This window comes from Streptomyces lichenis (assembly GCF_023218175.1).
Lineage (GTDB): Bacteria > Actinomycetota > Actinomycetes > Streptomycetales > Streptomycetaceae > Streptomyces > Streptomyces lichenis.
Window position 1 is genome coordinate 1 of record NZ_JALPTH010000003.1, and the last position, 57671, is coordinate 57671.

Genomic DNA, 57671 nt, shown 5'->3' on the forward strand with positions numbered 1-57671 from the left:
TCCCTCGGACCGGGGGCGGGATACGGGGCGGGCGGGGCGGGGCTGCGGACCGAGGCGGGGCGGGGTTACGGGCTGGGGGTGAGCTACCGGCCGGGGCGGGGCTATGGGCCGGGGACCGGCTCGGCGTACAGCAGCAGGTTGTCGGCGTAGGTGTGGGCGACCGGGTCGAAGGCGCCGGTGCAGGTGACCAGGACGAGCCGGGGGGTGCCGGTGGAGCCGAACAGGTCGCGGGGCAGCGCGGCGGCGGGGTGGGAGCGGCGGGCGGTCACCCGGTAGTGGTGGCGAGTGCCGTCGGCCGTGGTGACCTGGACCCGGGCCCCGACCGGCACGCTGTGCAACCGCTGGAAAGGCCCCGCCCCCTCGGCCGCCGAGTCGAGATGGCCCGCGAGCAGCACCGTGCCGTGAGGGGCGCCGGGCAGTGCGCCGAGGGCCCACCAGCCCAGGCGCCGAGGGGAGTCGGGGACCGCCATGGCGCCCTGGCGGTCGGCGGTGACCGCGTCGACCGGTACGGCGGTCAGATGGCCCGGGACGGTGAGCGCGACCGGCGGTGAGTGGACGGCCGCGGCGGGGCCGGGCGCCGCCATGGCCCGTACGGGCAGGGAGCCGGCGTCCGGAGGGACGGGGACGGCGACCGGCAGGGGGCACAGCAGGGCGGCGGCCGCCAGGGCGAAGGAGGCAGTGCCGAGGCGCAGCAGCCGGCGCTCACGCCGTAGCGCCCGCGCGGCGGGCCCGCTCGCCGGCCAGGGGCGCCCGGTGGACCAGGCGGTTCCGGGGCCGCCGGTGCCATGGAGGTGGATCCGATGGCCTCGCCGGGTCAGGCTGTCCGGAGCGGAGGCGGCGAGCGGGACCACCGGACCCGACCGGGTGGACGGGCAGAAGCGCCGCGCTCCCCCCATGAGGGGACGTGATCCCCCCATGAGGGGACGTGATCCGCGCATGAGGAGTCGTGATCCTTGAACGAGGCGCCGGGACCCGCCTGTGAGAAGTCGCGGTATGAGATATGGGGGCATGAGCATTCGAGGGGTGCGGAGTCGCATGGGTGGTCCCTGACCGGTCGGTGGCCCGGCCCCGTCAGCCGGTCGGCGGGGTGGGCGGCGGCGAACGCGCTCAGCGGTTGTCGTTGCGGCGCAGGCGGGCAGCGGCCCAGAACGCGCCGGCCGCGACCACGAGGCCACCGACCGCCAGGACCGGCACGGCGACCGCGACCGGCACACCGGCGGCCAGGGTCGCGGACTGCCCGCCCGCTCCGGCGTGGATCGCCTTGGGGCCGGAGGTGTGGTGGCAGGTGCCGCCCCGGACCATGTCCAGATGGGAGGCGACGATCGGACGCACCGCCTTGGCCGCCGCGATGACCTGGGCGTTCTTCCCCTTGGCAAGCTGGGTGTCGATGCGGTCGAGGGTCTTCTCGTGCGCACCGGCGAGCGCGGTGAGCCAGGCCGCGTCGTAGCCGGCTTTCCCGTGCTTCGCCATCAGTCCGGCCAGCAGCGCCTGCTGATCGGCGGTCGGTGCCGGTGGCAGGTCCACGCCCAGCTTCTCGGCGAGCGCCTTGGTGCTGGCGTCCATCCGGGTGTGGTCCCGTACCAGGGCCGCCCCGGTCTCCCGCACACACGGGGAGACCGCGTGCTTCCGGCCGTCCTCACCCGCCGCGATCTCGGTGAGATGGCCCTGGTGGGAGGCGCGTACGAAGGCCTCGTCCAGGACGGGCGGGGCGGAGCCCTCGGAGGAGGGACCGGTGGCGGAGGCGGGGGCGGCGGCCAGGCCGCTGAGCGCGAGGCAGGTGAGGGCCGTAGCCGCTGCCCAGCGGTGGGTGCGCATCACGTGGGGGTCCGTTCTCGTCGGTCGGTCGTTCGGTCGTTCGGTGCGGACCCTTGGATTCGTAGGGGTCCTACCGACCATCCGGACACGGCGCGACCGGCTCCGCCAGCGGCCGTACTGCAAACAGCGCAGGAGGGTGCGGAGGACGGAGGACGGAGGCGGAAGACGGCTCGGTCGACGGGTCGGCCGGGGGATCGGCCGGTCAGGCCACCGCGGCTGCCACCAGCAGGGCGAAGGCGGCCGTTATCAGCAGCGTGCGTATGCGGTGGAGGCTGTTCCACCGGGACTCGAACGCGGCCCGGGCCGGACCGGACGGGCTGCCCGACGCTGCGGCCAGGGCGTTGTTCAGCGGGACGTTCCCCGCGATGGTGACCAGGTGGTTGGCCACCGCGCCGACCGACGCGGCGATCAGCAGCCAGGTCTGACCGGCCGACCGCCCCTCCACCGGTATCGCGAGGGCGAGCGCCGGGAAGACCACCGCACCGGCGAACACGGCCAGGAAGACCGGCCGGGGCACGAACTCGTTGACCCGGCGCATGGCGGTGACGAACTGGTCGTCGTCCAGCCGGGCGAACGCGGGCATCACTCCGGTCAGGAAGATCAGCATGAAGCCCGCGTACAGCCCGGTGGCGACGACAGCGAGTCCCAGCAGCACATTCGGCATGTCCCAGATCATGGCAGCCGGCACTGACAACCGGCCGCTGCATTACGCCCCTCCGGGCCGCCACCCGCACCCCGGCGCCCCTCCGGGCCGCCACCCGCACCCCGGCGCCCCTCCGGGCGGCCGCACGCGCCCCGGTCCGCCGGATCCGCCCGGGGCGGCGGGGCTCGCCCGGCCCCCGGCCCCGTCCGGGCAGCGGGGCTCGCCCGGGTGCCGGCCCCGCCCGGGTGCGGGGCCCGCCCGGGTGCGGAGCCCGCCCGGGTGCGGAGCCCGCCCGGGTGCGGAGCCCGCCCGGGGCGGCGGGGCCCGCAGGGCACCGACGGCCCTCCACAGACCCCGCCGGTCCTCAGGCCGGCCGCCTCACCCCCGTAGCTGGTTCGCCCGGCGGACGGAGTCCGCGAGCTCGGCGACCACCTCGGACTCGGTCGTGCGGGCCAGGCCGTCCGCCAGGTCGGCCAGTTCGCCCGGGCTGGGGGCGCCGGGGAGTTCGCCGCCGCGCAGCGAGTCGCCGAAGTAGCCCGCCGCCGCGGCGACCCGGAGGCCCGGCGCGGTCTCGGCGCTCCAGAGCGCGGGGGCGAGCGCCTTGGCGTCCAGCGCGCCGGACTGTTCGCGCGGGGCGCGTGTGGCGGGGTCGAGCCAGCGGACGGTGGCCTCGGCGAGCCGGCCGGTGTCGGCGCCGGGACGGGTGCGGACCGCGTACAGGGCCGTGACCTGGTGGCCGGGGCCCACCTCGCCGCCGTCCACCCGGTCGTCGCGGAAGTCCTCGTCGGCGACCTTCCGGTTCTCGTACCCGACGAGGCGGAACTCCTCGACGCGGTCGGGGTCGAAGGCGACCTGCGCCTTGGCGTCCCGGGCCCGCAGCTCCACATGGGCCGGGAGCTGGTCGACGAAGACCTTGCGGGCCTGCTCCGGCGTGGAGACATAGGTGGTGTGGCCGTCGCCCCGGTCGGCGAGCTGCTCCATCAGCGCGTCGCCGTACTCGCTGCCGACGCCGACACCGAAGAGGGTGATGCCGTGCTCGCGCCGGTCGCCCTCGATGCGCTCCAGGATGGCCTGGGCGTCGGTCTCACCGGTGTTGGCGAGCGCGTCGGACAGCAGCACGACCCGGTTGGTGGCTCCCGCGCGGTGGCCGGCCACGGCGGTGTCGTAGCCGGTGCGCACCCCGGCCGCGACATTGGTGGAGGCGGAGACCTCCAGCCCGGAGACGGTTTCCCGGACGCGCTCGCGGTTGCCCTTCAGCGGGGTCATCGGCAGCCGGACCTCGGCCTCGTCGCTGAAGGTGACCAGGGCCACGGAGTCGTCGTCGCGCAGCTGGCCGGTGAGGACGCCGAGGGACTCCTTGACCAGGTCGAGCCGGCCCGGGTCGCCCATCGAGCCGGAGATGTCGACGACGAAGGTCAGGGCGGCGGGCGGCCGGGGGCCCTGCCGGTCGGCGGTGCGGGTGGCCATCCCGACCCGTACGAGTGACCAGTCGCCGGCCTTGGTGCGGGCACCGTCCACGGTCACCGTGAAGCCGGACCCTTCGGGCTGGGGGTAGTCCTGCCGGAAGGTGTTGACGAACTCCTCGGGGCGGACGGTCTCCCGGTCGGGCAGCCGGCCGTCGGCGAGCACGCGCCGCGCGTAGCCGTACGAGGCGGTGTCCACGTCCAGCGCGAAGGTGGACAGCAGCTCGGCGGGCGGCGCCGCGCGGAACGGCTCGTCCGCTCCGCCCCCACTGTCCCTACCGGCCGGCCCGCCCTTGCCGTCCTGGGGCGCGTTCGGGGCGGGGGGCGCGTAGGCACCGGAGCTGCCGCCCCCGCTCTTCCGCGCGGCGCGGTCCGCGGTGCCGGTGCCGTCCTGCCCACCGGAGCAGCCGCCGAGCAGCAGGGCGGCGGCGAGCAGGGCGACGGCGGTGGCTCGGGGACGCCGCCCCATCCGCTCGGGTGTCGTGGTGCGTCGGCGCATCGTCATCCGGATCCCCCGTCAGTGTGGTGTCCCCGGCCGCCGGGCCGGGGTGCCGGTTGTGTCTGGGAGTGTGACGTCGGCGGTCGCCCGGCGGTGCCCGCGGACCGGTTGCGGAAGCGTCTCGATGCGGCAACGACCGGCGCTCGACGGCGACTTGCGGGCCGGTCGTGGCGGAAGGGCCGGTGTGGGAGGAGGGGTGCCGGAGGGGACGGGAATGGCGAGGACTAGCCAACCCTGAGCTGGCTCTTGTCACGGTGAGCAATCACGTGAGTACATGGAGTTGTGTGAGTTCCAGCGGATGCCAAGGGGATGACGGGGGTGGTCATCATGGCCAACGTTCCGGGCGCCGTACTCGGCCGGACGGACAGAGGGAATACGGACAGAGGGAATGCGGACGGAAGGGATACGGACGGAAGGGATACGGAGGCGGTGGTGCGGATACTGCCGCTCCGGTCGCCTCGGCCGTCCGGGCAGCCCGTGCTCGGCACCAGGCAGATCGGCGCGGCGCTCGCCGCGCTCGCCGAGTCGGCCCGGCGCGAGCTGCTGACCTTCGACGATCCGGCGGCGTCCCCGGCCCGCTCGCTGCCGGCGTCGTTCCTCCAGCTGGCCGGGGACTGCGCGCGGACGGCGGGTGAGCGGGTCCCGACGGTGCGCCGGGTCCTGCCCCGCCACGCGCGGGACGCGCTCACCGCCCTGTGCGGGGCCTCCGGGTCGGGGCCGCCGCCCGGTCAGGCCCGGCTCACGGACTCGATCCCGTTCAAGATGATCCTGGTGGACCGGACCGTCGCCGCCGTCCCCCTCGATCTCGAACTGCTCTACAACGGGATGCTGCTGATCCGCGACCCGGTGGTGGTGCAGGCTCTGGTCCGGGCCCATCAGGCCTGGTGGGAGTCGGGTGAGGAGCTGCTGCCGCACCGGATCCCGCTGCCGGGAGCCCGGGCGCCCGGGTCGGGGGCGGGGACGGGAGGGGAGGCGGGGTGCGCGGGGCCGGGGGCGGAGGCCATGCCGGAGCATCTGAGACCGGTGCTGGACGCGCTGCTGGCCGGCCTCACCGACGAGGCGGCCGCGGCCCGGCTGGGGATATCGGGCCGCACCTACACCCGCCGGGTGGGCGAGCTGTTCGCGGCCCTCGGCACCACCAGCCGCTTCCGGGCCGGAGCGGAGGCGATGCGCCGTGGCTGGCTCTGACGGCCTCCCCGGCCGCCCCGGGGAGGAGTCGCCGACCGCGATCGTCCACGGCCCGGCCCCGGGCGGCGCCCTCGCCCGTCCCGGGGAGGGACCACCCGGTCAGGACACGATGTCCTTGCGGGCGAAGCCGCGGAAGGCCAGGGCGAAGAGGACCAAGGCGTACGTCACCGAGACCGCCGTCCCCTTGGCCATCCCGCCCCACTCCAGCTGCGGTTGGAGGGCGTCCGCCCAGGCGAACTGCCAGTGCGCGGGCAGCAGTTCCCGCCAGTCGCCGAGGGCGGTGACCGCGTCCAGCACATTGCCGATGATCGTCAGGCCCACCGCGCCGCCGACCGCGCCGAGCGGGGCGTCGGTCCTGGTCGACAGCCAGAAGGCGAGCCCCGCCGTGACCAGTTGGGAGACGAAGACGAACGCGACGATCAGCGCCAAGCGGGGCAGCGCCTCGCCCAGGGGCAGGGACCCGCCGGTGGGGATGCGCAGCGGTCCCCAGCCGTAGGCGATCGAGCCCGCTACGAGGGCGACGGCCGGCAGCAGCACCATCGCCGCCGCGCTGAAGCCCAGCCCCACCGCCAGTTTCGACCACAGCAGCCGGGACCGGGGCACCGGTGCGGCCAGCAGATAGCGCAGCGAGGACCAGTTCGCCTCGGAGGCGACCGTGTCACCGCAGAACAGCGCCACCGGGATCACCAGGAGGAAGCCGGCGGAGACGAACAGGCAGGTCGCGGCGAAGTTGGCGCCCGACGCGGTGGCGGTGTCCATCAGGTTGATCCGGCGGCCGCCGCCCTCGCCACCCGGGTCGCCGCCGATGGCGAAGGCGGCGATCAGGACGAACGGCAGCGCGGTCAGGATGAGCCCCATCACCAGGGTGCGGCGGCGCTTCAGCTGGCGCACGGCCTCCACCCGCAGCGGCAGGGTGCGGCCGGGGCGGTAGCCGGAGGCCGGCGGGGGCGGTGTGCCGCCCCCGGACGACGGGGTGCCGGGCGCCGACGGGGGTGGGGTGCCGGGGGCCGGTGATGAGGGGCCGCCGGGGGGCGGGGTGACGGCGGTCATGCGGAGCCTCCTCCTCCGATCAGGGTGAGGAACGCGTCCTCCAGCCGGCGGTGCGGGCCGACTCCGGTCAACGGCACATCGAGGCGGACCAGTTCGGCGATGAGGGCGGCGGGGGTGGTGCCGCCGTCCAGCCGGACGAGCAGCCCGCCCTCGGTGGGCACCGCCGAGCCGATACCGGGCAGCGCGGCGACCTTGCCGGCCACCGCCTCGTCGACCTCGCCGTCGGTGGTGACCAGCAGGGTGTCGCTGCCGCCGGTGATCTCGGCGACCGGTCCGGCCTGGACCAGCCGCCCCCGGTCCATGACCACCAGATGGGTACAGGACTGCTCGACCTCGGAGAGGAGGTGGCTGGAGACGATGACCGTCCGTCCACCGGCCGCGTACCGGATCATCACGTCCCGCATCTCGCGGATCTGCGGCGGGTCGAGCCCGTTGGTCGGCTCGTCCAGGATGAGCAGATCGGGCAGGCCCAGCATGGCCTGGGCGATGGCGAGGCGCTGCCGCATGCCCTGTGAGTACGTGCGCACCGCGCGGGCCAGGGCGTCGCCGAGGCCGGCGATCTCCAGGGCCTCGTCCATCCGGGAGTCCTCGGCCGGGCGTCCGGTGGCCTGCCAGTACAGCTCCAGGTTCTCCCGCCCGGACAGATGCGGGAGGAAGCCGGCGCCCTCCACGAAGGCGCCCACCCGGGACAGCACCGGCGCGCCGGGCCGGATGGCGTGGCCGAACACCCGGATCTCCCCCGCGTCGGGGGTGATCAGGCCCATCAGCATGCGCAGGGTCGTGGTCTTGCCGGCTCCGTTGGGGCCCAGCAGACCCAGGACCTGCCCCTTTTCGACCCGGAAGGAGAGCTCGTGCACGGCGTAGCGCACATCGGCGGAGCCCGCGTACCGCTTGGTCAGCCCGGTGATGGTGAGCGGCACGGCGGCCAGGGCCGGGTCGGGCGCGGGGGCGGCGGTACGGCGCCGGGCGGTCAGCAGCAGCACGGCGGCGACCACCGCGCCCCCGGCCGGCATGCCCCAGACCCACCAGGGCAGTACGGCGGCCTGGCCGTGAACGCCGGGAGCGGTCGGCACCGAGAGCCCGCCACCGGCCAGGGTGACGGTGTAGTTCGCGGGGGTGGCCGGAGAGGCGTAGCCGAGGTCGGTGGCGGCCAGCACCAGCCGCAGCCGGTGCCCGGCCTCGACCTCGTGGTCGATGGCGGGGAGGGTGAGCTCGACGGTCCTGGCCCGACCAGAGGCCTTGTCGGAGCCGGTCCCGGTCCTGCCGGACGCGGCACCGGAGTCCGCCCCCGCCTTGCCGGACGCGGCGGTGCCGGTCCTGCCGGATCCGGGGCCGGTCCTGCCGGACGCGGCGGTGCCCGAGCCCTCGACGCGCACCGGGGTGACCAGTTGCGCGGGCAGCACCTGCTGCCGCCCGTCCGGGCCCACGTCGTACACCTTGCCGAACAGCACCGCGTCGCCGCCGTCGGAGCTGACCGAGACCCGGACGGTGGGCGAGCCGGTGATCCGCAGCGGCTCGCCCAGCGGGGCCGAGTCGAAGCGGGTGTGCTGGCCGGGGAAGTCGAGCGAGAGGCCGCCCACACCGAAGGAGGACAGCTGGGAGAGTCCGCCGCCGAGACCGGGCACCGAGGAGATGGCCGGCGGGGTGCCGCCCGCCGGGTTGCGGAAGGGGGCGCCCGGGCCGGTGAGCGGGATCTCCCGGGCCCCGTCGCGCAGTCCGGGATAGCGGTCCGCGGTGGCGCCGCGCAGCTGGGCCTGCCCGTCGGTGGAGTCGACACCACCGGTGCGGCTGGTCCGGAAGGCGGGCCCGGTGTCGGCCGCACCGTCGCCCTTCAGATAGCGGTCGAACCAGTGGGTGATCCGCTGCTCGACCCGGGCGGTCTCCCGGTCGCCGCCGTCATGGCCGCCGACGGTCCAGTCGACGGCGACCGGGGCGCCGTTGGCCCGGATCGCCTTGGCCATCGCGTCGGCGTGCGAGAGCGGGAAGAGCGAGTCGGACTTGCCCTGCACGATGAGCGCGGGCACCTTGATCCGGTCGCCCACGGCGGACGGGCTGCGCGCCTCCAGCAGCCGGCGGGCGGCCGCGTCCGGGGTGCCGCTGACGGCGACCCGCTCGTACATCTCGCACAGGACGTCCTGGAAGCGCCCGCAGGCCGCCGGGTCGGCCGTGACCCCGGCCGCGGCGGCGGCCGCACGTGCCGCGGCCCGGCGGTTCGCGCCCTCGGAGCCGCCCGCGTCGCCCTCCGGCTGCTCGCCGGCGCCTGCGCCTTGTCGCTCACCGGCCTCGGCGCCCTGCTGCTCGCCGGTGCCGGGGCCCTGGTCCTCGGTGTCCGGGCGGGACGGGGCGGCGGCCGGCGCCGTGGTGCCGGTGGAGAAGAAGATCCCCGCCCACAGCTTCTTGAAGACCCCGTCGGGGAAGAGCGCGTCCGCCAGGTTCCAGTAGGTGATCTGCGGGGCGATGGCGTCCACCCGCGGGTCGTACCCGGCCGCCAGCAGCGAGATGGCCCCTCCGTAGGAGGAGCCCGACACCCCGACGCGCGGGTCCCCGGCCTTGTCGAGCCGCACCTCCGGGCGCTTCGCCAGCCAGTCCAGCAGCCGGGAGACGTCCTTGACCTCGTGGGCGGGGTCGTTGAGCCCGATCCGCCCGGTCGAGCGGCCGAAGCCGCGGGCGGACCAGGTGAGCACGGCGTACCCCTCGCGGGCCAGTGCCTCCGCCTGCGCGCGCACGTCCTCCTTGCTGCCCCCGAAGCCATGGCCGAGCAGCACCGCCGGCCGACGGCCGCCCGCGCCCTCATCCCCGTCCCCGTCCCCGGCGGTGAAGTAGGAGGTGTCGATCCTCGCCCCGTCCATCGCGAGCACCTGGTCCGCGCGGTGCACGGGCGGCGGGTCGTCCGAGGCGGCGGCGGTCCAGGTGCCGGCGCCCGCGAGCACCGCGAGCACGCCGGTGACCGCGGCCCACCGCGGGAGTCGGATTCGCATGACCGCCAGCCTAGACGGGGTCCTCACCGGTCCCCGGCGGTGCCGGGGGGAATGCGGAGGCAGCCTCAGGTCGTACCCGCTACCGTCGCCGTACCGCGATCGCGGTATGCCGGAGAGCCGAAGGTGGGGACGACGGGGTATGGACATCCGCCGCGCGACGACGGTCGGCGAGCTGGTCGCCGCCCAGCACCTCTACGACGGACCGGCCCGGCGGGAGTGGGCCGAGCGGTTCCTCGCCGCGCCCGGGCACCTGATGTTGATCGCCTATGTGGACGGCTTCCCGGCCGGGATGGTCTCCGGCGTCGAGATGCTGCACCCGGACAAGGGCACCGAGCTGTGCCTCTACGAGCTGTCGGTGGACGAGGGCCACCGGCGGCGGGGCATCGGGCGGGCGCTGACCCGGGCGCTGGCCGCCGAGGCCCGGCGGCGTGGCTGCTACGACATGTGGGTCGGCGTGGACACCGACAACGACCCCGCCCTGGCGACCTACCGCTCCACCGGGGCGGCGGACGACGGCGAGTTCGCCATGCTGACCTGGGACTTCGGCGACGCCGATCCCGGGTAGCGGTCGGCCGCGACATCGGTGGTCCCGGTGGTGCCAGTGGTCTCAGTGGTGAGGTGGTCGAGCAGGCCGTCCGACACCGGGTACGGGGGCTCCTCCGGGAGCAGCCGGGCCGCGGCTTCCAGCTCCCCGGCGCGGACCAGCTCATGGACCCGGTGGGCCAGCGGGGTCACATCCCTGATGGCGACGGTCCACTCGTCCGCGTACCGCCGGGACGCCTCGCCCGCCAGTCCGAGCTGGAGGGAACGGTGGGGCAGCGGCCCCAGCCGCAGGCTCCGCTCGGGGTCCCACTGCACCCGCGCCGATGCCTCGCGCAGCCGCCGCTGCCACTCCGCGCGGTCGCCGTGCAGCGCCGGGACGTGGTGCGAGAGGCAGGCATGGCGCAGCGCCCACTCGAAGCCGTCCCGGCGGACGTCGATGGCCAGGACGGTCTCCTGGCCGGGCTTGGCGGCCCAGCCGCAGCGGTACATCATCCACAGGAAGGAGGGCTTGATCCAGGTCATCCGGTCCCGCTTCCAGACCTCCGGGAACCGGCCGGTGCGGGCCGCCGGGACGCCGATCTCCGGGCCGTACGCCTGGTAGACGGTGACGGTGTGCTCGGTGTGGGCCGCCCGGATGCGGAACCGGGGCTCGGCGGCGGGGTCCTGGTGCTGCATGCGCCCAGCCTCCACGCTCGGGCCCCGCCCCGGCCAGCGAGTTTCCCGGCCGGTGAGGTACGGGAGGGACGGTGGCGGGAAGCGGGGGCGGCCGGAAGGGGGGAGGCGCTTCCGGCCGCCGATGTGGGTCAGTGGTTGCGGGGGAAGCCGAGGTCGACGCCGGCCGGGGCGTCGGAGGGGTCGGGCCAGCGGGTGGTGACGACCTTGCCGCGGGTGTAGAAGTGCACGCCGTCGTTGCCGTAGATGTGGTGGTCGCCGAAGAGCGAGTCCTTCCAGCCGCCGAAGGAGTGGTAGCCCACCGGCACCGGGATGGGGACGTTCACGCCGACCATGCCGGCCTGGATCTCCAGCTGGAAGCGGCGGGCGGCGCCGCCGTCGCGGGTGAAGATCGCGGTGCCGTTGCCGAACGGCGAGCCGTTGATCAGGGCGACGCCGTCCTCGTAGGTGTCGGCGCGCAGCACGCACAGCACCGGGCCGAAGATCTCGTCGCGGTAGGCGTCGGAGTCGGTGGAGACCTTGTCCAGCAGGGACAGGCCGATCCAGTGGCCGTCCTCGTGGCCGTCCACGGTGTAGCCGGTGCCGTCGAGGACGACCTCGGCGCCCTGGGCGGCGGCGCCGGTGACATAGGAGGCGACCTTGTCGCGGTGGGCGGCGGTGATCAGCGGGCCCATCTCGGAGGCCGGGTCGTTGCCCGGGCCGATCTTGATCTTCTCGGCGCGCTCGCGGATCTTCGCCACCAGCTCGTCGCCGATCGCGCCCACCGCGACGACCGCGGAGATCGCCATGCAGCGCTCACCGGCGGAGCCGTAGGCGGCGGAGACGGCCGCGTCGGCGGCGGCGTCCAGGTCGGCGTCGGGCAGCACCAGCATGTGGTTCTTGGCGCCGCCGAGGGCCTGCACCCGCTTGCCGTTGGCGGAGGCGGTGGTGTGGATGTACCGGGCGATCGGGGTGGAGCCGACGAAGGAGACGGCGGCCACGTCCGGGTGGGCGAGCAGGGCGTCCACCGCGGTCTTGCCACCGTGGACGACGTTGAGGACGCCGTCCGGGAGGCCCGCCTCGGAGGCCAGCTCGGCGAGCAGGTTGGCGGCCGAGGGGTCCTTCTCGCTGGGCTTGAGGACGAAGGTGTTGCCGCAGGCGATGGCCAGCGGGAACATCCACATCGGCACCATGGCCGGGAAGTTGAACGGGGTGATGCCGGCGACCACACCGAGCGGCTGGCGGATCGCGGCCACGTCGACCCGGTTGGACACCTGGGTGGACAGCTCGCCCTTGAGCTGGACGGTGATCCCGCAGGCCAGCTCGACGATCTCCAGTCCGCGCGCCACCTCGCCCAGCGCGTCGGAGTGCACCTTGCCGTGCTCGGCGGTGATCAGCGCGGCGATGTCGTCCCGGCGGGCGTCCAGCAGCGCCCGGTAGCGGAAGAGGACGGCGGTGCGCTGCGCCAGCGAGGAGGTGCCCCAGGTGGCGTACGCGTCCTTGGCCGCCGCGACGGCCGTGCCGACCTCGTCGGTGTCCGCCAGCGCGACCCGGGTGGTCACGACCCCGGTCGCCGGGTCGGTCACCGGGCCCCACTCCCCCGACGTGCCCTCGACGGTCTTGCCACCGATGTAGTGGTGGACGGTCTTCGTCATGTCGATCGTGCTCCTTAGCAGGGACTGCGCTCGCGGGGGCCGGCGGACGGGTGTCGGGGTCTGGGGGTCACAGGTGGCGGCGGCGGACCGCCGCGTTCCGGTCGTACTCGGCACGGGCCCGGACCGCGGACGCGCGGGACGCCACCTCGGCCACGGGCACATCCCACCATGCCCCGCCGGTGGGCGGGGGCGACACTGTGTCTGCCGTTTCGGTCTCCGTGTAGACACATGTGGGGACGTCGGCGGCACGGGCCTCGGTGAGGGCTTCTCGCAGGTCACCGAGGGTGCGGGCGCGCAGGACCCGCATCCCGAGGGAGGCGGCGTTGGCGGCCAGGTCGACCGGGAGCGGCGCCCCGGTGTACGTACCGTCGGCCGCCCGGTAACGGTAGGCGGTGCCGAACCGCTCGGCGCCGACCGCCTCGGAGAGGCCGCCAATGGAGGCGTACCCGTGGTTCTGCAGGATGACGACCTTGATGGGGATCCGCTCCTGGACGGCGGTGACGAGCTCGGTGGGGTTCATCAGGTAGGTGCCGTCGCCGACCAGCGCCCAGACCGGGCGGCCGGGCGCGGCCAGCGCGGTGCCGAGGGCGGCGGGGATCTCGTAGCCCATGCAGGAGTAGCCGTACTCCACGTGGTACTGGTCGCTGGAGCGCGGCCGCCAGAGCCGGTGCAGGTCGCCGGGGAGCGAACCGGCCGCGTTGACGAGGATGTCCTCGCCGGTGGTGATGGCGTCGAGGGCGCCGAGGACCTGGACCTGGGTGGGACGGCCTGTGAGGGGCCGGGAGGGGGCGTACGCGGTGGTGACCTGCTCCTCCCAGCGGTCGCGCTCGGCGCGGTAGCCCTCGGCGTACGCCGGGGGGACCCGGTGGCCGTCGAGCGCCTCCCGCAGGGCGCGCAGGCCCTCCCGGGCGTCGGCGACCAGGGGGAGCGCGGCCAGCTTGTGGGCGTCGAAGCCGGTGATGTTGAGGTTCACGAAGCGGACGCCCGGGTGGGCGAAGAGGGTGCCGGACGCGGTGGTGAAGTCGGTGTAGCGGGTGCCCGCACCGATGACCAGGTCGGCCTCGCGGGCGAGCGCGTTGGCGGGAGCGGTCCCGGTGTGCCCGACGCCGCCCACGTCGGCCGGGTGGTCGTGGCGCAGGGTGCCCTTGCCCGCCTGGGTGCAGGCGACCGGGATGCCGGTGGCCTCGGCGAGGGCGGCGAGTTCCGCTTCGGCGGCGCTGTGCCGGACGCCGCCCCCGGCGATCAGCAGCGGGCGCCGGGAGGCCCGTACCGCCGCCGCGGCCGCGGCCAGTTCGGCGGTGTCGGGGCGGGGGCGGCGTACCCGCCAGGTCCGTTCGGCGAAGAACTCCTCCGGCCAGTCGTACGCCTCGGCCTGTACGTCCTGCGGCAGCGCCAGGGTGACGGCACCGGTGGCGGCCGGGTCGGTGAGCACCCGCATCGCGGCGAGCGCGGCCGGGATCAGGGCCTCGGGACGGGTGACCCGGTCGTAGTACGCGGAGACCGGGCGCAGGGTGTCGTTGACGGAGACGTCCCCGGCGTACGGGACTTCGAGCTGCTGGAGCACCGGGTCGGCGGGGCGGGTGGCGAAGGTGTCGCCGGGCAGGAGGAGGACGGGCAGCCGGTTGACGGTGGCGAGCGCGGCGCCGGTGACCAGGTTGGTGGCCCCGGGGCCGATGGAGGTGGTCACGGCATGGGTGGCGAGGCGGCCGGACTGCCGGGCGAAGCCCACGGCGGCGTGCACCATGGACTGCTCGTTGCGCCCCTGGAGGAACGGCATCCGGTCGGCGTACTCGACCAGGGCCTGGCCGAGGCCGGCGACGTTGCCGTGGCCGAAGATCCCCCAGGTGGCGGCGATCAGCCGCTGCCGGCGCCCGTCGCGCTCGGTGTACTGGCGGGCCAGGAAGGCGACCAGCGCCTGGGCGGTGGTGAGCCGCCTTCCCCCTCCTGTCATAGCGACGTTACCGCCGCTCATCGGTATCCCTCTTCGCGGTGGTCGGGGTGGAAGGTGATCTTCCAGTCGCGATCAGGGCCGGAGCCGGGGCCGGCCATGACGTTGAGGTAGTAGAGCGGATGTTCGGGCGGGGCGATGGCGGGCCCGTGCCAGCCGTCCGGGACGAGCACCGCGTCTCCGGAGCGCACCTCGCTGAGCAGTTCGGCGCCCCCGGGCCGGGACGGGGAAATCCGCTGGTAGCCGGCGCGGCCGCCCTCGGTCTCGAAGTAGTAGATCTCCTCCAGCCGCACCTCGCGCCCCGGTACGTCCTCATCGTGCTTGTGCGGCGGATAGGAGGACCAGTGCCCGGCGGGAGTGATCACCTCCACGGCGATCAGCCGGTCGCAGTCGAAGGTCCCGGCGGCCGCGAAGTTGCGCACCTCGCGGGCGCAGACCCCGCTGCCCCGCGCCTCGACCGGTACCTCGGAGGCGGAGCCGTAGCGAGCGGGGAGCCGGCGCTCGCACCGCGCTCCGGCCAGGGCGAAGCGGCCTCCCGCGCCGGAGGCGATCCGGGCGTGGACGTCTCGCGGCAGATAGGCGAAGTCGGTGGCCTCCGCGAACACGTTCTCCCTGCCCTGGAGTTCGATGATCCCGCCGTCCAGGTGCACGGTGCATCCACCGCTGAGCGGCAGCAGGATCCACTCGCTGTCGCCGGTGGCCAGCGGGTGCAGACCACCGGGCGGCAGTTCGAGGACCCGGAGGGAGGAGTAGCTCCAGCCCGCGCCCGCCGGGTCCACACCGAGGGCGTACGGCCCCTCGGCGGCCGCACCGGCCGGCAGGTACAGCCGCGACCGGTCTCCGCCGCCGGTGTCCTGGCCCGGGGAGAGGGTGGCGGGGCGGTCGCCCCGCGCTTCGGTGCTCAGTTGGTCCATGGCCGTCCCCTACCCCGTTCGGAAGCCTCCGGCCCAAGACCTCGTTCGGGAGGCTCCCGCAAGACGCCGTTCGGGAGCCTCCGGGCGCAAGACTCCGTTCGGAAGCCTCCCGCCCAGCGAGGCCCCGCTCGGCGCCCTGTCCTTATCCCCCGCCCTTCTCCCCGTCGTTCTCCAGCAGCGCGTCGATCTCCTCCGGGCGCGGCATGGCGGAGGAGCAGGCGAGCCGGGAGGCGACCAGCGCGCCCGCGCCACCGGCGTACCGCAGCACCCGCTCCAGCTCCCAGCCGGCCAGCAGCCCGTGGCAGAGCGCCCCGCCGAAGGCGTCGCCCGCGCCGAGACCGTTGACCACCTCGACCGGGATGGGCGGCACCTTGGCGGTCCGCCCGTCGGCGGTCATCGCGAGCACGCCTTCGGGCCCCTGCTTGACCACCGCCAGTTCGACCCCGGCGGCGAGCAGGGCGCGGGCCGCGGCGTAGGGCTCGCGCTCCCCGGTGGCGACCTCGCACTCCTCCCGGTTGCCCACGGCCACGGTGGCGTGCCGCAGCGCCTCCCGGTACAGCGGCCGGGCGCTCTCCCGGTCGGGCCAGAACATCGGCCGCCAGTCGAGATCGAAGACGGTCACCGGCCGCCGGGAGCGGTGGGCGAGCGCGGTGAGTGTGGCCGTACGGCTCGGCTCCTCCGACAGCCCGGTGCCGGTCATCCAGAAGACCCGGGCGGCGGCGATGGCGGGCAGGTCCAGTTCCTCCGGACGGATCTCCAGGTCGGGCGCCTTGGGGCGGCGGTAGAAGTGCAGCGGGAAGTCGTCGGGCGGGAACATCTCGCAGAAGGTGAGGGGCGTCTGGTACGCGGCGACGGGCGTCACCCACCGGTCGTCCACCCCGAACGCCCGCAGCTCCTCGTGGAGGTACGCCCCGAAGGGGTCGTCTCCCGTCCGCGACATCAGTGCCGTACGGCGGCCGAGCCGCGCGGCGGCGACCGCGACATTGGCCGCCGACCCGCCGAGGAACCGTCCGAAGGTCTCCACCTCCGCCAGCGGGACGCCGGTCCGGAGCGGATACAGGTCCACGCCGAGCCGCCCCATGACGACGAGGTCGTACGCCTCCGCGCCCGGGGTGCCGTCGTACGAGGTCTCCCGCGCGTCTCGCCGCTCCCGCATATGTGCCCCTTCACCTCGTCGCGGCCGGGCGTCCGTGCACCCCGCTCCCCGTGGCGGTGATCCGTACCCGGCGTCCGCCCGGCCATGTGGCGGTACGCCCGTCCCACCTGTCCGTCCGTACCGCTGCCCGCCCGCGCGGGTGTCCTTGACGGTCCGTCCGGGGCGTGGTCAAGCTGGCCGGCATGACGCCGTCGCCGCAGCCGCCGCCATCGCCGTCCACCCGGGCCGGCCGGGAGCCCTCCGGCGCCGGGTCTGGAGCGGGGGCGCTCTGCCGTATCCGGGTCGGTTCGGCGCCCGACTCCTGGGGGGTGTGGTTCGCCGACGATCCGCGCCAGGTGGACTGGCGGCGGTTCCTGGACGAGGTGGCGCGGGCCGGTTACGAGTGGATCGAGCTCGGCCCGTACGGCTATCTGCCCACCGATCCCGAGCGGCTCGCCGAGGAGACCGGCCGCCGCGGGCTGAAGGTGTCCGCGGGCACCGTGTTCACCGGGCTGCACCACGGTGCGGCGGTCTGGGAGCGGACCTGGGCGCATGTCGCCGACAACGCCGCGCTGGCCCAGGCCATGGGCGCGCGGCACCTGGTCGTCATCCCGGCGTTCTGGCGGGACGACCGCACCGGCGCCGTACTGGAGGACCGCGAGCTGACCGCGGGGCAGTGGCGCGATCTGACCCGGCTGACCGAACGGCTCGGGCGCGAGGTGCAGGATCGTTTCGGGCTGCGGATCGTCGTCCATCCGCACGCGGACACCCATATCGACGGCGAGGAGACCGTGGCGCGGTTCCTCGACGCCACCGATCCCGAGCTGGTGGCGCTCTGCCTGGACACCGGCCACTACGCGTACTGCGGCGGCGACAGCGTCCAGCTGATCGAGACCTACGGGGAGCGGATCGGCTATCTCCATCTGAAGCAGGTGGACCCGGAGATCCTCGCGGGGGTGGTGGCGGAGGGCACGCCGTTCGGGCCGGCCGTCGCGCGCGGCGTGATGTGCGAGCCGCCCTCCGGGGTGCCCGCCCTGGAACCGGTGCTGGCCGCGGCCCAGGCGTTGGACGTGGACCTGTTCGCCATCGTCGAGCAGGACATGTATCCGTGCCCGCCGGACCGCCCGTACCCGATCGCCGAGCGGACCCGCCGCTTCCTGCGTTCCTGCGGCGCCTGAGCCCGCCCCGCAGCCCGGGCGACTGCCGGGCATGCATATGTGGCGGACCGTTTCTGCACGTCAGGGGCGTGTATCCGCACCAGGTAGGTCACCGGAGTCACCCCTCGGTCACACATGTCTCCATTACGCGGGTCTTCCGTCACAGGCGCGCGACGGACACCCATGCCCTTCACTCTCCGTCGTTCTCCGGGCACAGGCTCAGTGATCGTCAGCACCGCCGCGGCTCCCCCGACGGCCCTCCCGGGCCGCCTCCGCGGCGCCCGCGAGGAGGTGCCTCAGATGACGGACAGAAGGCTCTGGTCGTACAAGGAGATCGCCGCGCACATCCGGGTGCAGCCGGACACCGTCCGGTCGTACCGCAAGCACGGGCTGCTCCCGCCGCCCGACCACCAGGAGGGAGGCAAGCCGTACTGGTACGCGGACACCATCCGCACCTGGGTGGCCAACCGACCCGGCAACCGCGGACGCAAGACCTGACCGGCCCGACCGAACCGGCGCGACCGCCGCGACCACCGGATTCCGGCCGTACCGGCCGAACCGGTGAAAGCGACCGGCCCGACGGAACCGGAGAACCGACCGGACCGACAGAACTGACGGAGCTGACGGAACTGAGACGGAACTGACGGACCTCATCCGATGAACCACCGGCCCCGTACCTCCGCGGTACGGGGCCGGTCCCGTGCGCCGCACACCACACCGGCGCACGAGGCACCCGACTGGCCCTCATACCCCCTAGGGGTATAAAGTGGCGCGAGTGCAGAGCTCGGGAGTCCCAGTCCACTGGCACCCCCGACGCCATCGACGTACGACGAGGAGAACGCCATGACCGCGGCCGACGCCAAGACCGAACTCCCCCAGGCCACCGGCTCCTGCTGCTCGCCGAGCGGCTCCTGCCACGACGGCGCGGCGGCCGAGACCGGCCGATCGGCCGGGGTGACCACCGTCTACCAGGTCACCGGCATGACCTGCGGCCACTGCGAGGGCGCGGTGAGCGAGGAGCTCTCGGCACTGCCGGGCGTCACCTCGGTCACCGCCGTCGCCGCGACCGGCCAGGTCACCGTGGTCTCGGAGTCGGCCCTCGACGAGGCCGCGGTACGCGAGGCGGTCGACGAGGCCGGGTACGAGCTGGCGGGCCTGGCGTCCTGACCCGGGGCCCGATCCGGGACGCCCACCCGGCCGCCTCCGGATCGCGGCCCCGGACGGGGGCCGCGCCTGCGGCCGTACCTCTTTCGGCCTCTTGCGGACTCTTGCGCGCGCCGACGCGTCGCCGCACACTCCCCGTAGACCGGCCGTGCCACCACACCTCCACGGCTGGCGGCCATAGACTTCCGGCCACGGGGAGCCGACACCCGGCGCCCCGCCCCACTCCCTCCCCAGGCGGCACCCGGACACCACCGGCCACGCCGCTCACCCCGGCGGCCCGGGTAGCCGACCGTTCCGGTCACGGTGGGTCTCCAGATGACTGCGGACGCGTGATTTCACCTTCACGTGACTCACAAGTCCTTCACAAGGAGACCTAGATCACAGATATTGGGGGGTAACCATTCGGTCGGCTCGCGAGTCTGAATGGTTGATGCCAGAACGTCTTGGGGGACGTTCATGGGATGTCTTGGGGGACGTCCCTAAATGGCAAGCGTTGGCCGGGGCACGTGCACCGGGGAGCTTTGAGCGGCCCTCCCGTACGTACGTACCCCGGCAGATCGCACCGCGAGCCTCTGCTGTAATCCGGCAGACGCCCGGACCCGGATCCCGTGGGGGGAATCCGCTCCGGGGATATGGGAAGCGCCCCGCTCGCCGACCCGTGGGGGGATCGGCGGCGGGGCGCTTCTGCACGCTGCGCCTTCGCGCGGAGGGAGCCGGACCGGCTCAGCGCCGGACTCAGCGCTCCCGGACTCAGCGCTTCCGGACTCGGGCTCCCGGACTCAGGCTCCTGGACTCAGCGCTCTTCGACCGGGACGAAGTCGCGCAGGATCTCGCCGGTGTAGATCTGGCGCGGGCGGCCGATGCGGGAGCCGGGCTCCTTGATCATCTCGTGCCACTGGGCGATCCAGCCCGGCAGCCGGCCGAGGGCGAACAGGACCGTGAACATCTCGGTCGGGAAGCCCATGGCCCGGTAGATCAGGCCGGTGTAGAAGTCGACGTTCGGGTAGAGGTTGCGCGAGACGAAGTAGTCGTCGGCGAGCGCGTGCTCCTCCAGCTTGAGCGCGATGTCCAGCAGCTCGTCGGACTTGCCGAGGGCCGAGAGGACGTCGTGGGCGGCCGCCTTGATGATCTTCGCCCGGGGGTCGAAGTTCTTGTAGACGCGGTGGCCGAAGCCCATCAGCCGGACGCCGTCCTCCTTGTTCTTCACCTTGCGGATGAAGGAGTCCACGTCGCCGCCGGAGGACTGGATGCCCTGGAGCATCTCCAGCACCGACTGGTTGGCGCCGCCGTGCAGGGGGCCCCACAGCGCGGAGATGCCGGCCGAGATCGAGGCGAACATGTTCGCCTGCGAGGAGCCGACCAGGCGCACGGTGGAGGTGGAGCAGTTCTGCTCGTGGTCCGCGTGCAGGATCAGCAGCTTGTCGAGGGCCGCGACCACGACCGGGTCGAGGTCGTACTCCTGGGCGGGGACCGAGAAGGTCATCCGCAGGAAGTTCTCCACGTAGGAGAGGTCGTTGCGCGGGTAGACGAACGGGTGCCCGATCGACTTCTTGTACGCGTACGCCGCGATCGTCGGCAGCTTGGCGAGCAGCCGGATCGTGGAGAGGTGGCGCTGCTTCTCGTCGAACGGGTTGTGGCTGTCCTGGTAGAACGTGGACAGCGCGCTGACCACCGAGGACAGCATCGCCATCGGGTGGGCGTCGCGCGGGAAGCCGTCGAAGAACCGCTTGACGTCCTCGTGCAGCAGCGTGTGCTGGGTAATCTCGTTCTTGAAGCCGGCGAGCTCGTCGACCTGCGGCAGCTCGCCGTTGATCAGCAGGTACGCCACCTCAAGGAAGGTGGAGCGCTCGGCGAGCTGCTCGATGGGGTAGCCGCGGTAGCGCAGGATGCCCTGCTCGCCGTCCAGGTAGGTGACCGCGGATTTGTAGGCGGCGGTGTTGCCGTAGCCGCTGTCCAGGGTCACCAGACCGGTCTGGGCGCGGAGCTTCCCGATGTCGAAGCCCTTGTCGCCTACGGTGCTCTCGACCACCGGGTAGGTGTACTCACCGTCCGCGTACCGCAGTACTACAGAGTTGTCGCTCACGTCATCCCTCACCGACGTAGTGCCTCTTCTTCGAGGTGCCCTGACTGTCTCTACCATCCCCCACTTGGCCCAGCAGAGTGCACTCGGGGTCGGCCTTTCGGCCTTTTGGCGGCACTCAGTGCCGTCAACCTGCTCATCCTGCCCCCTTCACTCCGGTTGCGAAAGTCCCGCCGGGTCGAGAGGGCCCTCAGGTGATGTTTCCCACGAATGATCGATCATCCCTCGGGTCTCCGGGACCGGGGGCGGTCCGGCCGTCCTGGGCAGCGGTGGAGGCGGCCTGGCCACCCCTACAGGTCGGAGGCGGTCCGGCCGTCCTGGAGGTCGGAGGCGGGCCGGCCGCCCGCCAGCCGGTGGTCCAGCGCGGTGTGCCGCCGACCCGCCGAGACCGTGCGCACCGCCTGCGCGATGGCCTTGCGCGAGCCGACCAGCACCACCAGCTTCCGGGCCCGGGTGACCGCCGTGTACAGCAGGTTGCGCTGGAGCATCATCCACGCCCCGGTGGTCACCGGGATGACCACCGCCGGGTACTCGCTGCCCTGCGAGCGGTGGATGGTCACCGCGTAGGCGTGCGCCAGCTCGTCCAGCTCGTCGAAGTCGTAGCCGACCTCCTCGTCCTCGTCGGTGAGCACGGTGAGCCGCTGCTCGACCGCGTCCAGGGCGGTGACCACGCCGACGGTGCCGTTGAAGACCCCGTTGGCGCCCTTGTCGTAGTTGTTGCGGATCTGGGTGACCTTGTCGCCGACCCGGAAGACCCGGCCGCCGAAGCGCTTCTCCGGCAGGTCGGGGCGGGCCGGGGTGATCGCCTGCTGGAGCAGCCCGTTGAGGGTGCCGGCGCCGGCCGGGCCCCGGTGCATGGGGGCGAGGACCTGCACGTCCCGGCGCGGGTCCAGGCCGAACTTCGCCGGTACGCGGCGGGCGGCGACGTCCACCGCGAGGCGGCCGGCCTCCTCGGTCTCGTCCGCCACGAAGAGGAAGAAGTCGTCGAGGCCCTGGGTGACCGGTTGCAGCCCCTCGTTGATCCGGTGGGCGTTGGTGACCACGCCGGACTGCTGGGCCTGGCGGAAGATCCGGGTCAGCCGCACCGAGGGGACCGGGCCGCCGGGGGCGAGCAGATCGCTCAGCACTTCCCCCGCCCCCACGCTCGGCAGCTGGTCCACGTCCCCGACCAGCAGCAGATGGGCGCCCATCGCCACCGCCTTGACCAGCTTGTTCGCCAGCAGCAGGTCCAGCATGGAGGCCTCGTCCACCACCACCAGGTCGGCGTCGAGCGGGCGGTCCCGGTCATAGGCGGCGTCCCCGCCGGGCTTCAGTTCCAGCAGCCGGTGCACCGTGGACGCCTCGGCCCCGGTCAGCTCGGCCAGCCGCTTCGCGGCCCGCCCGGTGGGCGCGGCCAGCACCACCTTGGCGCCCTTGGCCCGGGCCAGCTCCACGATGGACCGCACCGTGAACGACTTGCCGCAGCCGGGGCCGCCGGTCAGCACGGCCACCTTCTCGGTCAGTGCCAGCCGGACCGCCTGCTCCTGCTCGGGCGCCAGCTCCGCCCCCGTACGGCCCGCCAGCCAGGTCAGCGCCCGCCCCCAGTCCACGTCCCGGAACCCGGGCATCCGGTCCTCGTCGCTGCGCAGCAGCCGGCGCAGCTGCCCGGCCAGCGACAGCTCGGCCCGGTGGAACGGGATCAGGTACACCGCCGTGACCGGCTGCCCGTCCGCCCCCGGCACCTCCTCCCGCACCACCCCCTCCTCGTCCCCGGCGAGCTCGGCCAGGCACTCGATGACCAGCCCGGTGTCCACCTGGAGCATCTTCACCGCGTCCGAGATCAGCCGCTCCTCGGGCAGGAAGCAGTGCCCCTGGTCCGAAGACTGCGACAGCGCGTACTGCAGCCCCGCCTTGACCCGGTCCGGGCTGTCGTGCGGGATGCCGACCGCCTGCGCGATCCGGTCCGCCGTCAGGAAGCCGATGCCCCACACGTCGGCGGCGAGGCGGTACGGCTGGTTCTTCACCACGCCGATCGAGCCGTCCCCGTATTTCTTGTAGATGCGCACCGCGATGGAGGTGGACACCCCCACTCCCTGGAGGAAGACCATCACCTCCTTGATCGCCTTCTGCTCCTCCCAGGCCGCCCCGATCATCCTGGTCCGCTTCGGCCCGAGCCCCGGCACCTCCACCAGCCGCCCGGGCTCCGTCTCGATCACCTCCAGGGTGTCCACCCCGAAGTGCTCGGTGATCCGGTCCGCGATCCGGGGCCCGATGCCCTTGATCAGCCCGGAGCCGAGATAGCGGCGGATGCCCTGGACGGTGGCGGGGAGCACGGTGGTGTAGTTCTCCACGGTGAACTGCCGCCCGTACTGCGGGTGCGACCCCCACCGCCCCTCCATCCGCAGCGACTCCCCCGGCTGCGCCCCGAGCAACGACCCCACCACCGTGAGCAGTTCGCCCCCGCCGCGCCCGGTGTCCACGCGCGCGACGGTGTAGCCGTTCTCCTCGTTGGCGTAGGTGATCCGCTCCAGCACGCCCTCCACCACGGCGAGCCGGACGCCCTGCCCCGGGACGTCTGCCGGCCGCGTGGCCGGTGTGGACGATGACGACGACATGACCCGACCGTATCGCCCGCCTCGGACACCGGAGCGGGGGCCGCCGCTGCCGCAGGGCCGGGCGTGCTTCCGGAAAGCGGATGCCCACGTTGCTCGCGAAAAGGCCGTTTGGCAGCATTCCCCGGGTGGTTGACAACGGGGACGACGACATACGCCCGGCCGCCGGCCGTGCCTCGCGGCTTTCGGGTCTGACACGGCTCGTGGCACCGGAGGACGAGCCGGCGCCGCTCGGTGCGCCCATGGAGGCGGGACCGGCGCGGCCTCCGGCGGGCCCCGGCACCGGCGGAGCCCGGGGCGCGGTGGGGGCGGACGAGTCCGAAGTACGCTCGGCCGAGCGGCACTTCGCGCGTCTGCTCGGGGAGTTCCGGCGCAGCGCGGTGCTGGTGCCGCTGGACGCGCAGGGCAGTCTGTGGACGGCCGACTCCGGCGGTGTGCGGTGGATCTGCGCCTTTTCCGACGAGCATGCGCTGGCCCGGTTCGCCTACGCCCGTGGCGAGGCCGGACGGGAGTGGCCCTATCGCACCGTCTTCGGGGCGAGGCTGCTGGATGTGATGGTGCCGATGCTGCCCGGCCCGGCCGGAGTGGCGCTGGACGCGGGCAGTGCCGATGGAGTGCTCTTCCCACCGGTCAAGGGCGTGGTGCCCGACGCGGTGGCAGTAGATCTCGGGGGGATGGGATGAACGGCGGGGAACCGGTTCTCGCGGCGTCGGCGGAGGGGCTGGCCGACATCGCGAAGGGGATCGACCTGGCTCACGCGGAGCTGAAGGACCTCGGCATGATCGGCCAGGCGACGGCCGGGCGGGGATTCTCCGACCTGGGGCTCTCCGCACTGGAGTTGGGGCATGGCGGCCTGGCGGCGGAGTTCACGGCGTTCTGCGAGCGATGGGAGTGGGGGGTGCGCGCACTGACCCTGCGCGGAAACATGTTCGCGCAGGCAGTGGGGCTTTCGGCCGGTTCGTTCGCCGAACAGGATCGTTACGTCAAGGACAGCATCAAGATCGGCGTGAACTCGGTCAACGGCAATCCGCATCTGTCCGAGGACGAGGTCAAGCAGCTGAGCTGGGAGACCGTCCGCGACCAGCGAGCCACGGACAACGCGGACTGGAGCGCGGGCTCCATGGCCGCGGCGCAGGGCGAGATGGCGCAGACCTGGCGCAACACCGCCTATGACGTCGAGGACTCGATGCTGGACTCGATGGAGCGCGGCGGACTGATGGACCCGGAGTACCGCGACGCGTTGGACGGTGAGCTGCGCGAGCGGCTGGGTCCGGACCAGGCGACCGTGGACCAGGCCGAGCAGCCCCGTTGGGGGGAGAGCCGCTGATGCCCGACTGGGGACCCGTCGGGGACTTCACCGGCAAGCTGGTGGACAAGGCCGTCGACACCGTCGACCGGGGCATCGACAAGGGCAAAAAGGTCGTCGGCGAGGGGGTCGACTGGACCACGGACAAGGTCGGCGGCGGGCTGCGCCACTACGGCCACGACGCGGTCGCGGAGGTGGTCGAGGACTGGGGCGACGAGACCGCCTCCTCGCTCGGCGCCGCGGTCGGTGAGAAGCAGCTCGGCCAGAGCGAGGACCCGAAGGACCTGATCCACGGGAAGGCGGAGAAGATCACCGCCACCGTGCGGAACCTGCGGGACTTCCAGCGCGCCTACGACCTGGTGGGCGCCGGGATGAGGAAGCTCGACCCCGGCGGCTGGAAGGGTGAGGCCGCCGGCGCCTTCCGGGAGAAGTTCCAGCCTCTGCCGGCGGACTGGCTGCGCGCCGCCGACGCCTTCGGGGACGCCGCCGACGCGCTGGACACCTACGCCGCGGCGGTCACCGGCGCCCAGGGCAAGGCCAGGGAGGCCATCGCCCTGTACAAGGAGGGCCGGCAGCAGAGCGAGGCCGCGGTCACCGCGTACAACAAGAAGGTCGACGCCTACAACGCGGCGCGCGACGGTGACGACCCGCTGCCCCGTCCGGGCGAGTTCTCCGATCCGGGCAAGGGGAAACTGGAGCAGGCGCAGGAGGTGCTGACGGCCGCCCGGCGGGCGCGCGACGAGGCGGCCGAGACGGCCGAATCCGCGGTCACGGCGGCGATGGCGCACGCGCCGAAGGAGCCGACCGGTCTCGAGAAGCTGAAGCTGGACTTCCTGGACCAGAACATCAGCCTCGGCGTGGAGAGCACACACCTGCTCGGCGGTGTCGCGAAGGGTACGGCCGGGCTGGTCACCTTCGTACGCTCCCTCAACCCCTACGACGCCTACAACGTGACCCACCCGGCCGAGTACGCCAAGGGCGTCAACACCACGCTCGCCGGGCTGGTGTCGACCGCCGCCAACCCGGACCGGGCGCTGAAGAACTCCTGGGAGGCGGCCAAGAGCGACCCGCTGGAGTTCGGGGGCCGGCTGCTGCCGGAGGCGGTGGGGCCGAAGGGGCTGGGCGTGGTGCGCGGGGGCGCGCGCACGGTGGTCAACTCGGCGGGGCATGTGGCGAACGTGCCGAGCCCCCGGGGCCGCCTTCCGGAGGGCCATGCCGCGGAGAAGCCCTACACGGTGCAGCCCCCCGTGGAGACGCCGTTCACGGGGAAGTCCCACCCGCCCCTCCCGGACAAGGTCTCTCCCGCCCGGGCAGGGGTCGAGGAGCCGCACAATCCCTCCCGGACCGAGGACTCCGTCGTCTCCAAGGACTCGGATCCGATCGACTTCGCGTCCGGGGCGATGTACCTGCCGCAGACGGACGTCGTACTGCCGGGCCTGCTGCCCCTCGTCTTCCGCCGCCGTGTCGCCTCGGACTACCGGGCCGGCCGCTGGTTCGGCCCGTCGTGGTCCTCGACCGCCGACGAGCGGCTGGAGATCGACTCGGAAGGGATCGTCCACGTCCGCGAGGACGGCCTGCTGCTCGCCTATCCGCACCCCGCGACCGGCGTACCGGTGCTGCCGAGTCACGGTCCGCGATGGCCGCTGGACCGCTCCCCGGACGGCGACTACACCGTCCTGGACCCGATCAGCGGGCAGGTGCGGCGGTTCAGCCCGCACGGCGAGGACCAAGCCCTGCTCACCCGGGTCGACGACCGCAACGGCAACTGGATCGCCTTCGATCATGACGAGGCCGGCGCCCCGGTGGCCATCGTCCACCACGGCGGCTACCACCTCCGGCTCACCACCGCGGACGGCCGCGTCACCGCGCTGCACCTGGTGGGTGGGGCGGCGGACGGCGGCGACCAGGAGCTCCTGCGCTACGGCTACACCGGCGGCCACCTCACCGAGGTGGTCAACTCCTCCGGCCTGCCCCTGCGGTTCGCCTACGACGACCGCGGTCGGGTCACCTCGTGGACGGACACCAACGGCAGCCGGTACGACTACGTCTACGACGAGCAGGACCGCTGCATCGCCGAGGGCGGCGCGGCCGGCCATATGGCACTACGCGTCTCCTACGACGGTGTCGACGAGGAGACCGGGTACCGGGTCACCACGACCACCACCCCTTCCGGGGCCGTCAACCGGTTCGTCGTCAACGACTCCCACCAAGTGGTGCGGATCGTCGACCCGGTGGGCGCGGTGACGGCGTTCGAACGCGACCACCGCAACCGGTTGGTCAGCGAGACCGACCCGCTGGGCCGTACCACCCGCTTCGACTACGACGAGGCGGGACGGCTGCTGAGCGCCACACGGCCGGACGGCCGGAGCATGACGGTGGAGTACGACGCGCTCGGGTGGCCCGTGCGCGTGACGCACCCGGACCGTACGGTCGTCCGCCACAGCTACGACGAGCGGGGCAACCGCACCGCCACCACCGACACCAGCGGCAACATCACCCACTACTCCTACGACGAGGCCGGACGCCTGCGGTCGGTCACCGACCCGCTCGGCCACACCACCCACGTCGAGTGCGACCCGGCCGGTCTGCCGCTGCGCCTGACCGACCCGCTCGGCGCGACCACCCTGGTGGACCGGGACCGCTTCGGCCGGCCCACCACCCTCACCGACGCGCTCGGCGCCGTGACCCGGATGGAGTGGACGGTCGAGGGCAGGCCCGCCCGCCGGGTGGACGCCGACGGCGCGGAGCAGTCCTGGACCTACGACGGGGAGGGGAACTGCCTCGCGCACACCGACGCCCTCGGACAGGTCTCGCGGTTCGAGTACACCCACTTCGACCTGCTGACCGCCCGGACCGGACCGGACGGGGTGCGCTACGAGTTCGGCCACGACCACGAACTGCGGCTGACGCAGGTCCGCAACCCGCAGGGCCTGAGCTGGGATTACGGCTACGACGCGGCCGGGCGGCTGGTCTCGGAGACGGACTTCGACGGCCGGGCGCTGGTGTACGAGCGGGACGCCGCGGGTCGTCTGACCTCGCGCACGGACGCCCTCGGGCAGACCACCCGCTACGAGCGGGACGACCTGGACCGGGTGATCCGCAAGGACGCCGCCGGAGCCGTCACCACCTATGCGTACGACGTCTTCGACCAGCTCGCCGAGGCGGTGAACGGCGACGCCCGGGTCACCCGCCTCCGCGACCGGTACGGACGCCTGCTCGGCGAGACGGTCGACGGCCGCGTCCTCTCCTACACCCTTGACGGGCTGGGCCGGCGCACCGGCCGTACCACGCCCACGGGCGCCGTGAGCTCCTGGAGCCACGACGCCACCGGACGCCGCTCCTCCTATACGGCCTCCGGCCGGACCCTCACCTTCGAGCGGGACGCGGCCGGTCAGGAGAGCGCCCGCCACATCGGCGACGCCGTCTCCCTCGCCAGCACCTACGACCCGCTGGGCCGGCTGACCAGCCAGCAGGTCACCGGCGCCGGCCGCGCCATCCAGCGCCGCGACTACGCCTACCGGGCCGACGGCCACCTCACCGCGCTCACCGACCAGCTGACCGGCACCCGCACCTTCGACCTCGACCCGGTGGGCCGGGTCACCGCCGTGCACGCGGCCGGCTGGAGCGAGCGCTACGCCTACGACGCGGCGGGCAACCAGACCCACGCCTCCTGGCCCGCCTCCCACCCCGGCCAGGAGGCCGTCGGCAGCCGCGACTACACCGGCACCGCCCTCACCCGGGCCGGCGGCGTCCGCTACGAGCACGACGGCCTCGGCCGCGTCACCCTCCGCCAGAAGACCCGCCTCTCCCGCAAGCCGGACACCTGGCGCTACACCTGGGACGCCGAGGACCGCCTCCGCTCGGTAAGGACCCCGGACGGCACCCTCTGGCGCTACACCTACGACCCCCTCGGCCGCCGCACTTCCAAGCAGCGCATGGCCGCCGACGGCACGACGGTCGCCGAGTGGACCACCTTCACCTGGGACGGCACCACCCTCTGCGAGCAGACCACGGTCGCGGCCGAAGTCCCCCGCCCGGTGACCCTGACCTGGGACCACGACGGCCTGCGCCCCCTCACCCAGACGGAGCGCCTGCTCCCCGCGGACCCCTCCCAGGAGGCGGTGGACGAGCGGTTCTTCGCCATCGTCACCGACCTGGTCGGCACACCGTGCGAACTGCTGGACGAGGCCGGTGACATCGCCTGGCGGGCACGCGGCACGCTGTGGGGGACGACGGCGTGGGCGGCGGACAGCACGACGTACACGCCGCTGCGGTTCCCGGGGCAGTACTTCGACCCGGAGACGGGGCTGCATTACAACTACTTCCGGCATTACGACCCGGAGGCCGCCACCTTCCTCGCACCTGACCCGCTGGGGCTCGCCGCCGCCCCGAACCCCACCGCTTATGTCGTCAATCCACAGGCGCAGGTCGACCCCTTGGGTCTTGCTCCGTGCCCGCCGGAGGGTGCGCTGTCCGGGGCCGGTACGCCGATGGACTCCTTCCTTGCGAGCGGAGCCACGGTCCGGCACACAGAGACGGCGACCGCCATCGGCGACGACTTCAACACCTTGCAGAACCTCCTACGCTCAAAGGGAGCCGCCGGCCACGACGTCATCGTGCATGGGGACGACATGGGCCACTTCCGCGTGGATGGAATGATCACCCATCCGCAGCAGATCGCAGACGCCATCCTGGAGAATCCGCACTACGGGGGCGGGCCCATTCAACTCGTCACATGTCACGGAGCAATTGCAGCCGCTCGGGAATTGTCCGAGATACTCGGGGTGGAAGTTCGACACGCCAGTCCGCACATGGTGGACCTCGATCCGCGAACGGGACTCGTGAGAGAGTGGCCGAACGGTCCGCGCGGAAATCCCATAGTAAAGTAGCCCATCCACGCCGCAACCAACCGGAGAGACAGTGAGAGAAGTACGGCCGCTTGGAATTCTGAGCCATTTGGAAGGACAAGAGGAGTACGCACTGAGAAGGAGCGAGCTGCTCAGCAAGGTCAATGAGCTGGACGGCGAAGAAAGACAGCTGATCGCCTCGTACATGCGCAAGGGGACTATCATCCTCGCCTTCATGGAGTACACGACCGACATCATCGCAGCGAAATTCGGAACATCCGGCGGAAGCGGTATCCTCAGCGACGGGAACTACTTCTGGCGCGGTGACGCAGCTGATTACGTGGAAAAGTACGGGATCTCGCCGGGAGACGAATTCCTTGAGAGCGTGCTGGACAAGGAAGGCACCCCGCCCACTCTCACGAAGGAAGAGGTCCTGGAGATTGACGACTATTTCGTTTTCATGCGGGACAGTCAGTAGCGGGCAGCCAAGCGCGCAGCGAGGGACTCGTCCATGCCGAGCCTTGCGCCTCGGGGCCACTGTCGCCGGGCTCCCAGGTGACGTGGAAGCGGTCGGTGCCTCGGGCTCGGAGTTCGGCGGAGACGGCTTCGACGGCACAGGAGCCGTAGCCCTTGCCCTGTTCGTCGGCCGCGATGTTCAGGCGCCAGAGGCCGGAGCGGGTGTGGCCCGACCCGCCTCCTTCCAGTCGGCGTCCGGGAAGGCCCTCAGGATTCGAAGACCTCTTCTACGTACCGCTGGGCCGTCTCGGCCAGGACCTCGGTGCCGTTCCGGGCCCACAGGTCGTCGTTGAAGAGCTCGACCTCGATGGGGCCGGTGTAGCCGGCCGCGTCGACCAGGCGGCGCCAGGCGCGGAGGTCGACGCAGCCGTCACCGAGTTGGCCGCGGCCGGTGAGGACGCCGGCCGGGAGGGGGACGGTCCAGTCGGCGAGCTGGAAGGAGTGGATACGGCCCTGGGCGCCCGCCCGGGCCACGGCGGCGGGCGCGCGGTCGTCCCACCAGACGTGGTAGGTGTCCACGACCACGCCGACCTGCGAGGCGGGGAAGGGCTCGGCCAGGGCGAGGGCCTGGTCCAGGGTGGAGACGGCGCAGCGGTCGGCCGCGTACATGGGGTGCAGCGGTTCGATGGCCAGTCGGATGCCCCGTTCGCCGGCGTAGGGGGCGAGTTCGGCGAGGGCGTCGGCGATACGGGAGCGGGCGGAGGCCAGGTCGCGGCCACCGGGCGGCAGTCCGCCGGAGACCAGGACGAGGGTGTCGGTGCCGAGGGTCGCGGCCTCGTCGATGGCGGCCCGGTTGTCGTCCAGGGGGGAGGCGGTCGTGGTGAAGAAGCCGCCGCGGCAGAGGGTGGTGACGGTCAGCCCGGCGTCCCGCACCAGCTTGGCGGCGGCCTCCAACCCGTACGAGTGGACCGGTTCGCGCCACAGGCCGACGCCGGGGATGCCGAGGCGGACGCAGGCTTCGGTGAGGGCGGGCAGGGGCAGTTGCTTCACGGTCATCTGGTTGATGCTGAAGCGGGAGAGGGCTGAGGAGGGAGGGGCGGAGGCGGTCACTGGGGGACTCCGTGGACGGTGAGGAGGGCGCGCATCCGGTGCTCGGCGAGGGCCGGGTCGGGGAACAGGCCGAGGCGGTCCGCCAGTTCGTAGGCGCGGGCGAGGTGCGGGAGGGAGCGGGCCGACTGGAGTCCGCCGACCATGGTGAAGTGCTCCTGGTGCCCGGCCAGCCAGGCGAGGAGGACGACTCCGGTCTTGTAGTAGCGGGTGGGGGCGGCGAAGAGGTGCCGGGAGAGTTCGACCGTCGGGTCCAGGACTGTCCGGAAGCCGGCGCGGTCGCCGGTGTCGAGGAGGCGTACGGCCTCGGCGGCCAGCGGGCCGATGGGGTCGAAGATGCCGAGCAGGGCGTGGCTGAAACGGGCCCCGGGGGTGGACGGGTCGTCGCCCGCGATGAGTTCGGGGTAGTGGAAGTCGTCGCCGGTGTAGCAGCGGACGCCTTCGGGGAGGCGGCGGCGGAGGTCCACTTCGCGGTCGGCGTCGAGGAGGGAGACCTTCACCCCGTCGACCTTGTCCGGGTGCGCGGCGATGACCTGGAGGAAGGTCTCGGTGGCGGCGTCGAGGTCGGAGGAGCCCCAGTAGCCGGTCAGGGCCGGGTCGAACATCGGGCCCAGCCAGTGCAGGATCACCGGTTCACGGGCCTGGCGGAGCAGTTCGCCGTAGACGGTGAGGTAGTCCTCGGGGCCGGTGGCGGTGGCGGCCAGGGCGCGGGAGGCCATCAGGATGGGCTGGGCGCCGGCGGACTCGATGTGCGCGAGCTGCTCCTCGTACGCCTTGCTCACCTCCGCGAGGGAGCTGGGCGGGGTGGTGAGCTGGTCCGTGCCGGCCCCGGCGGAGATCCGGCCGCCGCAGGCCCGCGCCTCGGCGGCGGAGCGGGTGATCAGCTCGGCGGCGCGCGGCCAGTCCAGTCCCATGCCGCGCTGGGCGGTGTCCATGGCCTCGGCGACCCCGAGCCCGTGTGCCCAGAGATGGCGGCGGAAGGCCAGGGTCGCGTCCCAGTCCAGGGCCGCGGGCCCGTCGGGGGTGGTGTCGGCGTACGGGTCGGCGACGACATGCGCGGCGGAGAAGACCGTACGGGAGGAGAGGGGCGGGGGCGGAGGTGGGGATTGCGACCCGGTGGTCGAGGAGGGGGGTGGGGACTGCGGCCGGGGGCGGGAGGAGAGGGCGGGGTGCGGGTCGGTACGGGGGTGGTAGCTGCCGTACGGGAGCTCGATGGTCACAGGGACAGCTCCGGGACCTCGTGGCGGCGGCCCTCGGCCGAGGACTTCAGGCCCAGCTCGGCGAGCTGGACGCCCCGGGCGCCGGCGAGCAGGTCCCAGTGGTACGGCTCGTCCCGTACGACATGGCGCAGGAACAGCTCCCACTGCGCCTTGAAGCCGTTGTCGAACTCGGCGTTGTCCGGGACCTCCTGCCACTGGTCGCGGAAGGAGTGGCCGACCGGGAGGTCCGGGTTCCACACCGGCTTGGGGGTGGCCGAGCGGTGCTGCGCACGGCAGCCGCGCAGACCGGCGACGGCCGAGCCATGGGTGCCGTCCACCTGGAACTCGACCAGCTCGTCCCGGTGGACCCGGACCGCCCAGGAGGAGTTGATCTGCGCGGTGATCGGACCGTCCGGCCCGTCGATGCCGAAGATCCCGTACGCGGCGTCGTCGGCGGTGGCCGCGTACGGCTTGCCCTGCTCGTCCCAGCGCTCGGGCAGATGGGTGGCGACCTGGGCGGTGACCGAGGTGACCCGGCCGAACAGCTCGTGCAGGACGTACTCCCAGTGCGGGAACATGTCCACGGCGATGCCGCCGCCGTCCTCGGCCCGGTAGTTCCAGGAGGGTCGCTGCGCCTCCTGCCAGTCGCCCTCGAAGACCCAGTAGCCGAACTCCCCGCGGACGGAGAGGATCCGGCCGAAGAAGCCGCCGTCGACCAGCCGCTTCAGCTTGAGCAGCCCGGGGAGGAAGAGCTTGTCCTGGACGACGCCGTGCTTGATCCCGGCGTCGCGGGCCAGCCGGGCCAGTTCCAGGGCGCCGGCCGTGTCGGAGGCGGTCGGCTTCTCGGTGTAGATGTGCTTGCCGGCCGCGATCGCCTTCTTCAGGGCCTCGGGGCGGGCGGCGGTGACCTGGGCGTCGAAGTAGACCTCGGTGCGCTCGTCGGCGAGCACGGCGTCGAGGTCGGTGGACCACTCGGTCAGCCCGTGCCACTCCGCGAGGGTGCGCAGCGCGTGCTCGCGCCGGCCGACCAGGACCGGCTCCGGCCACAGCACCTCCCCGTCGCCGAGGTCGAGGCCGCCCTGCTCGCGCAGGGCGAGGATCGAGCGGACCAGGTGCTGGCGGTAGCCCATGCGTCCGGTGACGCCGTTCATGGCGATGCGGATCGTTCTGCGGGTCATGGCGTGCGTCCTCCGAGGGCGGTTGGGGGGAGTGATGAGGGGGCGGGGGGGCGGTGAGGTGGCTGTGGGCGAGGGAGAGGAGAGGAGAGATAGAAAGCGCTTTCTATGGAGGGGAACGCTAGCCTGCGGACAACGGCTCGGACAAGGGCCCCACCGGGTGACAGCCTTTTCCCACCTCGGTCGAGGGCTCCATCCCGCGAAAGAGAAGGAGCACGATGACCGTCACCCTGGCCGACGTGGCCGCCCGCGCCCGGGTGTCCCCGGCCACCGTCTCCCGGGTGCTGAACGGCAACTACCCGGTCGCCACCGCCACCCGGGAGCGGGTGATGCGCGCGGTGGACGAGCTGGACTACGTGGTGAACGGCCCGGCCAGTTCGCTCGCCGCTGCCACCTCCGACCTGGTGGGCATCCTGGTCAACGACATCGCCGACCCGTTCTTCGGGATCATCGCCGGGGCCGTCCAGTCGGCGATGGGCCGGGCCGGCGGCGGGGGCGCGGTGGGCGGAGGGGAGAAGCTGGCGGTGGTGTGCAACACCGGCGGCTCCCCGGAGCGGGAGCTGACCTACCTCACCCTGCTGCAGCGCCAGCGCGCGGCGGCCGTGGTGCTCACCGGGGGCGCGGTGGACGATCCCGGGCACGGCGCGGCGGTGGCCGCGAAGCTGGCGCGGCTGGCGGTCGCCGGGACGCGGGTGGTGCTGTGCGGCCGTCCGCCGCTGCCCGCCGCCGGGGAGGACGCCGGGGCAGCTCTGGCCACGCTGACCTTCGACAACGAGGGCGGTGCGCGGCGGCTGACCGAGCATCTGCTCGGCCTTGGGCACCGGCGGCTCGGCTATGTGGCCGGACCGGTCGAGCGGACCACCACCCGGCACCGGCTGGAGGGGCACCGCGCGGCGATGACCGTGGCGGGCCTCGGCGCCGACCTGGACCGGCTGACCGTGCACGGCCCGTACGACCGGCGCTCCGGCTACGAGGCGGCCTGCGAGCTGCTGCGCCGGGAGCCGGGGCTGACCGCGCTGGTCGCGGCGAACGACACGGTGGCGCTGGGTGTCTGCGCGGCCCTGCGCGACCAGGGGCTGCGCATCCCGGACGACGTGTCGGTGGCCGGCTTCGACGACCTGCCGTTCTCGGTGGACGCGGTACCGGCGCTGACCACCGTACGGCTGCCGCTGCACGAGGCGGGCGCGCGCGCCGGCCGGCTGGCCACCGGCGCGGAGGCGCCGCCTCCGGGCGGCCTGGCGACGATGGGCGGCGAGCTGGTGGTCCGCGCCTCCACGGGGCGGGCGCGGTGAGCCATGCGGCGGGAGGAGCCGGTGCGCCGGGTCGCCCGGAGTCCGTATGCCGGAGAGCCCGGACCCGGTGGGGCGGGCCGCCCGGACCCCGGCAGGGCGGGTCCGTGGTCGCGGCGGGGCCATGAGGGGACGGTCGCGGGGTACGTTGCCGGGGGCCGGACCGGTGCCGGTGCCGCGTCGCGGGTACGGCGGGGCGCACGGGGCCGTCGGGTGTGACCGTGCCGATATGTCGATGTACTGAGGAGCCCCCCGTGAAGTACGCCTTCTCCACCCTCGGTGTCCCCGGGACGCCGATTCCCGAGGTCGTCCGCCTCGCCGCAGAGAACGGCTACCAGGGGGTCGAGTTGCGGGCCCACCCCGAGGAACCGGTGCATCCGGGGCTGGTGGCGCACGAGCGGCGCGCGGTGGCCGAGGAGTTCGCGCGGGCGGAGGTGTCGATCCTGGCCGTCGCCGGGTACGCCCGGGTCGCCGAGCCCGGGGACGACGAGCCGGTCTACGAGGAGTTGCACGGGCTGCTGCATCTGGCGGCCGATCTGGGCGCGCCGCATGTCCGGGTGTTCCCGGGCGGCGGGGAGCTGGACCCGGCCGAGGCGGACGCGATCGCCGCCCGGCGGCTGGGCGCGGCGGCGGAGGTGGCCGCCGAGTTGGGCGTCCGCATCCTGCTGGAGACCCATGACTCGCACCGTACGGGGGCGGACATCGCCCGGGTGGTGGGTGCCGTCGGGCACAAGAGCGTGGGCGCCCTGTGGGACGTACTGCATCCCTGGGCCGCCGGTGAGGCTCCGGCCGCGACGCACGCGGCGCTCGCCCCGTACCTCGGCTATGTCCAGGTGAAGGACGCCGCCTCGGCGATCGAGACGGCTCCGCTGGCGCTGGGCGAGGGCGCGGTGCCGCTCGCCGAGTGCCTGGCACTGGTGGACGACGCCCGGACGAGCAACGCTCTGCTGGACGACGCGCTGCTGGAGGGCGGCGAGGTGTGGGCCTGCTGGGAGTACGAGAAGCGCTGGTACCCGGAGGCCGCCGAGCTCCCGCCCCTGCTGGCGCCCGGTCTGGAGCATCTGCGCTCGCTGACGAAGTGAGTCGGTGAGGGGGTGAGGTGAGGTGCGGAGGTGGGGTCGTGGGCGTCCTCGGGCGGTCGGCCGCACGTCCACCGGCCGGGACTCCGCCGCCGGTTCGGCTCGCGGCGATCCGGCAGGCCTCCTGGGCGGTACGGGCCGGGGCCCCGCCGAACGTGGTCAGCTGGAGGGCGCAGCCGCGCAGGTCCTCGGCCCCGCCCCGGCCGCCCCGCGCGCAGGCGGCCGCGTTGACGGCCGGGGTGAGATCGTACCCCTGGACCAGCAGAGAGGTCCCGCACGTGTTCGCGTCGGCCGAGGCAGGCCCGCCGCGGCCACCGTGCCGATGAGCGCGGGCAGAAGGGCGGCGGCGGTGGCCGCGGTCGCGGGCCAGTCTCCGCGGGCCCCGGTGGGGATGCCCGCGCGGTGTCGCCGCCGCTCCCTGGTGAAGGTCCCTTCCGGGCGTCCGTCGCGGCGGGCGGACCAGAGCCGTTGCGGCACCGGGCCGGGCGTGCCGTGCGCACCTCCTTGACCTGGCAGTTACTTTCCGGCTATGCGTGAATCCCTGGAAGTTTCCTTCACCTCGGGGATCTCCCAGGGGCCGTTTCCTCCCTCACGAGCCCCCTCACGTACGGCCGGAAGGAGCACCAGTGCACCACCGCGCCAACCCCCACCCCCACCCCACCGCCCCCTCGGCGCCACCCTCCCCCGCCCCCTCCCGACGGGCCGTCCTCGCCGCGAGCGCGGTGGTCGCCGCGACCGTCGGCGGGGTCGCCGCCAGCACCGGCTCCGCCACGGCGGCTCCCGCACAGGCCGCCGAAACCCGCCGCCGGCTGATCCGGCTGATCTCCCGGATGAGCCTGGAGGAGAAGGTCGGCCAGCTCTTCGTGTCACGGGTGTACGGGCACTCCGCCACCGATCCCGACCAGGCCGACATCGACCTGAACATGAAGGAGCTGGGCGTCCGCACTGCCGCCGAGCTGGTGGCGAGGTACCACGTCGGCGGGATCATCTACTTCTCCTGGGCGCACAACACCCGCGAGCCGCACCAGATCGCCGACCTGAGCAACGGCATCCAGCGCGCCGGGCTCGCCCAGCCCACCCCGCTGCCGCTGCTGATCTCCATCGACCAGGAGCACGGGATCGTCGCCCGGATAGGGAAACCCGCCACCCTGATGCCCGGCGCCATGGCGCTGGGCGCGGGCGGTTCACGGAGCGACGCCCGCCGGGCCGCCACGATCGCCGGGCGGGAACTGGCCGCGATGGGCGTCCGCCAGAACTACGCCCCGGTCGCCGACGTCAACGTCAACCCGGCCAACCCGGTCATCGGCGTACGGTCCTTCGGCGCCGTGCCCGCCGCCGTCGGGGACCTGGTGGCGGCGCAGGTCGCCGGCTACCAGGGCGGGGGCGTGGCCGCCACCTGCAAGCACTTCCCGGGGCACGGCGACACCGAGACCGACAGCCATTACGGGCTGCCGGTCATCACCCACACCCGCGAGGAGTGGGAGCGGCTGGACCGGCCGCCGTTCACGGAGGCCGTACGGGCGGGCATCGACTCGATCATGACCGCGCATATCGTCGTACCGTCGCTCGATCCCAGCGAGGACCCGGCGACGCTCTCCCGGCCCATTCTCACCGGCGTGCTGCGTGAGGAGCTGGGCTACGACGGGGTGGTGGTGACCGACTCGCTCGCCATGGAGGGCGTACGGACCAAGTACGGCGACGACCGGGTGCCGGTGCTGGCTCTGAAAGCGGGCTGCGACCAGCTGCTCAACCCGCCGTCCATCGCGGTGGCCTGGAACGCGGTGCTCGCCGCCGTACGGGGTGGTGAGCTGACCGAGGAGCGGATCGACCAGTCCGTTCTGCGCATCCTGCTGCTGAAGGACCGGCTGGGGCTGCTGCGCGACCCGTACGCCTCGCACCGGGAGGTGGACCGGACCGTCGGCACCGCCGCCCATCTGGCCACCGCGGACCGGATCGCCGAGCGGACCACCACCCTGCTGGAGAACACCGGCGGGCTGCTGCCGCTCAACCGCCGCCGTCAGCCGAGACTCCTGGTCGTCGGCGCGGACGCCAACTCGCCCTCCGGGACGACCGGGCCGCCGGTGCCGGTGCTCGCCGGGGCGCTGACCGAGCTGGGCTTCACGGTGACCGCGCTGCCGACCGGCACCAACCCCACCCCGGCGAAGATCGACGAGGCGGTGGCGGCGGCGGCCGGGAAGGACGCGGTCATCGTCGCCACGTACAACGTCACCGCGGCCGGCGCCCAGCGCACGCTGGTCTCGCGGCTGGCGGCGACCGGGGTGCCGGTGGTGGCGGTGGCGATCCGCAACCCGTACGACGTCGCCCGGCTCACCGGCCAGCGCGCCGTGCTCGCCACCTACTCGTGGACGGATGTGGAACTGCGGGCCGCCGCCCGGGTCATCGCGGGCCGCGCCCGCCCGCGCGGCCGGCTGCCCGTACCGGTGCAACGGGCCGACGACCCGGCGCGGGTGCTCTACCCGGTGGGCCACGGCCTGTCGTACTGAGAGGGCACGGTCCGGAAGGACTTTGAGGGCCCGGTCCGGGAAGGAACCTGAGGGCCCGGTCCGGAAGGAACCTGAGGCCCGGTCCGGAAGGACTCTGCGGCCATGGTCCGGAAGGTCCCGGCGGCCGCCCGTACAAGAGGCCGGCGGCCGCACCCCCTCCTCCGAGGATCTCCTCGTGGGAGGGGGGTACGGCCGCCGGTCGTGTGCTTCGTCGCGCGGTGGCGCTACGGGCGCAGGGTGCGCGTCCGGTCGAGCTGCTGGCTCTTGTCCAGCCGCGAGTCGTAGGTCCGCAGCGGCGCGGCCCGCTCCGCCTGCGGCGCGGAGACTCCGGCCCAGGTCAGGATGCGCTCGGTGGCCTTGGTCCGCTCGGCCTCGACCAGGCCGGCCACGTTGGCGCCGTGGTTGGCGCCGGGCGCGGTGTACACATACGAGTCCCTGGCGCCCCGGTCCACCCGGAACCGCTCGGCGCCCCACGGGTCGTTGCCGCCGTAGACGAAGAGCATCGAACGGGCCCGGGTGCGCACCCAGGAGTCCACGTCCGCCATGGCCAGCGGCTTGAAGCGGATCGGGATGTCCTTCGGCACGAAGTTGCGCGCGGGCTGGTAGCCGTACCGGGTCAGACCCTTGAGGTGCTTCATCTTCAGGCTGGGCGAGCCCATTTCAGTGGCGGCCTGGTAGTAGTACGGGGTGTAGCCCGCCAGGCTCTGGTCGGTGTACGCGGACCAGCCGGAGTACTGGTCGATCACGTCGTACACCTCCTGGTCGGAGGCGGTGGCGGCGGCCGGGAGGTCCGCGCACTGGGCCTCGCCGGAGTACTGCCAGAACGCCCAGACGAAGTCGAGGACGACCGCCTCGTACGCCTTGTCCAGGGTGCCGACCGTGGTGAAGGTGGCGCCCTCGGCCTCGGCCCAGGCCTTGTACGTGGCCTGGAGCGGGGCGCGGCGGACCAGGGCCTCGCGCTGGAGGGCGTTCAGCCGGTCGCGGCACTCCTGGGTGGAGACGGTGGCGAAGAACCGGTCGTACCGGGAGTCCTCGTGCTCCACGACGTCGTTGGGCGCCACATAGGCGACCACGCCGTCCATGTCACGGGGGTAGAACCGCTCGAAGTAGGTCGCGGTCATCCCGCCCTTGGAACCGCCGGTGGCGATCCACTTGCGGTCGTAGATCTTCTTCAGCGCGGTGAAGATCCGGTGCTGGTCGCTGGCGCCCTGCCAGATGTCCAGCTTGGACCAGTCGGCCGGCTGAGGGCGGGACGGGGTGAAGAAGCGGTACTCCATGGAGACCTGGTTGCCGTCCACGATCCGGGTCGGCTCGGATCGGCTGGGCGAGGTCCGGACCGAGTACCCGCTGGTGTAGAAGACGGTCGGGCGGCTGGTGTCCTTGTGCAGCAGGGTCAGACGCTGCTGGAAGGTCCCCTTGCGGGGGTTCCGGTGGTCTACCGGCTGGGTGTAGTTGAGGACGAAGAAGCGGTAGCCGGGGTACGGCTGCTCCTCGATCAGGCTCATACCGGGGATGGCCAGGATCCGGTCCTTGATGTCCGCCTGCGGCCCGGCTGCGGGGCCGGACGGGGCGGCGGCGATGGTGCTGTCGGGGGCCTCGGCGGCGGTCGCCGTGCCGGCCGTGCTCGCGGCGCCTATGAGCACGACGAGTGACAGCAGCCATCTGAGCGCGTTGCGCATGCACCCTCCACGTGGGTTCGCGATAGTCGTCGCGAACCTAGCGGGGGCAACACCCGCCCCGCCAGCCCCGATTACGACGCGGGACGTGCGGCTCGTGTGAAGGTTGGACCGACGTGCGCGGCGGTGACGGGCCGTCAGGCGTTTCCGCCATGGTGGGAGAGGTCATACGGCGGCCTGCCCTCCTCGTGACCGTAGCGCGCCGCTAGCAGCCGAACCAGCCGGTCGCCCCGGACCGCCCCGCCACCGAACCGGTCGCGCGGACACAGCGGTTGAGCGCGTGTACGGTGACGGGCCCGGCCTGCCGGGTGAAGCGCCCCCGGTCCACGGCCGCCCGGCCGCCCCGGGCCTGCACGGACACGGCCATGGCCCGGCGCGCGCCGGGCTTGGCGGCAAGGGTGAGCGCGCAGACGTACTGGCGGTTGCGGTAGACCCGCAGCTCACCGGTGGCGAACTTGATCCGCTTGACGAGCCGGCCGGCGCAGGAGGCACCGGTGGCCCGGACGAAGGAAGCGCCGGCGGCGTGCACGGTGGACGCGGCGGCCGTATGCACCGAGGACACACCGGCGCGAGCGGAGGAGGCACCGGTCGCGTGGGCGGAGGAGGCCGCCGGACCGGCGAGGACGATCAGGCCCACGGCGGTGAGCAGCGCCGTCAGCCCGGCCAGTGCCCGCGCCCGCCGCGGGCCCGGCGCACGGCCTCTCCCTGAGGCTTCCGCCCGGACCGGCCCCTCGGGCCTCTCCGCCCGGGTCGGCCCGTCGACGGACGGACGACGGTCCGGCTGACCGCCGCTCAGGGGTACCACTGCCCAGCCGAACACGACCACCTCCGCACGTCCTTCCGCCGTTCCGCCCGATCTGCCGTTCGGCCGCTGATCCGCTGATCCGCTGATCCGCTGATCCGCATCTACGTGTGTCACATCTGCACCCGCGTGCGCCCTCGTCCCCGTCGCGATCAGGCACAGTCACGCCGGGGAGCCCTGACGAGCACCCCCCACACGGCCACAGCGCACCGCGCCCGACCCTGAGCAGGGACCCGGCCCTCACCGGGGCGGGAGCGAGGCGGCCTCCGGTTTCACCCGGTGTACGACCCGCACTCGTGTACGACGCACCCGACCGCCCCATGGTTGCGCGTCCGGGTGTCCGTACGCGGCGGCCGTGACGGGCGCTCCCCCCGCCCGCACCCTCCGGTCTCGCCCTGCCCCCTCCCGCCTCCGGGTCACACCGAGACCGGTTCGTCCTCGCCTATCCCTATGAACGTCCGCCACAGCTCGGCGTACCGTCCGCCCCGGGCCAGCAGCTCGTCATGGGTGCCGTCCTCGGCGACCCGGCCGTGGTCCATGACCACGATCCGGTCGGCGCGGGCCGCGGTGGTCAGCCGGTGGGCGACCACCAGGGTCGTACGGCGGCCCGCCAGCCGGTCGGTGGCCTGGTTGACCTGTGCCTCGGTGGCGAGGTCCAGGGCGGCCGTCGCCTCGTCGAGGAGCAGCACATCCGGGTCGACCAGCTCGGCGCGGGCCAGCGCGATCAGCTGTCGCTGGCCGGCCGACAGGTTCCTTCCGCGCTCGGCGACCTCGTGCAGATAGCCGCCGTCGAGGGTGGCGATCATGTCGTGGGCGCCGACCGCGCGGGCCGCCGCCTCCACCTCGGCGTCGCTCGCCGCGGGCCGCCCGTAGGCGATGGCGTCCCGGACGGTGCCGGGGAAGAGGTACGACTCCTGCGGGACGACGCCGAGGCGGTGCCGGTACGCGGTGAGGTCCAGCTCGCGCACATCGGTGCCGTCGGCGGTGACCCGGCCGCTCGTCGGGTCGTAGAACCGGGCGACCAGCTTGACCAGGGTGGACTTGCCGGCACCGGTCTCGCCGACGAAGGCCACGGTCTGCCCGGCGGGGATCCGCAGATCGACACCGCTCAGCGCGCGCTCCCCGCCGCCCTCCCGGGCCGTGCCCCCGCCGGGACCGCCATCGCCCGGGGCGCCGGCGCCGACGTCCGCTCCGGCCGGGACTCCGCCTGCGGGGGTGCCGTCCTTCTCCGCTCCGGCAGTGCCGTCCTCGGCCGCTCCGGGGACGGCGTCCTCCGCTCCATAGGCGAACGAGACGTTCTCGAAGGCGATGTCGCCGCGGAGCGCGCCCACCGGCCGGGGCTGGGCCGCGGGGGCGGTGGAGGTGGGTTCACGCAGCAGTTCCTGGACGCGGCCCAGCGAGACCGCGGCCTGCTGGTAGCCGTCGAAGACCTGGGAGAGCTGCTGCACCGGGGCGAAGAACAGATCGATGTAGAGCAGGTACGCCACCAGCGCGCCCGCGCTGAGCGTGCCCGCCTCGATCCGGCCCGCGCCCACCACCAGCACGGCGGCCGCGGCCAGCGAGGCGAGCAGCTGCACGAACGGGAAGTACACCGAGATCAGCCACTGGCCGCGGACCCGGGCCGAGCGGTAGGCGTCGCTGCGCTCGGTGAACCGGTGGGCTCCGGAGCGCTCCCGGCCGAAGGCCTGCACGATCCGCAGCCCGGCCACCGACTCCTGGAGGTCGGCGTTGACCACGCTGATCCGCTCACGGGCCAGCTCATAGGCCTTGACGCTGGAGCGGCGGAAGAAGACGGTGCCGATGATCAGCACAGGCAGCGTCGCGAACACCACCAGGGCGAGCTGCACATCGAGGACGACCAGCGCGACCATGATCCCGAAGAAGGTCACCAGGGAGACGAACGCGGTGACCAGTCCGGTCTGGAGGAACGTGGAGAGGGCGTCCACGTCGGTGGTCATCCGGGTCATGATCCGGCCGGTCAGCTCGCGCTCGTAGTAGTCGAGCCCGAGCCGCTGGAGCTGGGCGAAGATCTTCAGCCGCAGGGCGTACAGCACCCGCTCGCCGGTCCGGCCGGTCATCCGGATCTCGCCGGTCTGGGCCGCCCACTGGACCAGGACGGCGAGCAGTGCCAGGGCGGAGGCCGCCCAGACCGCACCGAGGGCGGCGCGCTGGACGCCGTCGTCGATGCCGTGCCGGATCAGGATCGGCAGGGCGAGGCCCATACCGGCGTCGACCGCGACGAGGCCCAGGCTGACGAGCAGTACGGATCCGAAACCGCGCAGCAGCCGGCGCAGCCCGTAGGAGTCCTCGGGGGTGACGGCGCGGACCTCGTCCACATCGGGGGTGTCGGTGGCCGGGGGCAGGGCGGCGAGCTGGGCCAGCAGCTCCGGGGTGGCCCCGCTCTCCGTGTCGGTGTCCGTGCCGGTCCTGGTGCCGTCGCCCGCCGGCCCGGTGCTGCCGTCCGGCCGCGCGGTGGCTCCGCTCGTCGCGGCGCCGCCCTTGCCGAGTGCGCCGGCCCGGTCGGCGTCGCGCTGCCACAGGGCCGGGGTGATACCGCGCTCGGCGTCGAACTCGGCGTCCAGCTCCTCGCGCAGCCCCCCGGCCACGGCGTCGTCGTCCTCGCGGGGGAGGGCCGGCCGGGTGTGGCCCGGGGAGACGCCGCCCAGCTCGTCGGGGTCGGTCAGCAGCCGCCGGTAGAGCGGGGAGCGGGCCTGGAGCTCCTCGTGGGTGCCGAGGTCGGCGAGGCGGCCGTCGTCCAGGACGGCGATCCGGTCGGCGAGGTTCAGGGTGGAGCGCCGGTGCGCTATCAGCAGGGTGGTGCGGTCCGCCATGACGGAGCGCAGCGCGTCGAAGATCTCGTGCTCGACCCGGGCGTCCACGGCCGAGGTGGCGTCGTCCAGGACGAGGATGCGGGGGTCGGTGAGGATGGCGCGGGCCAGGGCGACGCGCTGGCGCTGACCGCCGGAGAGGGTGAGCCCGTGCTCGCCGACCGTGGTGTCGTATCCGTCGGGGAGGTCGGCGATGAACCGGTCGGCCTGGGCGGCGCGGGCGGCGCGGCGGATCTCCTCGTCGGTGGCGTCGGGGCGGCCGTAGGCGATGTTGGCGCGGACGGTGTCGGAGAAAAGGAAGCTGTCCTCGGGGACCATGCCGATGGCCTTGCGCAGCGAGGCGAGGGTCAGCTCGCGCACATCGTGGCCGCCGACCAGCACCGCGCCGCCCGACACGTCGTAGAAGCGGGGCAGCAGCAGCGAGACGGTGGACTTGCCGCTGCCGGAGGCGCCGACGACGGCGACGGTCTCGCCGGGCCGGATGCTCAGCGAGAACCCGTCGAGGACGGGGCGGCCGTCACCGTAGGCGAAGGAGACGTCCTGGAAGCGGACGCCGGCCGCTTCGTCGGACGGCAGCTCGGTCGTACCGTCCGCCAGCGTGGGCTCGGTGTCGATCAGCTCCAGTACGCGCTCCACGCCGGCCCGGGCCTGCTGGCCGACGGTGAGGACCACGGCGAGCATCCGGACCGGGCCGATGAGCTGGGCGAGGTAGGTGGAGAAGGCGACGAAGGTGCCCAGGGTGATCTGGCCCCGGGTGGCGAGCCAGCCGCCGAGCGCCAGCATGGCGACCTGTCCGAGCGCGGGCACGGCCTGCAGGGCGGGGGTGTAGCGGGCGTTCAGCCGGATGGTGCGCAGCCGGCCGGCGAACAGCTTGCGGCTTGCCGCGCGGATCTTTCCGGTCTCCTGCTCCTCCTGCCCGAACCCCTTGACCACCCGGACGCCGCTGACGGCGCCGTCCGCCACCCCGGCCACCTGCGCGGCCTGGGCCTGGGCGTACCAGGTGGCGGGATGGAGCCGGAGCCGGCTGCGTTTGGCGATCACCCAGATCGCCGGGGCGACGGCGAGTGCGACCAGGGTCAGCGGCACCGACAGCCAGGCCATGATCACCAGGGAGATCAGGAACAGCAGGACGTTGCCGATGGTCATCGGCAGCATGAAGAGCAGGCTCTGGATGAGCTGGAGGTCGCTGGTGGCGCGGCCGACCACCTGCCCGGTGGACAGCTCGTCCTGCCGCCGCCCGTCGAGCCTCACGATGGTGCCGTACATCTCGGTGCGCAGGTCGTGCTGGACGTCGAGGGCGAGCCGCCCGCCGTAGTAGCGGCGGACGTAGGTCAGGGCGTAGACGACGACCGCGGCGGCGACCAGCAGCCCGGTCCACAGGGCCAGCGAGCCGGTGCCCTCCCCGATGACGTCATCGATGACGATCTTGGTGATCAGCGGGACGAGGGCCATCACGCCCATCCCGGCGAGCGACGAGCCCAGCGCGAGCACCACATTGCGCCGGTACCGCCAGGCGTACCCGGACAGTCTCCGCGCCCAGCCCTGCTCTGCCTGCCCCGCCGCCACGGTGGCCTCCCGTCGTCCTGTGGACCCGTCCCGGTCCCGTCGGCTCAGGCGCCGTCCGGAGCGGCCCCACCGGGGCCCGTCCCGTCCGCGACCGCCCTGTTCAAGGGGCCGGCGACGGACCTGATCTTCCGGAAGGCTCCAACGCGGCCCGGACCGGATTTCATCCTTCCGCAACAAACCCCGGCCCGAAGTCCCACCGGGCCGGGGCCCGGGTCCTAGGACCGGCGGTGCCCCGGCCCGGGGCAGCGTGGGGGTGCCGCGGGGTTACCGCGGGGCCGTCATCGAGTCCTGGGCGGGCCGGCCCGGGGCGGCGGGGATGGACTCGGCCGGGGCGGCGGGCGGGACGAAGCCGACGTGGGACCGCTTGGCGCTGCGGGCCGGGAGGGACGCGGCGGCGAGGTCCTTGTGCACCGCCTTGGCGATGGCCTGGATGGTGTTGATGCCCGATTGCCAGTCGGCGTTGCCGTGGGTGAGGACGGTGATCTGGTGGTCGTGCTTCGTGCCGGTGAAGGCGCCGATGGAGTGCACCCGCCAGCCGAGGGTCTTGCGCGGCAGCCAGCCGTTCTTGACGTGGATCCTGGCGTCCTTGGAGGCGCCGGCCGGGGTCCCCCAGCGCTGGTCGGCGACGACCTCGTTCATCAGCTTGAGGAGGTAGGCACGGGAGGCGTCGGTGAGGACCGGGTTCTTCGCGGTGATCAAGGCCAGCAAGGCCTGCTGGTCGCGGGCGGTGATCTGGGTGAGGCCCCAGTAGTTGTCGGCCCCGGGCACGGTCCTGGTCATCCCGGCGGCCTTGAGGAAGCCCTTGATCTTCGTAGTGCCGAGTTGACGCCACAGCGCGCTGGTGGAGTCGTTGTCGGACCTGGTGATCATGGCCGTGGCGCGGGACTTCTCGGTCGCGGTCAGCGAACGACGGGTCTTCTGGGCGTCCCAGAGCAGGGTGGCGAGCACGGTCGTCTTGACCACGCTGGCGGAGTCGAACTTCTGGTCCGGCCGGAGGGTGCACGTGGTCTTGGTACGGCGGTCGTTGACGACCAGGGCGATGGTGCCCTTGCGGCCCTTGACGGCCGCGGTGATGTCCTTGGTCAGCTTGGCGGCGAGACCGGGCGTCTTCGAGGTGCAGACCACGGAGTCGGCCGCGGCGGCGGCCGGGGTGGCCGTCGCGGCGACGGCGGCGGGCAGCAGCAGGCCGAGGGCGAGGGCGGTGGACAGGGTCCCGGCTCCGGAGCGGCGGGCGCTGCCGCGGAGGGGGGACGTGCGGGGGGCCGCGGGCCCCTCGGCTATGGACGGGTCTGCGGACTGGGCTATGGAGAGGTGTCTTTTCACATGACGAAGGACTCGGCGTGCGGCGGAAGGTTGTACGTATGCCGGGTCCCTGCCGTGGCTCGTTACAGCCCCGTGACGGATCGGACGGGTCCGTTGCCGGCGGGGCCCGCCCGGGCCGCCTTGTCGCAGGTCAGCCCGGGCGGGAAGGGCCTGGGGTCAGAGGTGGGTGGGGGCGAACATGCGGAGGACGGCGGGGAGGACGACCACCGAGGGGCCGGGGGTGTTCAGGGCCTTGGTCAGGTCCTCGCGGAGGGCGTCCGGGCTGGTGCGCACCGCGGGGACGCCGAAGGACTCGGCGAGGGCGGTGAAGTCCGGGCGGGCCAGTTCGGTGCCGGTCGCCTCGCCGAAGGCGTCGGTCATGTACTCGCGCAGGATGCCGTAGCCGCCGTCGTCCACGATCAGCCAGGTGACGTCGAGGCCGTACTGCCTGGCCGTCGCCAGCTCGGCGAGGGAGTACATGGCGCCGCCGTCGCCGGAGACGGCGAGGACGGGGCGGCCCGGTTCGGCCGCGGCGGCGCCGAGCGCGGCCGGGAAGCCGTAGCCGAGGCCGCCCGCGCCCTGGGCGGAGTGCATGGTGTTGGGGCGCCGCGCGTCGAAGGCGGACCAGGCCCAGTAGGCCAGGATCGTCATGTCCCAGAAGCTGGGCGCGTCGTCCGGGAGGGCCGCCCGGACGTCGGCCAGCAGCTGCTGCTCCAGGGTGAGTCGCTGGGCGTCGATGCGTTCGCGGACCGCCGCCAGGACCGTGCGTACCCGCTCGGCGTCGCCCCGGTCGGGGCGCGGCGGGACGGTCTCCAGCAGGGCGGTGAGGGCGAGCCGGGCGTCGGCGTGGATGCCGAGCGCGGGGTGGTTGGACTCCAGCTTCCCGGCATCGGCCTCGATCTGGATCACCCGGCCGCGCGGGGCGAAGGTGTGGTAGTTCGAGGAGAGTTCGCCCAGGCCGGAGCCGACGACCAGCAGGACGTCGGCGTCCTCCAGGAAGTCGGTGGTGTGCCGGTCCTCCAGCCAGGACTGGAGGGAGAGGGGGTGCTTCCAGGGGAAGGCGCCCTTGCCGCCGAAGGTGGTGACCACGGGGGCGTTGAGGCGCTCGGCGAGCGCGAGCAGCTTGCCGGAGGCGTCGGCGCGGACGACCCCGCCGCCCGCGATGATCGCCGGGCGTTCGGCGTTCGCCAGCAGCTGGGCGGCGACGGCGGTGAGTTCGGGCCGGGGCACCACCTCGTCCGGGGTGGCGTCCAGGGCGGTGACGACCGGCAGGGTGGTCTCGGCGAGCAGGACGTCCTGCGGGATCTCCACCCAGACCGGGCCGTGCGGCGCGGTGAGCGCGGACTGCCAGGCGGCGGCGATCGCGGAGGGGATCTGCGACTGCGTCCGCACGGTGTGCACGGACTTGACGATGTCGCGGAAGGAGGCCTGCTGGTCGCGGAGTTCGTGCAGATAGCCGTGGCGGCCACCGCCGAGCCCGGCGGCCGGGACCTGGCTGCCGATGGCGAGGACCGGCGCGCTGGCGGCGGCCGCCTCCTGGAGGGCGGCCAGCGACATCAGCGCGCCGGGGCCGGTGGAGAGCAGCAGCGGGGCGGCCTCGCCGGTGATCCGCCCGTAGGCGTCGGCGGCGAAGCCCGCGTTGTTCTCCACCCGCAGACCCACGTACCTCAGGTCCGAGCGGCGCAGCGCGTCGAACATGCCGAGCGCGTGCTGTCCGGGCAGCCCGAAGACGGTGGTGGCCCCCAGGCCGGCGAGCGTCTCGACGACGAGGTCGCCGCCGTTGCGGCCCGCGGGAGGGTTGAGGGCCGCCTCGGTCTGGGCGGCGGTGGGCCGCAGGACGAGGTCGTGGTCGTGGGTCACTTGCCGTCAGCCTCCGTGTCGTTCGAAGTGGCGCGCGCGGCGGCGATCTGCCGGGACATGATGGTGGTCAGTTCGTACGCGGTGTGCGAGGCGGCCACCGAGGTGATCTCGGCGTGGTCGTAGGCCGGGGCGACCTCGACCACGTCGGCGGAGACCAGGTTGCAGGAGGCCAGCCCGCGCAGGATCTCCAGCAGCTCGCGGGAGGTCATGCCGCCCGCCTCGGGGGTGCCGGTGCCGGGCGCGTGCGCCGGGTCCAGGCAGTCGATGTCGATGGAGATGTACAGCGGGCGGTCGCCGATGCGCTGGCGGAGCTGGTCGGCGACCTCGTCGGCGCCGCGCCGGTAGACGTCGGCGGAGGTGACGATGCCGAAGCCCATCTTCTCGTCGTCGGTGAGGTCCTGCTTGCCGTACAGCGGGCCGCGGGTGCCGACGTGGGAGAGCGCGGAGGTGTCCAGGATGCCCTCCTCCACGGCCCGGCGGAACGGCGTGCCGTGGGTGTACTCGGCGCCGAAGTAGGTGTCCCAGGTGTCCAGGTGGGCGTCGAAGTGGAGCAGGGCGACCGGGCCGTGCTTCTTGGCCATCGAGCGCAGCAGCGGCAGCGCGATGGTGTGGTCGCCGCCGAGGGTCATCATCCGGGCGCCGGTGGCGAGCAGGTCGTCGGCGGCGGCCTCGACGGTCTCCACGGCCTCGTTGATGTTGAACGGGTTGACCGCGATGTCGCCGCCGTCCGCGACCTGGGCGAGGGCGAACGGGGAGGCGTCCTGCGCCGGGTTGTACGGGCGCAGCAGCCGGGACGCCTCACGGATGGCGTTGCCGCCGAAGCGGGCGCCGGGCCGGTAGGAGACCCCGGAGTCGAAGGGGACGCCGACCACGGCGACATCGGCGCGGCCGACCTCGTCCAGGCGCGGCAGCCGGGCGAACGTCGCCGGTCCGGCGTACCGCGGGATGCGGGACGAGTCGACGGGGCCGCGCGGCGTGCCGTTGCTGCCGGTGCTGCTCATGTCCAGGGCCTTCCTCTACTGCTGCGTTTACCGCTGCTGCGTTGCTGCGGCGGCCACGGGCGTTCCCGTACCGCTTGTTGGCTTATCAGACCTTTTGGGTCCGGTACTGAGGGTAGTCGCGTCCGGCCCGTGCTCCGGCCGCCGTCACGAGGGCCGCCGTCACGTGGGCCGCCGGAGCCCGCCGCGGAATCCGGCCGGCCGCCGTCACGAGGCGGCCCGCGCCGCCACCGCGTCCGCCGCCTCCGACGGGTCGTGCCCGGCCAGCCGGGCCTTCCAGACGGCCAGCACCGCGGGGTCTGTCGGCGGGGTGGCGAGGGAGACGGCCAGGTAGGCGACGAGCGAGGCGAGCAGCCCGTAGTAGATCGGCTCGGTGGCCAGGACCCCGAACGCGGCCATCAGCCCGACCACGGTCAGCCCGCCCACCGCGACCGCCGCCAGCGCCCCGTACACCGTGCCGCGCCTCCACAGCAGCCCGCCGAGGATGGGCACCAGCAGCCCGCCGACCAGCAGGTTGTAGGCGACGGTCAGCGCCTCGACCACGTTGTTGAGCGCGATGGAGATCAGGATCACGGCGACGCCCATGAGGAGGATGAAGGCCCGGTTGTCCTTGACCTCGTCGCGGGCGGGCTCGGAGGGATCGGCCCCGCCGTCATGGCGCACCGCGCCCTTCAGCCGCGCCCAGATGTCGTTGTTGGCGACGGTGGCGCAGGCGATCAGGGCACCCGAGGAGGTGGACATCACCGCGGCGAGCGCGGCGGCCAGCACCAGTCCGCGCACGCCCACGGGGAGTTCGTCGGTGACGATGGTGGCGAAGGCGTCGTCCGGGCTGCCGAGGTCGGGGTACATCACCTTGGCGGCGGTGCCGATCACCGCGCCCGCGATCGCGTACGCCAGGCAGTACGTTCCGGCCACGGTGCCGCCCCAGCGGGCCACCTTGTCGTCCCGGGCGGTGAACACCCGCTGCCAGATGTCCTGGCCGATCAGCATGCCGAAGGTGTAGATCAGGACATAGGTGAAGATCGTCTGGCCGCCGATGCCGAAGGGCGCGAAGTAGTCGGACGGCAGCTGCGCCTTCATCTCGGCCCAGCCGCCCGCCTTGACGATCGCGATCGGCAGCAGCAGGAGCAGTACGCCGATGGTCTTGACGACGAACTGCACCATGTCGGTGAGGGTGATCGACCACATTCCGCCGAGCGCGGAGTACGCCACCACGATGGTGCCGCCCAGGACGATCGCCGCCCAGCGCGGCAGGTCGAACAGCACGTCGAAGATGGTGGCGTACGCGATGGTCGAGGTGACCGCGAGCATCAGGGTGTACGCCCACATCACCACGCCCGAGATGACCCCGGCCCGGCCGCCGTAGCGCAGGTCCAGCATCTCGGAGACGGTGTACACCTTCAGCCGGGCGATCCGCGCGGAGAAGAAGAGGGAGAGGGCGAGCAGGCCCAGGCCGATGGTGAAGACCATCCAGGCGCCGGACAGCCCGTGGGTGTAGCCGAGGCCGACGCCGCCGATGGTGGAGGCGCCGCCGAGGACGATGGCGGCCATGGTCCCGGAGTACATCCCGGGGCCGAGCCGGCGTCCGGCGACCAGGAACTCGCTCTTGGACTTGGCGCGGCGCATGCCCCACCAGCCCATCGCCAGCATCCCGGCCAGGTAGACGACGATCACTGCGTAGTCGACGGCCATGGGGCCTCCTTCGCTCACCTCGGTGGCGTGTCGTGCAAGGACGTACTGCTCGGGCGGCGGCGCTTGCGGGGACATCCGCCCGTACCCGCGGCCGCCGGTCGGCACGACCTTAGGTGGCCGGAAAGCGACCCTGAAGTGTACGTTTCCTCCACTGCCGAGAGAGCAAGTGGAGGAAACGTCCATGCCCGGACCGGCGGCCGACGGGCCGGAGGGCACCTCCGTAGCGCCGCCCGGCCCGGCGATCCCGCTGTCCGCCCTGCTCGCCGACGAGGAGCTGGGGCTGCGGCTGATCGCGGGCGCCGAGGACCCGGCGGCGGTGGCGGTGCACTGGGTGCACACCTCGGAGATGGCCGACCCCTTCCCGTATCTGCTCGGCGGGGAGCTGCTGCTGACCGCCGGGGTGCAGCTGGCCGAGCCGGAGCGAGGCGCCCGGGCGTACGCCGAGCGGGTCGTGGCGGCGGGCGGCGCGGCGCTCGGTTTTGGCCTGGCCCCGGTGTACGACACGGTCCCGGACGCCCTGGTCGAGGCGTGCGCGCACACCCGCCTCCCCCTCCTGGAGGTGCCGCCGCGCACCACGTTCACCGCGGTGGGCCGGGCGGTGTGGCGGCTGATGGGGCAGGCCCGCCACCGGGAGCTGCGCCGGGTCACCGAGGCGCAGCAGGCGCTCGCCTCGGCGGCGGCCCGCCCGGACCCGGTCCCGGCGGTGCTGCACGCGCTGGCCTCCCGGCTGCCGGGGCGGGCGGTGCTGTACGCGGGTGACGGACGCCGTTACGCGGAGGCCGGCCGCGCGCTGCCGGACGGCACCGAGCAGGCCCTGGGCCGCCTGGCGGCCCGGGTGACCACGGGGACCGCCTCCGCCGCCGACACCGTGGACGGCGCGCAGCTGACCGCGTACGCCCTCGGCGGCACCCACGGTCTGGCGCTCGCCCTCGCCACCGGCCCCCGCGAACCGGGCGACCACACCGTGGCCGGGGTCGCCGTGGTGCTGCTCTCCCTGCTCACCGCCCGCCACCAGGGCGCCGACGAGGCCACCCGTACCGCCGCCCTGGTCCGTTTGCTGCTGGGCGCCGCCCCCGAGGAGGCCGCCGCCCCACTCGGCCCGGCGCCCTGGACCGTCGTCCACGCCCAGGGCGAGGGCCCGCCGCCCGCACTCGGCACCCCGCTGGTCGACACTGGCGACGGCACCGTACGCGCCCTCCTCCCCCACGGGCACGAGGTGGCCGAGCACCCCGGCTGGACCCTCGGCGTCAGCGCCCCGGCCGCCCCGGGCGAGCTGCCCGCCGCCGACGCCCAGGCGTCCCGCGCCCTGCGCCGCGCCCGCGCCGCGCACACCCCCCTCGCCCGCCACCGCGCCTCGGGCCTCGCCGCCCTCGTCGACCCGGCCGAGGCCGCTACCCACGCCTCGGCCCTCCTCGCCCCCCTGGGCGGCGCCCCCCTCACCACCACCCTGCGCGCCTGGCTCTCCCTGCACGGCAGCTGGGACCGCACCGCCACCGCGCTCGGCGTCCACCGCAACACCGTCCGCCAGCGCATCGCCCGCTGCGCCACCCTCCTCGGCACCGACCTGGACGACCCGGACATCCGGATGGAGCTGTGGTTCGCGCTGCGGGCGGGGTGAGGCCGGTGATCGATACAGAGGGTGGGGCGGCGGCCCATTCCGCCTCCCACCGGAGGTACTCCAATTTCGTCTAAGGACGGAGCCGGCGATAGAGCCAGTGACGGGGCAGCCGCGTGCTGCTGAGGTCGGTCGAACGGACGCCGCCGGCGCCAAGCAATCGCCGCTGCCACTACCCGCGGCGTTGTCGCACGATGCTGTAGGGGCGGTCTCGACGAGACCGCCCCTACAGCATTGATGTTCACCTGGAAAAGTGGCGACCTCCACCGGGCCTCAACCTGACGCCATCCTTCCGAGATGATTGGCCCACGACCGCGAGGAACAGATCAGGGCGTAGGCCTTTCGTCAGCCCTCGCGCAACCAGAAGCGTTTCGTCCACCAGTACATGACAGTGCGATCCGGCGGCCACGGCGCCATTTGGGTGCTCTCCTTCTCGAAGGCATCCCGAGCCAGGTCAATAGGCCGCCATCCGGATGGCGGTTCCTCGCCACCGGTTCGCTGCCGTGCGCTTCCCGCGAACCGCGGTTCCGAAGCCCCGGATGCCAGGAAACTCTGCTGGGCTTCCAGGAGGGACGCACGGTTCGCACCCTTCCTCAGCGTCGGCCAGCGAAGTTGCGTGATGTCGTCCTCCCATTTGCAGACCGGACAGATCATCGAGGATCCTGGAGGATCTTCGAACACCCTGGAGCCGCAACACACACAGGGATAGCGGACTGCGGCCTGCCTAGCCCCTCGTTCAAAGTCAGTTGCCTCGCTCACTTCGCCGCCTCCGCCTTCTGGGACGTATGGTGCCCGGCATGTTCTTGAACGCCTGCAATCCGCCCTCGAGTTTATAGAAGGTAATGATGCCCTTCTTGCTCTTCATTCCGAACTCACCGCTCTCGCGGTCGAAGAATCGCACCGTACCGTCGTCGGCTACGTCCTTGACCAACACACCCGGGCGTGTGCCATCGCACTCGCACATGAGGTCCTTGGCCGCCTCCTCGTACTCGATCTGCGTTTCATAGCCCATCTCCGGACCATGCCTGGTGTAGTGATCATCGAGGTTACCCGGACTCGTCCACGCATCACAGTTGTAGACCAGGACCGACTTCTTTCCTGCCATCACATAGTACGTGTGCAGTTCTGCGACGGTCAGGTTGTGGACCCGCTGTTCCGGTACGTTCCAGGAGCGGATCGCGGCAACCTCCGCAGTGGCGCCCGCAGAAGTCCGAAGGAGCATGCCCGGTTCGATGTCCGCGGAATATGTCCAGGAATTGACGCAGCCACCTACCCAGAAAGGGTGCGTACCGGTAGCCGCGACGGAATCCGTCGAGTCGGATTCGGATGGGGAGACGGCCACGTCGACGAGTGCCTTGGCACCCTGCCCGGCAATGGTTGCCTGAACGGGCTGCGCTTCGGTGCGGCCGGTCCTCGGGTCAGTGGCGAGAACCTGGTCGCCTACGCGGACTTTTTCGATCGGCTCAGCCCGAGCGTCGCCCATCAAGACCGGAGTCGTGCCCTGATCGACGACTTCCCGTCGCCAGTGCTCCCGGCGGGCGCGAAGATCGCGATCGGCAGTGGTACGCACACGCTGTACACGATCGACGCCACGGCGGACGGCAGTTACTACCACGACAAGAAGACCGGCAAGGGCCAGGACAAGATCCTGTCCTCCAAGAAGGTCAACTTCGCCCGGGCCACCCAGGCCCCCGTCAACCAGCGGCGCCGCATCAAGGGCGCGGGCATCTGGTACCGGATCTCCGAGGGCGCCTACAAGGGCATGTGGATCGGTGAGGCGTGGCCGAACGTCTTCCTGCGCGGTGAGTACGTGGTGACCACCTACCGCATCCCGCGCACACTCACCATCGTGGCCAACGCGGACGTCACGGCGTACAAGTTCGGTGCGGACGGCGTGACCGGCACGACCATGCCACTGCAGTCGGGCAGCGAGCAGTCCTTCACCTTCGACCGGCGAGCGGTCGTCAACGGCCGCGCGATGTGCCGGATCTCGGCGGGCGCGATGGCCGGGCACTGGGTGCCGGCGAACCAGGTCGTCACCGACGGCCGCGTCTGACGCCTGACGAGTGACCGCCGACGGCCGCGCCTGACGACCGGCGGCCGTGTCCGACCGGCATGACGGCCGAGACCGGCCGACGACGCTCGCGGTCCACGGGAAGATCTCCCATCGGAGAGTCCCTGGACCGCGGGCGTCCGGCCGTACCCGCACCGTGCGAACCTCACCGGCTTTCCGGCACGGCACAGCTCGGCACGGCGCCAACACGGCACCAGGATCGAGGGAGTACGCAGATGGCCCTCGCCCCGGGCACGCGCTGGCCGGGGCCTCGAACACAACGAGCTGGAATACGTCCACGCCGTCAAGGCCAGGTCTTCTGGTTCGCGCTGCCCTCCCCGTACAACCGGTCGAGCCGGGATGTGGAGATCACCGGCGGGGAGATCGTCGGCCTGCCGACCGGTCTGAAGGCCGTGGGGTACGGGGTGTTCGACCTCCGGGACATGGGCGGCACTCCGCTCATAGCCATCGAGGGGGCGCCTCCTCCGGTCTGCGTTACAGCCAGCTCGTCGGGTGCGGGCTGGTGCTGCGCCTGGAGAAGTGACGGCAGGTGTTGGCCCGGGGGCGCCGTTTCCGCGCCGGTCGTACGAGGCGTTACGGGCCCTACAACCCCGGCCCCGCCAGGCCGGCGAGCACGCCGTAGGCGAGCGGGAGGGCGTAGGCGGCGAGCGCGAGCCTGGCCGAGCGCGAGCGGAGCTGCTCCAGCAGGGCGGCGGTGAGGATGCCGAAGACCGCCGCGAAGAGGACGGTGTCGGAGCTGTCCAGGGCGTCCCAGCCGTGGGCGGCCAGGGTGGTGAAGACCATGGCGGCGGCGAAGAAACCGGCCGCCGAGAGGGCCTCGTCCTTGCCGAGCACCGGGCGGGCGTCCGGATCGGCCTCCCGCGGACCGCCCCGCCCCGACCCGCTGCGCAGGCCCTGCCGCAGCAGGGCGGTCAGGACGGCGAGATCCAGCACCGTCGCGATGACGAACGAGACCTTGAAGAACATTTCCACGGTGGCACTCCTCCGGCTCCTCTCCCCCGGATCGTAAGGACGACGCCGTGGGGTGCGGGGTTGCCCACGTGCCCAGCGTCACGTCACCGGCGCCCGCCGGGCCATGGACAGCGTCGACAACCGGCCGGTAACTTGTATGGCTGACTGAGCAAGCGCTTAGACATGGCCGTGAGCGACGAGCCGTGACCGACCGGTACCAAGGAGGCCGTCCGTGCGCCGGACCGTATTCAACGAGGACCACGAGGCGTTCCGGGAGACCATCCGGGACTTCATCGAGACCGAGGTCGTCCCCGTCTACGACGACTGGTTCGCCGCCGGGCAGGCGCCGCGCGACTTCTACCTCAAGCTCGGCGAGCTGGGCCTGTTCGGCATCAACGTGCCGGAGGAGTTCGGCGGCGCCGGGCTGGACACCCACAAGTTCGAGGCCGTGCTCTACGAGGAGACCGCCCGCGCGGGCGTGCAGTTCGGCGGGTCCGGGGTGCATGTGCTGCTGGCGCTGCCGTACCTCAAGATGCTCGCCGACGACGAGCAGAAGAAGCGCTTCCTGCCGAAGTTCACCACCGGCGAGGAGATGTGGGCGCTGGCGATGACCGAGCCGGGCACCGGCTCCGACCTCGCGGGCATGAAGACCACCGCCAAGCTCTCCGAGGACGGCACCCACTACCTGCTCAACGGCGCCAAGACCTTCATCACCGGCGGTGTCCACGCCGACCGGGTCATCGTCTGCGCCCGGACCGCCGCGCCCACCGCCGAGGACCGCCGCTTCGGCATCTCGCTGTTCGCGGTGGACGCCACGTCCGCCGGGTACTCCATCGGCCGCAAGCTGGACAAGCTGGGCCTGCGCACCTCCGACACCGCCGAGCTGGCGTTCGTCGATGTGAAGGTGCCGGCCGAGGACCTGCTCGGCGAGGAGAACAAGGGCTTCTCCTACCTCGGCCGGAACCTCCCCTCCGAGCGCTGGGGCATCGCCTTCGGCGCGTACGCGCAGGCCAAGGCGGCCGTCCGGTTCGCCCAGCAGTACGTCACCGAGCGCACCGTGTTCGGCAAGACGGTGGCCTCCTTCCAGAACACCAAGTTCGAGCTGGCCGCCTGCCAGGCCGAGGTGGACGCCGCCGAGGCGGTCGCCGACCGCGCCCTGGAGGCCCTGGACGCGGGCGAGCTGAGCGCCGCCGAGGCCGCCTCCGCCAAGCTGTTCACCACCGAGGTCGCCCACCGGGTGATCGACCGCTGCCTCCAGCTGCACGGCGGCTACGGCTATATGAACGAGTACCCGATCGCCCGTCTGTACGCGGACAACCGGGTCAACCGCATCTACGGCGGCACCAGCGAGGTCATGAAGTCGATCATCGCCAAGTCGATGGGGCTGTAGGGCCACCGATGTCCGATCCGGGGCCGGGGCCGGAAGCACTGGAGGAACTGCTGGACCTGCTCGATCTGGAGCGGGTCGAGCAGGACATCTTCCGCGGCCGGTCCCGGTCGGCGATCATCCCCCGGGTCTTCGGCGGGCAGGTCGCCGCCCAGGCGCTGGTCGCCGCGGGCCGGACCGTGCCCGCCGACCGGGCGGCCCACTCGCTGCACTCCTACTTCCTGCGCACCGGCGACCCGGACGCGCCGATCGTCTACACCGTGGACCGCATCCGGGACGGCCGCTCCTTCACTACCCGCCGGGTGGTCGCCGTCCAGCACGGCCGCCCGATCTTCCACCTCTCCGCCTCCTTCCAGGCGTACGAGGAGGGCATGGAGCACCAGTCCGCCATGCCCGCCGCCCCGGACCCGGAGACCCTGCCCACCGCCGCCGAGCTGCTGCCCCGGTACGCGGACGCCTTCGCCGGGCCGGACATCGTGGACCG

41 protein-coding genes and 2 pseudogenes (1 of these 43 running past the window's edge) are annotated in these 57671 nt (G+C 73.0%); 16 read left to right on the forward strand and 27 right to left on the reverse strand.

Annotated elements, in window-relative coordinates; translation table 11 throughout:
- Window positions 1-101: 101 nt before the first annotated feature.
- The 4 genes from M1O15_RS03640 to M1O15_RS03660 form a co-directional block, all read right to left on the reverse strand.
- A complete protein-coding gene (locus tag M1O15_RS03640; RefSeq protein ID WP_248631710.1) occupies window positions 102-896 on the reverse strand; it encodes a class F sortase in 795 nt (264 codons plus the stop codon).
- A gap of 211 nt (window positions 897-1107) precedes the next feature.
- Window positions 1108-1815, reverse strand: a complete 708-nt coding sequence (locus M1O15_RS03645; protein WP_248631980.1) for a DUF4142 domain-containing protein — start codon at window positions 1813-1815, stop codon at window positions 1108-1110.
- Window positions 1816-2017: 202 nt separating this feature from the next.
- Window positions 2018-2479: an anthrone oxygenase family protein gene (locus tag M1O15_RS03650; RefSeq protein WP_248631711.1), complete on the reverse strand. Its 462-nt coding sequence runs from the start codon at window positions 2477-2479 to the stop codon at window positions 2018-2020.
- 357 nt (window positions 2480-2836) lie between these two features.
- Window positions 2837-4420: a vWA domain-containing protein gene (locus M1O15_RS03660; RefSeq protein ID WP_248631981.1), complete on the reverse strand. Its 1584-nt coding sequence runs from the start codon at window positions 4418-4420 to the stop codon at window positions 2837-2839.
- Between the two features lie 477 nt (window positions 4421-4897).
- Between M1O15_RS03660 and M1O15_RS03665 the strand changes: the two genes are divergently transcribed.
- Window positions 4898-5608 (forward strand): DNA-binding response regulator, encoded by a 711-nt coding sequence (locus M1O15_RS03665; protein WP_248631712.1) that lies wholly within the window; start codon window positions 4898-4900, stop codon window positions 5606-5608.
- A gap of 99 nt (window positions 5609-5707) precedes the next feature.
- On the opposite strand, the gene M1O15_RS03670 is transcribed toward M1O15_RS03665, so the two are convergent.
- Window positions 5708-6658, reverse strand: a complete 951-nt coding sequence (locus tag M1O15_RS03670) for an ABC transporter permease (RefSeq protein ID WP_248631713.1) — start codon at window positions 6656-6658, stop codon at window positions 5708-5710.
- Window positions 6655-9636: an alpha/beta fold hydrolase gene (locus tag M1O15_RS03675; protein ID WP_248631714.1), complete on the reverse strand. Its 2982-nt coding sequence runs from the start codon at window positions 9634-9636 to the stop codon at window positions 6655-6657. Before M1O15_RS03675 ends, M1O15_RS03670 begins: the two co-directional genes overlap by 4 nt.
- 139 nt (window positions 9637-9775) lie before the next feature.
- Between M1O15_RS03675 and M1O15_RS03680 the strand changes: the two genes are divergently transcribed.
- Window positions 9776-10201 carry a GNAT family N-acetyltransferase gene (locus M1O15_RS03680; RefSeq protein WP_248631715.1) on the forward strand — a complete coding sequence of 142 codons (426 nt, stop codon included), beginning with the start codon at window positions 9776-9778 and terminating at the stop codon, window positions 10199-10201.
- 50 nt (window positions 10202-10251) lie between these two features.
- Here M1O15_RS03680 and M1O15_RS03685 read toward each other — a convergent pair.
- The 5 genes and pseudogenes from M1O15_RS03685 to iolC form a co-directional block, all read right to left on the reverse strand.
- Window positions 10252-10854 (reverse strand): annotated as a pseudogene (locus M1O15_RS03685) (DUF4291 domain-containing protein); the annotation flags it as partial.
- Window positions 10855-10982: 128 nt separating this feature from the next.
- Window positions 10983-12485 (reverse strand): CoA-acylating methylmalonate-semialdehyde dehydrogenase, encoded by a 1503-nt coding sequence (locus tag M1O15_RS03690; protein WP_248631716.1) that lies wholly within the window; start codon window positions 12483-12485, stop codon window positions 10983-10985.
- A gap of 67 nt (window positions 12486-12552) precedes the next feature.
- Complete coding sequence (iolD, locus tag M1O15_RS03695) at window positions 12553-14436, reverse strand: 3D-(3,5/4)-trihydroxycyclohexane-1,2-dione acylhydrolase (decyclizing) (RefSeq protein ID WP_248631717.1); 1884 nt, start codon at window positions 14434-14436, stop codon at window positions 12553-12555.
- Window positions 14437-14453: 17 nt separating this feature from the next.
- Window positions 14454-15347, reverse strand: a complete 894-nt coding sequence (iolB, locus tag M1O15_RS03700) for a 5-deoxy-glucuronate isomerase (RefSeq protein WP_248631718.1) — start codon at window positions 15345-15347, stop codon at window positions 14454-14456.
- Window positions 15348-15489: 142 nt separating this feature from the next.
- A complete protein-coding gene (gene iolC / locus M1O15_RS03705) occupies window positions 15490-16503 on the reverse strand; it encodes a 5-dehydro-2-deoxygluconokinase (RefSeq protein ID WP_248631719.1) in 1014 nt (337 codons plus the stop codon).
- Window positions 16504-16685: 182 nt separating this feature from the next.
- Between iolC and M1O15_RS03710 the strand changes: the two genes are divergently transcribed.
- The 3 genes from M1O15_RS03710 (at window position 16686) to M1O15_RS03720 (ending at window position 18806) form a co-directional block, all read left to right on the forward strand.
- A complete protein-coding gene (locus M1O15_RS03710; protein ID WP_248631720.1) occupies window positions 16686-17660 on the forward strand; it encodes a sugar phosphate isomerase/epimerase family protein in 975 nt (324 codons plus the stop codon).
- A 279-nt stretch (window positions 17661-17939) separates the two neighbouring features.
- Window positions 17940-18137 carry a helix-turn-helix transcriptional regulator gene (locus tag M1O15_RS03715; RefSeq protein ID WP_248631721.1) on the forward strand — a complete coding sequence of 66 codons (198 nt, stop codon included), beginning with the start codon at window positions 17940-17942 and terminating at the stop codon, window positions 18135-18137.
- A gap of 345 nt (window positions 18138-18482) precedes the next feature.
- Window positions 18483-18806 (forward strand): heavy-metal-associated domain-containing protein, encoded by a 324-nt coding sequence (locus M1O15_RS03720; RefSeq protein WP_248631722.1) that lies wholly within the window; start codon window positions 18483-18485, stop codon window positions 18804-18806.
- 790 nt (window positions 18807-19596) lie between these two features.
- Here M1O15_RS03720 and M1O15_RS03725 read toward each other — a convergent pair.
- Window positions 19597-20886: a citrate synthase gene (locus tag M1O15_RS03725; protein WP_248631723.1), complete on the reverse strand. Its 1290-nt coding sequence runs from the start codon at window positions 20884-20886 to the stop codon at window positions 19597-19599.
- 287 nt (window positions 20887-21173) lie between these two features.
- Entirely contained in the window at window positions 21174-23477 is a 2304-nt protein-coding gene (gene recD2, locus M1O15_RS03730) for an SF1B family DNA helicase RecD2 (protein ID WP_248631724.1), read from the reverse strand.
- Between the two features lie 80 nt (window positions 23478-23557).
- Here recD2 and M1O15_RS03735 point away from each other — a divergent pair, with 80 nt between their 5' ends.
- From M1O15_RS03735 to M1O15_RS03750, 4 genes are all read left to right on the forward strand, one after another.
- Entirely contained in the window at window positions 23558-24157 is a 600-nt protein-coding gene (locus M1O15_RS03735) for an SseB family protein (protein ID WP_248631725.1), read from the forward strand.
- Window positions 24154-24801, forward strand: a complete 648-nt coding sequence (locus M1O15_RS03740) for a hypothetical protein (protein ID WP_248631726.1) — start codon at window positions 24154-24156, stop codon at window positions 24799-24801. The genes M1O15_RS03735 and M1O15_RS03740 overlap by 4 nt, the downstream gene beginning before the upstream one ends.
- On the forward strand, window positions 24801-29669 hold the full coding sequence (locus M1O15_RS03745; RefSeq protein ID WP_248631727.1) for a putative T7SS-secreted protein: 4869 nt from the start codon (window positions 24801-24803) through the stop codon (window positions 29667-29669). The genes M1O15_RS03740 and M1O15_RS03745 overlap by 1 nt, the downstream gene beginning before the upstream one ends.
- Window positions 29670-29736: 67 nt before the next feature.
- On the forward strand, window positions 29737-30105 hold the full coding sequence (locus M1O15_RS03750; protein ID WP_248631728.1) for a hypothetical protein: 369 nt from the start codon (window positions 29737-29739) through the stop codon (window positions 30103-30105).
- Between the two features lie 49 nt (window positions 30106-30154).
- On the opposite strand, the pseudogene M1O15_RS03755 reads toward M1O15_RS03750, so the two are convergent.
- The 4 genes and pseudogenes from M1O15_RS03755 to M1O15_RS03770 all read right to left on the reverse strand — a co-directional run.
- Window positions 30155-30354, reverse strand: a pseudogene (locus M1O15_RS03755) (GNAT family N-acetyltransferase); the annotation flags it as partial.
- Window positions 30351-31139 (reverse strand): sugar phosphate isomerase/epimerase family protein, encoded by a 789-nt coding sequence (locus M1O15_RS03760; protein ID WP_248631729.1) that lies wholly within the window; start codon window positions 31137-31139, stop codon window positions 30351-30353. The pseudogene M1O15_RS03755 and the gene M1O15_RS03760, both read right to left, overlap by 4 nt.
- 50 nt (window positions 31140-31189) lie before the next feature.
- Window positions 31190-32410, reverse strand: coding sequence for a dihydrodipicolinate synthase family protein (locus M1O15_RS03765; protein WP_248631730.1), 1221 nt, complete (start codon window positions 32408-32410; stop codon window positions 31190-31192).
- Window positions 32407-33567 carry a Gfo/Idh/MocA family protein gene (locus M1O15_RS03770; protein WP_248631731.1) on the reverse strand — a complete coding sequence of 387 codons (1161 nt, stop codon included), beginning with the start codon at window positions 33565-33567 and terminating at the stop codon, window positions 32407-32409. Before M1O15_RS03770 ends, M1O15_RS03765 begins: the two co-directional genes overlap by 4 nt.
- A 215-nt stretch (window positions 33568-33782) precedes the next feature.
- On the opposite strand from M1O15_RS03770, the gene M1O15_RS03775 reads away from it, so the two are divergent.
- The 3 genes from M1O15_RS03775 to M1O15_RS03785 all read left to right on the forward strand — a co-directional run bounded on the left by M1O15_RS03775 (window position 33783) and on the right by M1O15_RS03785 (window position 38436).
- Window positions 33783-34856, forward strand: coding sequence for a LacI family DNA-binding transcriptional regulator (locus tag M1O15_RS03775; RefSeq protein ID WP_248631732.1), 1074 nt, complete (start codon window positions 33783-33785; stop codon window positions 34854-34856).
- Between the two features lie 251 nt (window positions 34857-35107).
- On the forward strand, window positions 35108-35935 hold the full coding sequence (locus tag M1O15_RS03780; RefSeq protein ID WP_248631733.1) for a sugar phosphate isomerase/epimerase family protein: 828 nt from the start codon (window positions 35108-35110) through the stop codon (window positions 35933-35935).
- Window positions 35936-36654: 719 nt separating this feature from the next.
- The gene (locus M1O15_RS03785; RefSeq protein ID WP_248631982.1) at window positions 36655-38436 is read left to right on the forward strand and encodes a glycoside hydrolase family 3 protein; all 1782 of its coding nucleotides are present in this window, start codon (window positions 36655-36657) and stop codon (window positions 38434-38436) included.
- 224 nt (window positions 38437-38660) lie between these two features.
- Here the strand turns inward: M1O15_RS03785 and M1O15_RS03790 are convergent, their stop codons facing one another.
- From M1O15_RS03790 to M1O15_RS03820, 7 genes are all read right to left on the reverse strand, one after another.
- Complete coding sequence (locus M1O15_RS03790) at window positions 38661-40115, reverse strand: S28 family serine protease (protein WP_248631734.1); 1455 nt, start codon at window positions 40113-40115, stop codon at window positions 38661-38663.
- Window positions 40116-40317: 202 nt separating this feature from the next.
- Window positions 40318-40641, reverse strand: coding sequence for a hypothetical protein (locus tag M1O15_RS03795; protein ID WP_248631983.1), 324 nt, complete (start codon window positions 40639-40641; stop codon window positions 40318-40320).
- A gap of 689 nt (window positions 40642-41330) precedes the next feature.
- On the reverse strand, window positions 41331-45308 hold the full coding sequence (locus M1O15_RS03800) for an ABC transporter ATP-binding protein (protein ID WP_248631735.1): 3978 nt from the start codon (window positions 45306-45308) through the stop codon (window positions 41331-41333).
- Window positions 45309-45572: 264 nt separating this feature from the next.
- Complete coding sequence (locus M1O15_RS03805) at window positions 45573-46493, reverse strand: serine hydrolase (RefSeq protein WP_248631984.1); 921 nt, start codon at window positions 46491-46493, stop codon at window positions 45573-45575.
- A 294-nt stretch (window positions 46494-46787) separates the two neighbouring features.
- Window positions 46788-48470: a thiamine pyrophosphate-binding protein gene (locus tag M1O15_RS03810; RefSeq protein ID WP_248631736.1), complete on the reverse strand. Its 1683-nt coding sequence runs from the start codon at window positions 48468-48470 to the stop codon at window positions 46788-46790.
- Window positions 48467-49471 (reverse strand): agmatinase, encoded by a 1005-nt coding sequence (gene speB, locus M1O15_RS03815; RefSeq protein WP_248631737.1) that lies wholly within the window; start codon window positions 49469-49471, stop codon window positions 48467-48469. The genes M1O15_RS03810 and speB overlap by 4 nt, the downstream gene beginning before the upstream one ends.
- A 204-nt stretch (window positions 49472-49675) precedes the next feature.
- Entirely contained in the window at window positions 49676-51160 is a 1485-nt protein-coding gene (locus M1O15_RS03820; RefSeq protein WP_248631738.1) for a sodium:solute symporter family protein, read from the reverse strand.
- Window positions 51161-51341: 181 nt separating this feature from the next.
- On the opposite strand from M1O15_RS03820, the gene M1O15_RS03825 reads away from it, so the two are divergent.
- The gene (locus M1O15_RS03825) at window positions 51342-52778 is read left to right on the forward strand and encodes a PucR family transcriptional regulator (protein WP_248631739.1); all 1437 of its coding nucleotides are present in this window, start codon (window positions 51342-51344) and stop codon (window positions 52776-52778) included.
- A 342-nt stretch (window positions 52779-53120) separates the two neighbouring features.
- Here the strand turns inward: M1O15_RS03825 and M1O15_RS03830 are convergent, their stop codons facing one another.
- Both M1O15_RS03830 and M1O15_RS03835 read right to left on the reverse strand, forming a co-directional pair.
- Window positions 53121-53534, reverse strand: a complete 414-nt coding sequence (locus M1O15_RS03830; protein ID WP_308282210.1) for a CPCC family cysteine-rich protein — start codon at window positions 53532-53534, stop codon at window positions 53121-53123.
- A complete protein-coding gene (locus M1O15_RS03835) occupies window positions 53518-54345 on the reverse strand; it encodes a polymorphic toxin-type HINT domain-containing protein (protein ID WP_248631741.1) in 828 nt (275 codons plus the stop codon). Before M1O15_RS03835 ends, M1O15_RS03830 begins: the two co-directional genes overlap by 17 nt.
- On the opposite strand from M1O15_RS03835, the gene M1O15_RS03840 reads away from it, so the two are divergent.
- Entirely contained in the window at window positions 54301-54831 is a 531-nt protein-coding gene (locus tag M1O15_RS03840; RefSeq protein WP_248631742.1) for a hypothetical protein, read from the forward strand. The genes M1O15_RS03835 and M1O15_RS03840 overlap by 45 nt on opposite strands.
- Window positions 54832-55431: 600 nt before the next feature.
- Here M1O15_RS03840 and M1O15_RS03845 read toward each other — a convergent pair.
- Entirely contained in the window at window positions 55432-55821 is a 390-nt protein-coding gene (locus M1O15_RS03845) for a hypothetical protein (RefSeq protein WP_248631743.1), read from the reverse strand.
- A gap of 211 nt (window positions 55822-56032) precedes the next feature.
- On the opposite strand from M1O15_RS03845, the gene M1O15_RS03850 reads away from it, so the two are divergent.
- Both M1O15_RS03850 and tesB read left to right on the forward strand, forming a co-directional pair.
- The gene (locus M1O15_RS03850; RefSeq protein ID WP_248631744.1) at window positions 56033-57190 is read left to right on the forward strand and encodes an acyl-CoA dehydrogenase family protein; all 1158 of its coding nucleotides are present in this window, start codon (window positions 56033-56035) and stop codon (window positions 57188-57190) included.
- An 8-nt stretch (window positions 57191-57198) separates the two neighbouring features.
- Window positions 57199-57671: the 5' portion of an acyl-CoA thioesterase II gene (gene tesB / locus M1O15_RS03855; protein ID WP_248631745.1), read on the forward strand. 418 nt of this gene lie beyond the right edge of the window; only the first 473 of its 891 coding nucleotides appear in the window; it begins with the start codon at window positions 57199-57201; the stop codon falls past the right edge of the window.

Bases quoted from the DNA above. Each gene is read 5' to 3' on its own strand.
- M1O15_RS03715 (WP_248631721.1), top strand. From the start codon at position 17,940: ATGACGGACAGAAGGCTCTGGTCGTACAAGGAGATCGCCGCGCACATC.
- iolB (WP_248631718.1), bottom strand. From the start codon at position 15,347: ATGGACCAACTGAGCACCGAAGCGCGGGGCGACCGCCCCGCCACCCTC.
- M1O15_RS03645 (WP_248631980.1), bottom strand. From the start codon at position 1,815: ATGCGCACCCACCGCTGGGCAGCGGCTACGGCCCTCACCTGCCTCGCG.
- M1O15_RS03690 (WP_248631716.1), bottom strand. From the start codon at position 12,485: ATGACGAAGACCGTCCACCACTACATCGGTGGCAAGACCGTCGAGGGC.
- M1O15_RS03745 (WP_248631727.1), top strand. From the start codon at position 24,801: ATGCCCGACTGGGGACCCGTCGGGGACTTCACCGGCAAGCTGGTGGAC.
- M1O15_RS03640 (WP_248631710.1), bottom strand. From the start codon at position 896: ATGGGGGGAGCGCGGCGCTTCTGCCCGTCCACCCGGTCGGGTCCGGTG.
- M1O15_RS03770 (WP_248631731.1), bottom strand. From the start codon at position 33,567: ATGACCCGCAGAACGATCCGCATCGCCATGAACGGCGTCACCGGACGC.
- M1O15_RS03650 (WP_248631711.1), bottom strand. From the start codon at position 2,479: ATGCCGAATGTGCTGCTGGGACTCGCTGTCGTCGCCACCGGGCTGTAC.
- recD2 (WP_248631724.1), bottom strand. From the start codon at position 23,477: ATGTCGTCGTCATCGTCCACACCGGCCACGCGGCCGGCAGACGTCCCG.
- M1O15_RS03675 (WP_248631714.1), bottom strand. From the start codon at position 9,636: ATGCGAATCCGACTCCCGCGGTGGGCCGCGGTCACCGGCGTGCTCGCG.
- M1O15_RS03825 (WP_248631739.1), top strand. From the start codon at position 51,342: ATGCCCGGACCGGCGGCCGACGGGCCGGAGGGCACCTCCGTAGCGCCG.
- M1O15_RS03760 (WP_248631729.1), bottom strand. From the start codon at position 31,139: ATGACCGTGAAGCAACTGCCCCTGCCCGCCCTCACCGAAGCCTGCGTC.
- M1O15_RS03740 (WP_248631726.1), top strand. From the start codon at position 24,154: ATGAACGGCGGGGAACCGGTTCTCGCGGCGTCGGCGGAGGGGCTGGCC.
- M1O15_RS03720 (WP_248631722.1), top strand. From the start codon at position 18,483: ATGACCGCGGCCGACGCCAAGACCGAACTCCCCCAGGCCACCGGCTCC.
- iolD (WP_248631717.1), bottom strand. From the start codon at position 14,436: ATGACAGGAGGGGGAAGGCGGCTCACCACCGCCCAGGCGCTGGTCGCC.
- M1O15_RS03735 (WP_248631725.1), top strand. From the start codon at position 23,558: ATGCCCACGTTGCTCGCGAAAAGGCCGTTTGGCAGCATTCCCCGGGTG.
- speB (WP_248631737.1), bottom strand. From the start codon at position 49,471: ATGAGCAGCACCGGCAGCAACGGCACGCCGCGCGGCCCCGTCGACTCG.
- M1O15_RS03820 (WP_248631738.1), bottom strand. From the start codon at position 51,160: ATGGCCGTCGACTACGCAGTGATCGTCGTCTACCTGGCCGGGATGCTG.
- M1O15_RS03660 (WP_248631981.1), bottom strand. From the start codon at position 4,420: ATGCGCCGACGCACCACGACACCCGAGCGGATGGGGCGGCGTCCCCGA.
- M1O15_RS03775 (WP_248631732.1), top strand. From the start codon at position 33,783: ATGACCGTCACCCTGGCCGACGTGGCCGCCCGCGCCCGGGTGTCCCCG.
- iolC (WP_248631719.1), bottom strand. From the start codon at position 16,503: ATGCGGGAGCGGCGAGACGCGCGGGAGACCTCGTACGACGGCACCCCG.
- M1O15_RS03680 (WP_248631715.1), top strand. From the start codon at position 9,776: ATGGACATCCGCCGCGCGACGACGGTCGGCGAGCTGGTCGCCGCCCAG.
- M1O15_RS03670 (WP_248631713.1), bottom strand. From the start codon at position 6,658: ATGACCGCCGTCACCCCGCCCCCCGGCGGCCCCTCATCACCGGCCCCC.
- M1O15_RS03710 (WP_248631720.1), top strand. From the start codon at position 16,686: ATGACGCCGTCGCCGCAGCCGCCGCCATCGCCGTCCACCCGGGCCGGC.
- M1O15_RS03790 (WP_248631734.1), bottom strand. From the start codon at position 40,115: ATGCGCAACGCGCTCAGATGGCTGCTGTCACTCGTCGTGCTCATAGGC.